The 57,671-nt window shown below is 34.3% G+C and carries 52 protein-coding genes, 1 other RNA gene and 1 pseudogene (2 of these 54 cut by a window edge); 25 read left to right on the forward strand and 29 right to left on the reverse strand.

Annotated elements, in window-relative coordinates; translation table 11 throughout:
* On the forward strand, positions 1-985 hold the 3' portion of the coding sequence (locus RT250_RS00270; RefSeq protein ID WP_313111047.1) for a TlpA family protein disulfide reductase. 404 nt of this gene lie to the left of the window's left edge; the window shows 985 of its 1,389 coding nt (coding positions 405-1,389); its start codon lies off the left edge, out of view; it ends in the stop codon at positions 983-985.
* An 84-nt stretch (positions 986-1,069) separates the two neighbouring features.
* Here RT250_RS00270 and fsa read toward each other — a convergent pair whose 3' ends face one another.
* The 4 genes from fsa to ffs all read right to left on the reverse strand — a co-directional run bounded on the left by fsa (position 1,070) and on the right by ffs (position 3,472).
* Positions 1,070-1,723: a fructose-6-phosphate aldolase gene (gene fsa / locus RT250_RS00275; protein ID WP_139855162.1), complete on the reverse strand. Its 654-nt coding sequence runs from the start codon at positions 1,721-1,723 to the stop codon at positions 1,070-1,072.
* Between the two features lie 63 nt (positions 1,724-1,786).
* Positions 1,787-2,353, reverse strand: coding sequence for a hypothetical protein (locus RT250_RS00280; protein ID WP_313111050.1), 567 nt, complete (start codon positions 2,351-2,353; stop codon positions 1,787-1,789).
* A gap of 24 nt (positions 2,354-2,377) precedes the next feature.
* A complete protein-coding gene (locus RT250_RS00285) occupies positions 2,378-3,184 on the reverse strand; it encodes an SDR family oxidoreductase (protein WP_313111052.1) in 807 nt (268 codons plus the stop codon).
* A gap of 189 nt (positions 3,185-3,373) precedes the next feature.
* Positions 3,374-3,472, reverse strand: an RNA gene (gene ffs, locus RT250_RS00290) — signal recognition particle sRNA small type.
* Positions 3,473-3,559: 87 nt separating this feature from the next.
* On the opposite strand from ffs, the gene RT250_RS00295 reads away from it, so the two are divergent.
* Positions 3,560-4,603, forward strand: coding sequence for a glutaminyl-peptide cyclotransferase (locus RT250_RS00295; RefSeq protein WP_313111053.1), 1,044 nt, complete (start codon positions 3,560-3,562; stop codon positions 4,601-4,603).
* A 177-nt stretch (positions 4,604-4,780) separates the two neighbouring features.
* Entirely contained in the window at positions 4,781-6,310 is a 1,530-nt protein-coding gene (locus RT250_RS00300; protein ID WP_313111055.1) for a hypothetical protein, read from the forward strand.
* Positions 6,311-6,386: 76 nt separating this feature from the next.
* Here RT250_RS00300 and RT250_RS00305 read toward each other — a convergent pair whose 3' ends face one another.
* The 3 genes from RT250_RS00305 to glyA all read right to left on the reverse strand — a co-directional run bounded on the left by RT250_RS00305 (position 6,387) and on the right by glyA (position 8,842).
* On the reverse strand, positions 6,387-6,884 hold the full coding sequence (locus RT250_RS00305) for a lipocalin-like domain-containing protein (RefSeq protein WP_313111056.1): 498 nt from the start codon (positions 6,882-6,884) through the stop codon (positions 6,387-6,389).
* Positions 6,885-6,913: 29 nt separating this feature from the next.
* Positions 6,914-7,393, reverse strand: coding sequence for a nucleoside deaminase (locus RT250_RS00310; RefSeq protein ID WP_313111058.1), 480 nt, complete (start codon positions 7,391-7,393; stop codon positions 6,914-6,916).
* Positions 7,394-7,567: 174 nt separating this feature from the next.
* On the reverse strand, positions 7,568-8,842 hold the full coding sequence (glyA, locus tag RT250_RS00315; protein ID WP_313111060.1) for a serine hydroxymethyltransferase: 1,275 nt from the start codon (positions 8,840-8,842) through the stop codon (positions 7,568-7,570).
* A 286-nt stretch (positions 8,843-9,128) separates the two neighbouring features.
* On the opposite strand from glyA, the gene fahA reads away from it, so the two are divergent.
* Entirely contained in the window at positions 9,129-10,409 is a 1,281-nt protein-coding gene (gene fahA, locus RT250_RS00320; protein ID WP_313111062.1) for a fumarylacetoacetase, read from the forward strand.
* A gap of 154 nt (positions 10,410-10,563) precedes the next feature.
* Positions 10,564-11,745, forward strand: coding sequence for a hypothetical protein (locus RT250_RS00325; protein ID WP_313111063.1), 1,182 nt, complete (start codon positions 10,564-10,566; stop codon positions 11,743-11,745).
* Between the two features lie 29 nt (positions 11,746-11,774).
* Here the strand turns inward: RT250_RS00325 and ytxJ are convergent, their stop codons facing one another.
* Positions 11,775-12,167, reverse strand: a complete 393-nt coding sequence (gene ytxJ / locus RT250_RS00330) for a bacillithiol system redox-active protein YtxJ (RefSeq protein ID WP_313111064.1) — start codon at positions 12,165-12,167, stop codon at positions 11,775-11,777.
* A 227-nt stretch (positions 12,168-12,394) separates the two neighbouring features.
* Here ytxJ and clpB point away from each other — a divergent pair, with 227 nt between their 5' ends.
* A complete protein-coding gene (clpB, locus tag RT250_RS00335; protein WP_313111066.1) occupies positions 12,395-14,995 on the forward strand; it encodes an ATP-dependent chaperone ClpB in 2,601 nt (866 codons plus the stop codon).
* A gap of 676 nt (positions 14,996-15,671) precedes the next feature.
* Here clpB and RT250_RS00340 read toward each other — a convergent pair.
* Positions 15,672-15,857, reverse strand: coding sequence for a CsbD family protein (locus tag RT250_RS00340; RefSeq protein WP_237608131.1), 186 nt, complete (start codon positions 15,855-15,857; stop codon positions 15,672-15,674).
* Between the two features lie 158 nt (positions 15,858-16,015).
* Here RT250_RS00340 and RT250_RS00345 point away from each other — a divergent pair, with 158 nt between their 5' ends.
* From RT250_RS00345 to RT250_RS00365, 5 genes are all read left to right on the forward strand, one after another.
* Positions 16,016-16,570, forward strand: coding sequence for a SixA phosphatase family protein (locus RT250_RS00345; protein WP_313111070.1), 555 nt, complete (start codon positions 16,016-16,018; stop codon positions 16,568-16,570).
* A 66-nt stretch (positions 16,571-16,636) separates the two neighbouring features.
* Positions 16,637-17,104 carry an SsrA-binding protein SmpB gene (smpB, locus tag RT250_RS00350; RefSeq protein ID WP_313111074.1) on the forward strand — a complete coding sequence of 156 codons (468 nt, stop codon included), beginning with the start codon at positions 16,637-16,639 and terminating at the stop codon, positions 17,102-17,104.
* A 155-nt stretch (positions 17,105-17,259) separates the two neighbouring features.
* Entirely contained in the window at positions 17,260-19,743 is a 2,484-nt protein-coding gene (locus RT250_RS00355) for a DUF5686 and carboxypeptidase regulatory-like domain-containing protein (RefSeq protein ID WP_313111076.1), read from the forward strand.
* A 163-nt stretch (positions 19,744-19,906) separates the two neighbouring features.
* Positions 19,907-20,623: a dienelactone hydrolase family protein gene (locus tag RT250_RS00360; protein WP_313111078.1), complete on the forward strand. Its 717-nt coding sequence runs from the start codon at positions 19,907-19,909 to the stop codon at positions 20,621-20,623.
* 66 nt (positions 20,624-20,689) lie between these two features.
* The gene (locus tag RT250_RS00365) at positions 20,690-21,208 is read left to right on the forward strand and encodes a GNAT family N-acetyltransferase (protein WP_313111079.1); all 519 of its coding nucleotides are present in this window, start codon (positions 20,690-20,692) and stop codon (positions 21,206-21,208) included.
* Here the strand turns inward: RT250_RS00365 and RT250_RS00370 are convergent.
* Positions 21,205-21,846 (reverse strand): protein-L-isoaspartate(D-aspartate) O-methyltransferase, encoded by a 642-nt coding sequence (locus RT250_RS00370; protein ID WP_313111081.1) that lies wholly within the window; start codon positions 21,844-21,846, stop codon positions 21,205-21,207. The two genes, RT250_RS00365 and RT250_RS00370, sit on opposite strands and share 4 nt — an antisense overlap.
* A gap of 326 nt (positions 21,847-22,172) precedes the next feature.
* On the opposite strand from RT250_RS00370, the gene RT250_RS00375 reads away from it, so the two are divergent.
* The 7 genes from RT250_RS00375 to miaA are packed head-to-tail and all read left to right on the forward strand — an operon-like array spanning position 22,173 to position 29,266.
* The gene (locus RT250_RS00375; protein WP_313111082.1) at positions 22,173-23,141 is read left to right on the forward strand and encodes a Gfo/Idh/MocA family protein; all 969 of its coding nucleotides are present in this window, start codon (positions 22,173-22,175) and stop codon (positions 23,139-23,141) included.
* Between the two features lie 42 nt (positions 23,142-23,183).
* Positions 23,184-24,074, forward strand: coding sequence for a 3-hydroxybutyryl-CoA dehydrogenase (locus RT250_RS00380; protein ID WP_313111084.1), 891 nt, complete (start codon positions 23,184-23,186; stop codon positions 24,072-24,074).
* Positions 24,075-24,120: 46 nt separating this feature from the next.
* Complete coding sequence (locus tag RT250_RS00385; protein WP_313111085.1) at positions 24,121-25,359, forward strand: DUF1015 domain-containing protein; 1,239 nt, start codon at positions 24,121-24,123, stop codon at positions 25,357-25,359.
* Positions 25,360-25,403: 44 nt separating this feature from the next.
* On the forward strand, positions 25,404-26,057 hold the full coding sequence (locus RT250_RS00390; protein ID WP_313111087.1) for a YggS family pyridoxal phosphate-dependent enzyme: 654 nt from the start codon (positions 25,404-25,406) through the stop codon (positions 26,055-26,057).
* 35 nt (positions 26,058-26,092) lie between these two features.
* The gene (locus RT250_RS00395; protein WP_313111089.1) at positions 26,093-27,475 is read left to right on the forward strand and encodes an exonuclease domain-containing protein; all 1,383 of its coding nucleotides are present in this window, start codon (positions 26,093-26,095) and stop codon (positions 27,473-27,475) included.
* A gap of 32 nt (positions 27,476-27,507) precedes the next feature.
* Complete coding sequence (locus RT250_RS00400) at positions 27,508-28,362, forward strand: ion transporter (RefSeq protein WP_313111090.1); 855 nt, start codon at positions 27,508-27,510, stop codon at positions 28,360-28,362.
* Positions 28,349-29,266 carry a tRNA (adenosine(37)-N6)-dimethylallyltransferase MiaA gene (gene miaA / locus RT250_RS00405; protein ID WP_313111091.1) on the forward strand — a complete coding sequence of 306 codons (918 nt, stop codon included), beginning with the start codon at positions 28,349-28,351 and terminating at the stop codon, positions 29,264-29,266. Before RT250_RS00400 ends, miaA begins: the two co-directional genes overlap by 14 nt.
* A 37-nt stretch (positions 29,267-29,303) precedes the next feature.
* On the opposite strand, the gene RT250_RS00410 is transcribed toward miaA, so the two are convergent.
* The 18 genes from RT250_RS00410 to RT250_RS00495 all read right to left on the reverse strand — a co-directional run bounded on the left by RT250_RS00410 (position 29,304) and on the right by RT250_RS00495 (position 50,986).
* The gene (locus RT250_RS00410; protein WP_139855135.1) at positions 29,304-30,020 is read right to left on the reverse strand and encodes a response regulator transcription factor; all 717 of its coding nucleotides are present in this window, start codon (positions 30,018-30,020) and stop codon (positions 29,304-29,306) included.
* Positions 30,021-30,024: 4 nt separating this feature from the next.
* A complete protein-coding gene (locus RT250_RS00415) occupies positions 30,025-31,548 on the reverse strand; it encodes a sensor histidine kinase (protein ID WP_313111094.1) in 1,524 nt (507 codons plus the stop codon).
* A gap of 121 nt (positions 31,549-31,669) precedes the next feature.
* Positions 31,670-32,245: a dephospho-CoA kinase gene (gene coaE / locus RT250_RS00420; protein ID WP_313111096.1), complete on the reverse strand. Its 576-nt coding sequence runs from the start codon at positions 32,243-32,245 to the stop codon at positions 31,670-31,672.
* A gap of 13 nt (positions 32,246-32,258) precedes the next feature.
* The gene (locus tag RT250_RS00425) at positions 32,259-33,209 is read right to left on the reverse strand and encodes a CdaR family protein (protein WP_313111098.1); all 951 of its coding nucleotides are present in this window, start codon (positions 33,207-33,209) and stop codon (positions 32,259-32,261) included.
* 26 nt (positions 33,210-33,235) lie between these two features.
* The gene (locus RT250_RS00430; RefSeq protein ID WP_313111100.1) at positions 33,236-34,237 is read right to left on the reverse strand and encodes a glycosyltransferase family 2 protein; all 1,002 of its coding nucleotides are present in this window, start codon (positions 34,235-34,237) and stop codon (positions 33,236-33,238) included.
* Between the two features lie 75 nt (positions 34,238-34,312).
* Positions 34,313-38,968 (reverse strand): GEVED domain-containing protein, encoded by a 4,656-nt coding sequence (locus RT250_RS00435; RefSeq protein ID WP_313111102.1) that lies wholly within the window; start codon positions 38,966-38,968, stop codon positions 34,313-34,315.
* A gap of 148 nt (positions 38,969-39,116) precedes the next feature.
* Complete coding sequence (locus RT250_RS00440) at positions 39,117-39,935, reverse strand: enoyl-ACP reductase FabI (protein ID WP_165147387.1); 819 nt, start codon at positions 39,933-39,935, stop codon at positions 39,117-39,119.
* A gap of 81 nt (positions 39,936-40,016) precedes the next feature.
* The gene (recN, locus tag RT250_RS00445; RefSeq protein ID WP_313111104.1) at positions 40,017-41,669 is read right to left on the reverse strand and encodes a DNA repair protein RecN; all 1,653 of its coding nucleotides are present in this window, start codon (positions 41,667-41,669) and stop codon (positions 40,017-40,019) included.
* A gap of 104 nt (positions 41,670-41,773) precedes the next feature.
* Complete coding sequence (porD, locus tag RT250_RS00450; RefSeq protein ID WP_313111106.1) at positions 41,774-42,664, reverse strand: type IX secretion system protein PorD; 891 nt, start codon at positions 42,662-42,664, stop codon at positions 41,774-41,776.
* Complete coding sequence (coaBC, locus tag RT250_RS00455) at positions 42,657-43,883, reverse strand: bifunctional phosphopantothenoylcysteine decarboxylase/phosphopantothenate--cysteine ligase CoaBC (RefSeq protein ID WP_313111108.1); 1,227 nt, start codon at positions 43,881-43,883, stop codon at positions 42,657-42,659. Before coaBC ends, porD begins: the two co-directional genes overlap by 8 nt.
* Positions 43,884-43,960: 77 nt before the next feature.
* Positions 43,961-44,290 (reverse strand): DNA-directed RNA polymerase subunit omega, encoded by a 330-nt coding sequence (locus RT250_RS00460; RefSeq protein WP_139855125.1) that lies wholly within the window; start codon positions 44,288-44,290, stop codon positions 43,961-43,963.
* Positions 44,291-44,300: 10 nt separating this feature from the next.
* Complete coding sequence (locus RT250_RS00465; protein ID WP_313111111.1) at positions 44,301-45,110, reverse strand: outer membrane protein assembly factor BamD; 810 nt, start codon at positions 45,108-45,110, stop codon at positions 44,301-44,303.
* A gap of 138 nt (positions 45,111-45,248) precedes the next feature.
* Positions 45,249-46,124, reverse strand: a complete 876-nt coding sequence (dapA, locus tag RT250_RS00470; protein ID WP_313111113.1) for a 4-hydroxy-tetrahydrodipicolinate synthase — start codon at positions 46,122-46,124, stop codon at positions 45,249-45,251.
* Positions 46,125-46,160: 36 nt separating this feature from the next.
* Positions 46,161-46,676 carry a DUF6913 domain-containing protein gene (locus RT250_RS00475; protein WP_313111115.1) on the reverse strand — a complete coding sequence of 172 codons (516 nt, stop codon included), beginning with the start codon at positions 46,674-46,676 and terminating at the stop codon, positions 46,161-46,163.
* Between the two features lie 134 nt (positions 46,677-46,810).
* Positions 46,811-48,808, reverse strand: a complete 1,998-nt coding sequence (gene ligA / locus RT250_RS00480; RefSeq protein WP_313111117.1) for an NAD-dependent DNA ligase LigA — start codon at positions 48,806-48,808, stop codon at positions 46,811-46,813.
* Between the two features lie 129 nt (positions 48,809-48,937).
* Complete coding sequence (locus RT250_RS00485) at positions 48,938-49,528, reverse strand: LOG family protein (protein ID WP_313111119.1); 591 nt, start codon at positions 49,526-49,528, stop codon at positions 48,938-48,940.
* Positions 49,529-49,591: 63 nt separating this feature from the next.
* Positions 49,592-50,449 carry a peptide chain release factor N(5)-glutamine methyltransferase gene (prmC, locus tag RT250_RS00490; RefSeq protein ID WP_313111121.1) on the reverse strand — a complete coding sequence of 286 codons (858 nt, stop codon included), beginning with the start codon at positions 50,447-50,449 and terminating at the stop codon, positions 49,592-49,594.
* A gap of 51 nt (positions 50,450-50,500) precedes the next feature.
* Positions 50,501-50,986, reverse strand: a complete 486-nt coding sequence (locus RT250_RS00495; RefSeq protein WP_313111123.1) for a GNAT family N-acetyltransferase — start codon at positions 50,984-50,986, stop codon at positions 50,501-50,503.
* Between the two features lie 28 nt (positions 50,987-51,014).
* Between RT250_RS00495 and ribD the strand changes: the two genes are divergently transcribed.
* From ribD to RT250_RS00525, 7 genes and pseudogenes are all read left to right on the forward strand, one after another.
* Complete coding sequence (ribD, locus tag RT250_RS00500; protein WP_313111125.1) at positions 51,015-52,064, forward strand: bifunctional diaminohydroxyphosphoribosylaminopyrimidine deaminase/5-amino-6-(5-phosphoribosylamino)uracil reductase RibD; 1,050 nt, start codon at positions 51,015-51,017, stop codon at positions 52,062-52,064.
* Positions 52,061-52,933 carry an EamA family transporter gene (locus RT250_RS00505; RefSeq protein ID WP_313111127.1) on the forward strand — a complete coding sequence of 291 codons (873 nt, stop codon included), beginning with the start codon at positions 52,061-52,063 and terminating at the stop codon, positions 52,931-52,933. Before ribD ends, RT250_RS00505 begins: the two co-directional genes overlap by 4 nt.
* 22 nt (positions 52,934-52,955) lie before the next feature.
* Positions 52,956-53,582, forward strand: coding sequence for an IMPACT family protein (locus RT250_RS00510; protein ID WP_313111129.1), 627 nt, complete (start codon positions 52,956-52,958; stop codon positions 53,580-53,582).
* A gap of 698 nt (positions 53,583-54,280) precedes the next feature.
* The gene (dnaA, locus tag RT250_RS00515) at positions 54,281-55,708 is read left to right on the forward strand and encodes a chromosomal replication initiator protein DnaA (RefSeq protein ID WP_139855115.1); all 1,428 of its coding nucleotides are present in this window, start codon (positions 54,281-54,283) and stop codon (positions 55,706-55,708) included.
* Positions 55,709-55,796: 88 nt separating this feature from the next.
* A complete protein-coding gene (locus RT250_RS00520) occupies positions 55,797-56,231 on the forward strand; it encodes a low molecular weight protein-tyrosine-phosphatase (RefSeq protein WP_313112160.1) in 435 nt (144 codons plus the stop codon).
* Positions 56,232-56,328: 97 nt separating this feature from the next.
* Positions 56,329-56,427 (forward strand): annotated as a pseudogene (locus RT250_RS13650) (hypothetical protein); the annotation flags it as partial.
* Positions 56,428-56,435: 8 nt separating this feature from the next.
* On the forward strand, positions 56,436-57,149 hold the full coding sequence (locus RT250_RS00525) for an SAM-dependent methyltransferase (protein ID WP_313111133.1): 714 nt from the start codon (positions 56,436-56,438) through the stop codon (positions 57,147-57,149).
* Between the two features lie 7 nt (positions 57,150-57,156).
* Here the strand turns inward: RT250_RS00525 and RT250_RS00530 are convergent, their stop codons facing one another.
* Positions 57,157-57,671 carry the 3' portion of a peptidoglycan-binding protein LysM gene (locus RT250_RS00530; RefSeq protein ID WP_313111135.1) on the reverse strand. 136 nt of this gene lie beyond the right edge of the window, so only the last 515 of its 651 coding nucleotides appear in the window; its start codon lies beyond the right edge, outside the window; the stop codon is at positions 57,157-57,159.

Genomic DNA, 57,671 nt, shown 5'->3' on the forward strand with positions numbered 1-57,671 from the left:
GTATTCTCTTTCTTCAGAAGAATTTGAAGGTAAAATAGATTCTTTAAAAGCTAGAAAACTTCAGAGCTATGAAGAATTTTTAGCAAATAATAAAGTTTCTGAAAGCTTTAAAGACATTGCGCTTTCAAACATTGAATATGATTATTATTCAAAAAAGGAATTATATGGAGCTGCGAATAGAAATACTCCTTCTAAGTTTTCTGATGATTTCTTCAATTACAGAAAAAACATAGATTTCAATAAAGATGAATTGAAATTTTATTATCCATATTATCGTTTTCTAAATCGATATTTTGAAAACATGGTTTGCACAAAGTACAATGCACATGAGGTAATAGATAGAAATTCATTCGACTATAATTACAAAAAAATCCACATCATAGACAGTTTAGTCGCTTCCGATTCTATTAGAAATAGACTTTTACGCTACAATACGATTATGTATCTCTTTAATGCACAAAACGAAGAAGAAGAAACTCGACTTTTTGAAGCATACAAAAAGATGAATACGGATAAAAAATATTTGAATGAAGTTGAACAAGTTTATAATGCTTCAATTCAACTCATCAAAGGAAAGAAAATTCCTAATGTACTGTTGGTTAATACCGAAAACGTGTTAAATGAGTTAACCAATGTTATTAATGCCCCTACTGTGGTGTTTTTCTGGAGAGGACAACCTGCAATTCAGCACAGAAATCTACACAAACGCGCTTCCGAATTAAAAGCGAAGTTTCCACAATACGATTTTATAGGTATAAATACAGACACTCACTTTAAAAGATGGAGAGACATTGTTTATAAATCTAAATACGACTCTAAGTTTGAATATCAGATTGAAAACTTAACTGATGCAGAGAAAAAATTCATATTAAGATATATCAATTACGTAATTGTTATCGATAAAGATGGAATTATTTTGGATGGTAAAACTAATATGTTCAACATAGATTTTGAAGATCAATTACAAGCTTTCTTAAATGAATAACGCTTTAACAAGCCGTTTTGCAGCAGCATATTAAAGCGTTAAATTTTATATAAGAGACTTTCTACAATAAGTGTTGAGGTCTTTTTAATTTCCTTTTTTATAGTCTTCAAGAAACTTTTCTAAGCCGATATCTGTTAATGGGTGTTTAAGCAACCCTTCTATTGAAGATAAAGGTCCAGTCATAACATCCGCTCCTATTTTAGCACAGTTAATTACGTGCATCGTATGGCGAACAGATGCTGCCAAAATCTCAGTTTCGAAACCATAGTTATCATAAATTAGTCTAATATCGGCAATCAACTCCAACCCATCAGTTGAAATATCGTCCAGTCGACCAATAAAAGGTGAAACATAAGTGGCTCCAGCTTTTGCAGCTAATAATGCCTGACCTGCAGAAAACACCAAAGTACAATTTGTACGAATACCGTGGTCGGTAAAGTATTTTAATGCTTTTACACCATCTTTAATCATTGGAATTTTTACAACAATTTGCGGGTGTAACTCGGCAAGCTCCTCACCTTCCTTTACCATACCTTCAAAGTCTGTTGCGATTACTTCTGCAGATACATCTCCATCTACAATGTTGCAGATATCTACATAATGCTTTAAAATATTATTTCGGCCAGTAATGCCCTCTTTAGCCATCAACGATGGATTAGTAGTTACGCCGTCTAGCACACCAAGGTCTTGTGCTTCTTTTATTTGGTCGAGGTTGGCGGTATCAATAAAGAATTTCATAAAAGTGGTTTCAAATTAATTATTGTAAAAATAGTGAAGAAATGATTGATAGATAGATATTAATTAGTTTTTATTAAGCCCACAAGTAATATTATAGGTTCCGATTATTAGCGTAATATCTGGGATTACCTTAAATAAATCATTTTCAATTTTATTAACCAATTCGGGACAATCCTCAATAAAAGGAAATAATATTGATTTCGCTTTATTACTTCCAAACCTGCTTGTCTCAATTTTAGTCAATTTTTCCTGATTTTTATCTCTAATGAAATATTGATAATCCGTATTGTATTGATTATTTGTTATTTGTTGGTAGAGTTCTAATTTACCAATGACGATTTGTTCAACAGTCTGAAGTTTTTTATCTCCTATAACCGGAAGGAAACGTAGCTTAGTTATACTTCCAGATTCTTCAGTTAATAATACTGAGTCAAGTAGTTCAATCTTTATTTTGTTATAGCTGTCACCAACTTTTTTGTAATATTTGAAATTTTTATTATTGTAAGTCCCTCTCATTTCAGAAATTACTTCACCAGATTTTAAATAGATTGTACATGGTCGTGTGATTTGTGAAAAGGCAATTAAAGGTATTGTTAAAGCTAAAAGAAAGATATAAAATTTTAGTTTCATATTATTTGTATTAATCTTAAAATATCACTTCAACCCGTAATGCTTCAAAAGCATTCGTTCGTAAACTCTATCTGGCAATATACGTTTTAAAACAATAGAGAATTTTTGCAAAGGAGCTCCTACTTTATAGTGTATCTTAGGATTAGAAGTTTCAATAATTTTGTGAACTACTTTTGCCATTTCTAGGGGATCACCGCCATTATCTACATGTTCATCCATCATCTTTAGGGTGCTTCCGTAATCCCTTTTATAAGGTGAATCGTCCAAAACCGGAGCGTGGTATCTACCTGCAGCAATATTAGTAGCGAAATCCCCTGGCGCTATATTGGTCATTTTTACCCCAAATTGCAAAGTTTCCATTCGCATTGCCTCTATGGTAATTTCTAAAGCAGCTTTGGTTGCCGAGTATATTCCACGATAAGGAAGCCCCATGTACCCAGCTATAGAGGTGATATTTAAAATATGTCCGCCCCCCTGTTCTCGCATATGCGGCATCACAGCCTTAATTACATTAATAGGTCCATAAAAATTGGTTTGAAAAGCTTTTTTAATTTCAGATTCTGGGGTCTCTTCAATAGGGCCGGTGATTCCTACACCAGCGTTGTTTATAACGACGTCGATTCTTTTAGATTTTTCGATTATTTCAGAAATAACAGCCTCAATAGATTCAGTATCGTTCACGTCCATTTTTAATAACGGAAATACCGAATTTGAAATTCTATTAGGGTTTCTACTTGTTCCGTACACTTGATAACCACGTTTTGATAAATATTCGCCAATAGCCTTACCAATTCCTGAAGAACCGCCTGTGATGAGTACTGTTTTAGACATAAAATTTTGTTGAAAAGCAAAGGTGCGTTTATGCAATCAGTTTTCCAAATAGTTTTTGCAAAAAGACATTAAAACCAAAAATGCTACGCTGTAAGAGAAAGAGTGAATTTGAGATATTTTTTAAAATCTAATCTGTATCTCTTCAGAACTGTTTTGAGCTACTTTCAGAACGAAAGTTTATTGCATAAAAAATGGCAAGCTACCTACATCACACCGCTACGACCATTTACCTTTGCTGCGTTCCCGCCCTGGAGGATTCAACAGGAGCTGGTTGTGTAGGACTTGCCGCTGCAAAGATAAAGCTTTTTCAAGTTTTTCCAAGTATTTTCACATTTCAATTTTAATAAATACCTTGCAAAAAAATAATCGTGAATCATGAAAATCTATAACGCTTTAATTCCTACGCTATTACTGCTTTTTTTAGGTAGTTGCGGAAATAATTCTGAAGACAAAAAAGATGCTTTTTCACTCGAAATTAACGAGCCAAAAAAGACATATACCACCGAAGATGTTATTTCCTTGACCATAAACAACAAGAAAAGTTTGAAAATAGATTCTATTATTTACTTTTTAAACAATGATAGAGTTGAAGTTTCAGGGAAAACATTTCCGCTTGCTGGACAAAAACTAGGAGAAAAAACTTTATTAGCCAAAATTTATAGCAATGGTGATGACTATGAAGCTTCGACAAAACTCCTTATTTTATCCTCAATAAAACCGAAGCTGTACACCTATAAAGTTATTGAAACCTATCCACACGATATAAATGCATATACACAAGGTTTAGAGTTTAATGGTGATATTTTATATGAAAGCACTGGGCAATACAAAGAGTCTACCCTTAGAAAAACCGATTACAAAACGGGTGAGGTTTTACAAATGGTAAAACTTGCCGATCAATATTTTGGCGAAGGACTTACAATGTTGAACAACAAAATCTACCAACTTACTTGGAGAGAAAACACAGGTTTCATCTACAATTTGGAAACTATGGAACAAACTGGAACTTTTGTTTATGGAAAAAGTAAAGAAGGTTGGGGACTATGTCAAGATGGGGTAAATATCTATAAAAGTGACGGAACGGATAAAATATGGACCTTAAATCCAAATACACTTGCTGAAAAAGACTATATCGAAATTTTTACAAATACCAGTAAAATTAGCAGTGTTAACGAATTGGAATGGGTGGAGGGAAAAATATACGCGAATGTATACCAACAAGGTTCAATCGCTATTATCAATCCTAAAAATGGGGCGGTAGAAGGAGTAATTGATCTTACCGACCTAAAAGATAAAGTGACGCAGCACCCAAAACTAGATGTTCTAAACGGGATTGCTTATAAAGGTGAAGAAAACATACTCTACATTACCGGTAAAAACTGGGATAAGCTTTTTAAAGTTGAAATTATTGAAAAGTAAAACAGTTATAAATTTAAGTAAACATTTTTCAACTTCGAATTCAGAAAGCTAACTTTGAATTCGAAGTTGATTTTTTTTTTCACAATAATATTTTTCAAAATATCCTTTTAAAACTTCTTTTAGCATTACAATAATAAGCTTCATAAAAAGTTATATTTTTACCAAAACTTTATTTGAATGAGGTATTTATACGGATTAGCAATTTTGAGTTGCTTAGTGCTATGGAGTTCGTGCCGAAACGACTTTGAAACTGTTGCCAGTACTGGAAAACTAGAATTTTCAAAAGACACTGTTTTGTTAGACACAATTTTTTCTAACATTGGTTCTAGCACATATAATCTAAAGGTTTATAACCGAAGTGATGAAGACATCAACATTCCTACTGTTCGATTGAAACAAGGAGAATCTTCAAGTTACCGACTTAATGTAGATGGTTTACCTGGAAAGGTATTTGACAATGTTCAGATACTTGCAAAGGACAGTATTTTCATATTTATTGAAACCACTTTTGACGTAACGGGAGTACCTACAAACCCTACAGAGTTTCTTTATACAGACCAACTTCTTTTCGATACCGGCGGCAATGAACAAAAAGTAGAATTAGTCACTTTGGTAAAAGATGCTGTTTTTCTATATCCTGAAAAATATGAGGACGGCACTTACGAATCTCTCAACTTAGGTATGGACAGCGATGGCAATGATATACTTGTAAAAGGTTTTTTCCTTGAAGACGACGAGCTTACATTTACGAATGAAAAACCCTATGTAATTTATGGTTATGCAGCTGTGCCTAGTAATAAAACACTTATGGTTGAAGCTGGTGCTCGTGTTCATTTTCATGCAGGAAGCGGAATTATAGTTGCTGAAAATGCTACTATGAAAGCTATGGGTGCACCAAGCTTGGACCGCGAAGCAATGGAAAATGAAATTATATTTGAAGGTGATAGATTAGAACCTGGTTTTGCTGATGTTCCTGGACAATGGCTTACCATAAGATTTACAAGTGGAAGTATAAACAACGAATTCAACTACACAACTATTAAGAATAGTACAGTTGGATTATTACTTGAAGACAGTCCTGTTACCTTAAAAAACGTACAAATTTACAACAGCGCGAACGTTGGTTTATTAGCGCGAACTGGGGTAATTGATGCTGAAAACATGGTAATAAGTAATAGCGGACAATCATCATTAGCGATACAACTTGGCGGAAGTTATGAGTTTAGACATTCAACATTTGCTAATTACTGGAACAATGGGTTTCGTACCTTCCCTACAGTTTCATTAGACAACAGTTTAGAAACTGAAGAGTATATTTTTGTTGCGGATCTAGTAAAAGCTAATTTCACAAACTGTATCATCTATGGTAGTGAGCGTCGTGAATTTTCATTATTAAAAAATGTGGAAGCTGATTTCAATTTTAATTTCACCAATTCGTTGTTGCGTTTTGAAGACCCTACAGGTGAATTTAATGACAACCCTATTTACGATTTTGAAAACCCTACATATTACACCGATTCAAAGTTCAATCTAGAACCAATGTTCCAAGACACTGCGCTTAACAATTACAATATTGAATCCGGAACTTCTGGCGCTGATAATATTGGTAAAAATAATGTGAGTCCAAATATAGACTTAAATGGTAACTCTAGAGGTACACCTCCAGATGCAGGAGCTTATGAAGCAACTGTTTTTCCTGAACCTTAAATTTTAAAACATTTATCTTCATTAAAAAACCCATCTTAAAAATGGGTTTTTTAATGCTCTATTTTTAATAAAACAGTTATTTAATCTTCAACCATTGTAGTTTTAATCTTGAATTCTTTCTTTCTACCGGCTGCATAATTAAAGTATCACCAACAAAGTAAAATCTTCTTTCTGCTGTAAGTCCAAATTCGGAAGGGTTTGAATGCGAGAGTTTGTAATGTGATACAATACTATCTGCTGTAGAAACTTTATAATTTCCCATATAATAATAGGACTTAGTTATATGCTTTAAGGCTTCTAATGAAATGGAATCTGTAAAATTTGGAAATTCTACGCCTGCATTTTCATACCCTTTATCATAAAGATGAAGCGCTACATGTTTTTTGTTATCGTATAATAAATAACCATCCATCCCACCACGGTAATGACTCCAAGTATTAGTTGTAGTATCGCGCACCATCATACTTTCTAGTTTCCAAAGCCCTGTAATGGATGGGCTACTAAGTTTTTCATTTTCACAGGAAATCGCAAACCATAAAACTCCGGCGGCAGCGATGTATTTAATTTTTTTCATACACTAAAAACTCAATTGGAAATATTTATTTAGTAATCCACTCTACCCTCTTTATCTTCCCATTTATTGAAAACGACTCTACCTTCTTCTCTGTTCAGATTGATAAACTTTACGTTTCTATCTTCAATATTCTTTTCTATTTCATCATAAATAAAATGGTCGTCAAAACCTATTTCAGCTGCGTCTTCTTTAGTACAGGCATAATAAACAGCTTTTGGTCGAGCCCAATAAATAGCACCTAAACACATAGGGCAAGGTTCGCATGAGGTGTAAATAATACAATCATCCAACTGAAAGGCATTCAGTTTTTCACAAGCCTTACGAATAGCCACAACTTCGGCGTGAGCAGTAGGATCGTTACTAGATGTTACTTGATTATAACCTTCGGCGATAATTTCACCATCTTTCACTACTATGGCTCCAAAAGGACCACCAGCATCGGCATTCATCCCTTTTTCGGAAAGTTCAATCGCTCTATTAATAAATTTTTTATCTTCCTTTGTAATCATTTCAGTTTATTTTAAAAAAATGGTTCTAATTATTTTCAGTAATTATTAGAAAATTTATCTGTCGACTTAATCTCTTCTTGTTTGAGTCTAAAAAAACCCATAATAAAAAAACAACTCTCCAACTACACCTAGAAATATTTCAGGGAAAATTAGAGAGTTGATTTCTAGGAGTTATTACATTTTAAAAAGTGGTAATCCAGACATCATCTCGTTAACTACCTCGGCGATGCTCTCTAACTTAGCTTCGTTATCGTGGTTCATTATTACTTCATCAATTAAATCCACAATTTTACTCATATCTTCTTCAACCAAACCACGTGTTGTTATGGCTGCAGTTCCAACTCTTATTCCACTAGTAACAAAAGGTGATTTATCATCAAAAGGCACCATGTTTTTATTTACAGTAATATCGGCTTTGCTAAGCGCTTCTTCTGCCTCTTTTCCAGAAATATTTTTATTGCGAAGATCTATAAGCATCATATGATTATCTGTTCCACCTGAGATGATATCGTAACCTTTATCAACAAAATGCTGAGCCATTACAGCTGCATTTTTCTTCACCTGTACCATATAGTGTAAGAACTCATCAGTTAGTGCTTCACCAAAAGCAACTGCTTTAGCTGCAATAATATGCTCTAATGGGCCTCCTTGATTTCCGGGGAATATTGCACTATCCAAAATACTACTCATTTTACGTAATTTTCCGCTTTTCAGTTTGATTCCAAATGGGTTGTCAAAATCTTTCCCCATTAAAATCATACCTCCACGAGGTCCGCGTAACGTTTTGTGTGTTGTAGTAGTTGCAATATGGCAATGAGGCAATGGATCACCAATAATACCTTTAGCGATAAGTCCTGCGGGGTGAGCTATATCAGCAAATAGGATTGCTCCAACTTTGTCGGCAATCTCGCGGAAACGCTTGTAATCCAACTCACGTGAATATGCAGATGCTCCAGCGATTATCATTTTTGGTTTTTCTCTCAGTGCGATTTCTTCAACCTTATCGTAATCGATTAGTCCAGTTTCTTTTTCAACACCATAAAAAACAGGGTTGTATAGTTTACCAGAGAAATTTACAGGTGAACCGTGCGTAAGGTGACCACCGTGAGAAAGGTCAAAGCCTAAATATTTATCGCCTGGGTTTAAGCAGGCTGCAAAAACTGCTGTATTTGCTTGCGAACCACTATGTGGTTGTACATTTGCATATTCAGCTCCAAAAAGTGTTTTTGCACGATCAATTGCTAGTTGTTCAACTTCATCAACAATTTCACAACCACCGTAATAGCGCTTACCTGGATAACCTTCAGCATATTTATTAGTTAAAACCGATCCAGCAGCTTCCATAACTTGGTCGCTCACAAAGTTCTCTGAAGCTATCAGCTCCAAACCATTTTTCTGTCTTAGTTTTTCCTCTTCTATAAGTTCAAAAATCTGTTCGTCGCGTTTCATAGTAAAATTTTATTATTTAAAATAAGGGTTAAAACAAATGTTTATTTTCAATAAATTTAAGCTCTTAAAACGTTTTGTGAAGCTTATATTTTTATTGAAAGTTAATTAATTCCAAAAATAGCAAATCCAATTGGTAACTGTCGTGAAATATATATATTTGATGAAGAATTTAATGAACAAAGCATAAGCTACAAACTATTCTTATTCCATAATTAATTCCTTGAATTTCAGTAATTAGAATAATTTTTACTTAGTTTTATTTCACAACTATAAAAGATTTTAAAAAATGCCTATAACAGCTAATGACCCTAATCGAAAAACCTGGCTCGAAACTAATCCAGATACAGATTTTCCAATTCAAAATATCCCCTTTGGTGTATTCTTAACCAGAGATGATATTATTACCATCGGCACCCGTATAGGAGACTATGCTATAGACCTAGGTGCTTTACATCAATTAGGCTATTTTAAAGGAATTGACCTTACTGATGATATTTTTCTTCAAGACACATTAAATGATTTTATAAGTGATGGAAGAAAAACTTGGCGTTTGGTACGTAACCGAATTGCCGATATTTTCGACAAAGAAAATCCTGAGCTTCGCGATAATGAAAATCACAGAAAGCACATTCTATTTACTATGGATGAGATAGAAATGCAGCTTCCTGTACAAGTAGGAGATTACACCGATTTTTACTCAAGTAAAGAGCACGCAACAAATGTTGGAACAATGTTTCGCGGAAAAGAAAATGCTTTAATGCCAAACTGGCTTCACATCCCCGTTGGATACCACGGTAGAAGTTCTTCTATTATACCTAGTGGAATTAACGCTCGTAGACCTTGGGGACAAACTATGCCTGAAGGAGCTACCGAACCCGTTTTTGGTCCGTCAAAACTAGTTGATTTTGAGCTTGAAATGGCTTTTATCACTACTGACGCCAATGCTTTAGGTGAGCCAATTCCTGTAAATGAAGCTGAAGATTACATTTTTGGATTAGTACTTTTCAACGATTGGAGTGCACGTGATATTCAAAAGTGGGAATATGTTCCTCTTGGACCATTCTTAGCGAAAAATTTCGCTTCTTCTATTTCACCTTGGATTGTAACCTTGGATGCACTTCAACCATATAAAGTAGAAGGACCAAAACCTGAAAGAGAACAGCTACCATATCTTCAGTATAAAGGAAAGAAAAGCTACGACATTAACCTTGAAGTTTATATTGCTCCAGAAAATGCAGCCGAAACAAAAGTTGCTACCTCTAACTTTAAATATATGTATTGGAACATGGCTCAGCAACTTGCTCATCACACTGTAAATGGATGTAATGTTAATAGCGGTGATATGATGGGAAGCGGAACTATTTCTGGGTCAACTCCAGATTCTTATGGTTCAATGCTAGAACTTACTTGGCGCGGTGCTAAACCTATCACTCTTTCGGATGGTACTGAGAGAAAGTTTATAAACGATAACGACACCGTAATTTTAAGAGGATACTGTAAAAACGACAATGTGCGTATTGGCTTTGGTGAATGTAGAACAAAGCTACTTCCAGCGATAAAGCAATAAAACTTAAATTTTATTAAACCACGGAAACGCTAAAAAGATAATACATTAGTGTTTTCGTGGTTTTTAATTTATCCCAATTTATATACAATTAAGTATTTATCTAATAATTGGTACTACTATTGTATTTTAGCTTTCACAACTAATCCAAATTATTATGAAAGCTTATTACATTCTTTTATTTACAGCACTTTTAAGTTTTTCTTGTAATAGCGTAAAACGAACTGAGAGATTTGTTTCTCAAGGGAATTACGATGAAGCTATAAATCTTGCAGTTAAAAAACTTCAAAAGGATAAAACTGCTAAAGAATTCGACACACACATTAAACTTTTAGAAGTTGCATTTTTAAAAGCTACGGATAGGGACTTGCGTGAAATTGAATTTCTTAAAAAAGATAAATCAACTTCAAGTGCTAAAGAAGTTTACTACACATACCTAGACCTAAAAGATCGACAAAATAAAATTCGCCCCCTACTACCCTTACACAGTCGTGAAATGGGACGGAAAGCAAACTTCGTTTTTTCCGATTATTCCAATGAAATACTCAATTCAAAAGAAAATTATCTAAAAGCGCTGTATCAAGAAGCTCAATTATATTTAAATAGTAATTTGAAAAAAGATTTTCGAAGTGCGTTCAATGTTTTGTGTGAAATAGAGGAAGTACAGCCAAATTATCGCGATGTAAAAAAACTAAAAGAAGATGCCCATTTTTATGGAACCGATTTCGTTTTAGTTGAATTAAACAATCACACAGGCCAATTTATCCCATTTAGATTGGAACAAGATTTATTAGATTTTAACACCTACGACTTAAATGAATTTTGGAAAGAATATCACGGAAAACCTGAGCAAGGCATTAACTACGACCTAGGTATAGATCTGAATTTTCAAACAATTCAAATTTCTCCTGAACGTATTTCAGAAAAACAATTCACTAGAAAAAAACGTGTAAAGGATGGTTACGACTACAGATATGACAGAGGTGGAAATATTATAAAAGACAGCCTTGGTAACCCAATAAAAATCGATAAGTTTAAAGATGTTTCGGCCTTAGTAACTATTACCACGCAACAGAAAAGTGTGTTTGTTGGAGGTGAAGTAGCCTATAAAGACTTAAACAATAGAAGGAGGATAAAAAACTTCCCTCTTTCAGCAGAATTTATTTTTGAAAATGTGTTTTTAAAATACCGTGGAGACAAACGTGCATTATCTAATGAAGACATGCAACTTCTAACCAATCATTTTATAATTTTCCCAAGCAACGAACAAATGGTTTTTGATGCTGGTACAGTTATAAAGGATAATTTCAGGGAAATTCTAATAAACAACCCAATTTAAATAAAGTAGGTAAAAGTATTAAACTACAGCTAGACAAATTTAGGAAGATCAGCAGCATCAATTCCGTTATGTGAATCGTGGTGCACCACTACCCCATCTTTAATTACTATAAGTTGTGGGCTTTCGTGGTTTACTTTAAACCGTGTTGCAATTTCATTTGAAATATCGCGGTTTTGTAACAAATCAAGAAAATACAATTTTAGCTGACCGTCATTTAAGCTATAGTTTTTTTCGAACATCTTTAGTACGCCACGACTCACGCCACAACGAGTAGAATGTTTAAAAATTGCCACTGGTTTTGTTTTAGATTGTGCTACTAAATCGTCTAACTGCTCTATTTTACCTAAAACGTGCCAAGGAATTTCTACTATTTCCTCTTTAGCAGCATCTCTTGGTGATTTAAACATATCAAAAAGTCCCATAATAATTTCTTTTGTACAAAGCTACAAGTTCTATTGTCATAAATATCTAAATGAAATGATAAAAGCTAAAAACAACAGTCATAATGTCTGTTAAATACCTGATTATTACAGACATTTTGTCTTAATTTTATAATGGCTTTGTATTTGTAATTCTGTTAAGCATAATAATTTTCGCTCCCTAAACAAAGCCGAAAGAATTAAACAAAAAGCAAAAAAAAATATTATATATGAACTTTAACAATTTTACCATAAAAAGCCAGGAGGCCATCCAAAAAGCACAGCAGATTGCGCAGGGATTTGGCCATCAACAAATTGAAAACGAACACATACTCAAAGCTATATTTGAGGTGGATGAAAATGCCACACCATTCATTTTAAAAAAATTGAATGTAAATCTCGTTACCCTTAAACAGATTTTAGAAAAACAATTAGAAAGCTTTCCTAAAGTTTCTGGTGGCGATATAATGCTTTCACGTGAAGCCAATAAAGCTGTACTTGAAGCGAGCAATATTGCTAAAAAAATGGGCGATGAATTTGTTTCTATTGAACATCTTCTATTGGCAATTTTAAATTCTAAAAGCGCTATTGCCCAAAGTCTAAAAGATCAAGGAGTAACAGAAAAAGGGATGAAAGCTGCTATTCAGGAGTTACGAGGTGGCAAAAAAGTAACATCACAAAGTGCTGAAGAAACCTATAATTCATTAAACAAATACGCTAAAAACCTCAACCAACTAGCCCGTGATGGCAAGATGGATCCGGTAATTGGTCGCGATGAAGAAATAAGAAGAATTCTTCAAATTCTTTCTAGAAGAACCAAAAACAACCCAATGCTTGTTGGAGAACCAGGAACTGGTAAAACTGCAATTGCGGAGGGTCTTGCTCACAGAATAGTGGACGGGGATGTTCCTGAAAATTTAAAGACTAAAGAGATTTATTCATTAGATATGGGTGCTTTAATCGCTGGAGCCAAGTACAAAGGGGAATTCGAAGAGCGATTAAAAGCTGTTATTAAGGAAGTAACTTCAAGCGAAGGAGATATTGTTCTTTTTATAGACGAGATACATACCCTAGTAGGTGCTGGGGGTGGACAAGGCGCAATGGATGCGGCGAATATCTTAAAACCAGCATTAGCCCGCGGTGAATTACGCGCAATAGGAGCAACAACGCTTGATGAATACCAAAAGTATTTTGAAAAAGACAAAGCCTTAGAGCGTCGATTCCAAAGAGTTGTTGTAGATGAACCAGATACTGAAAGTGCAATTTCAATATTACGAGGAATTAAAGAAAAGTACGAAACACACCATAAGGTACGTATTAAAGACGAAGCAATTATTGCTGCCGTTGAACTTTCAGAAAGATATATTACAAACCGTTTCCTTCCAGACAAAGCCATTGACCTAATGGACGAAGCAGCTAGTAAACTTAGAATGGAAATCAACTCTAAGCCTGAGGAACTAGATGTTTTAGACAGAAAGATAATGCAACTTGAGATTGAAATTGAAGCGATAAAACGTGAAAACGATGAAGTTAAATTGAAGTCTCTACATTCAGATTTGGCCAATTTAAAAGAAGAACGAAATGAACTTAATGCAAAGTGGCAAAGTGAGAAAGAAGTTGTGGATAATGTTCAGATTCTAAAAAAAGAAATTGAAGAGTATAAGCTGGAAGCTGAACGCGCAGAACGAGATGGCGATTTTGGAAAAGTAGCAGAGCTTCGTTACGGGAAAATTAAAGAAGCCCAGGAAAAGCTTACCAAACTTGAAACACAATTGGCGGAAAATGACGAAAGCACCTCTTTAATTAAAGAAGAAGTTACTCGAGAAGATATTGCTGAAGTTGTTGCAAAATGGACTGGGGTTCCAGTTACTAAAATGCTTCAAAGTGACCGTGAAAAACTGCTTGTTTTAGAAGATGAGCTTCACAAACGAGTAGTTGGTCAACACGAAGCAATAGTTGCAGTAAGTGACGCCATTAGAAGAAGCCGCGCAGGATTACAAGACGAGAAAAAGCCAATTGGTAGTTTCTTATTTTTGGGTACAACTGGTGTAGGTAAAACCGAGCTTGCTAAAGCCTTAGCTGAATATCTATTTGATGATGAAAGCGCCATGACGCGAATTGATATGAGTGAGTATCAGGAAAGACACAGTGTAAGCCGTTTAGTAGGTGCACCTCCAGGATATGTAGGATATGACGAGGGGGGACAATTAACTGAAGCTGTACGTCGTAAACCTTATAGCGTGGTGTTGCTAGACGAAATTGAAAAAGCACACCCTGATACATTCAATATTTTATTACAGGTTTTAGATGAAGGTAGGTTGACAGACAACAAAGGACGATTAGCAGATTTCAAAAACACCATTATTATAATGACTAGTAATATGGGAAGTCAGATAATCCAAGAGAGATTTGAAGCTGTTAAAGACCCAGAAACTGCTATGGAAGGTGCTAAAACTGAAGTATTAGCATTGCTAAAACAAACAGTTCGTCCCGAATTCTTGAATCGAATTGACGATATTATAATGTTTACACCACTTGCTAAAACAGACATCCGCAAAATTGTGGAACTTCAATTGAAAGGTGTATCTAAAATGTTGCTGAAACAAAATATTGTTTTAGACGCTACACCTGAAGCTGTCGACTATTTAGCTGAAAAAGGTTACGACCCTCAATTTGGTGCAAGACCAGTGAAGAGAGTGGTGCAACGAGAAGTTCTAAACGAGCTATCTAAGGAAATTCTCGCAGGAAAAATAACTACAGAAAGTATCATACTGCTAGATAGTTTTAATGATAATCTTGTGTTTAGAAACCAAGAGAATTTAGTAGAATAAATTAGTATTAAAAATCAATAAAAATCTCCCATGCGAAAGTTTGGGAGATTTTTTATCTAGTTGTAAGCTTTACAAAAAATTCAAACTCGCACTGAGCCATTCCATCTGCTCCTCTCACATCAATTGTCACTTGGAAAGAATTTGCAGTAATCGTTAAATTTTTTAATGTACGATTACGATTCTGAGTTCTTCCTTTTTTTACATAATTCCATCAACTTCAAAACACACGATTTCCTGTAAACTTTTTTTGCGATTTTGGGAGACGTGCAATATTACTTTTCACGCCCTAAAAAAATCCTCATGGATTTACCTCGATAATAATTTCTTCCTTAAACACGACCGCTATTTTTCAAATTTTATAGATTCTTGACTAAAAGTTTGTAGTGAAATAAATAAAACCGAGAGTGCAACTGAAAATATTTTTATTTTATTCTTAGTTTAAATGGTTAGCTAAGTTTTTAAGTTATAATTTCTAGAAAAGTAATAACTTATTTATTCTTTAATAAGCTTATTTGGTAAACACCTAATTCTTATTTGGTGAGTATCAATTATACGGCCAGAACCATCTTTGTAACAGTTGGTAGATTAGGTACAACAAAAAGCCCATCAAAAATTCTAATATTGATTTTTGATGGGCTTGGCTTCAAATAAAGCAGTAGTTAAAGTTTAGAAATAACTACCATTTATCTATCATATCCTTTAATTGCTCTTTGGTTTTACCCGTTTTCTCTTGTAGGCGACCAAGTAATTCATCAGACTTACCTTCTGTGTACATTAAATCGTCATCGGTAACATCTGCAAATTCTTGCTTAAATTTACCTTTTACTTGATTCCATTTACCTTTAAATTGATCTTCGTTCATAGCTTTTTGATTTTAGTTTTATTAATTAATCTTGTTTTGTTACTATAAAATTACAAGTCTTATGTGAGCTTTAATATTAATGAAACCCTAAAGATTCTTTGAATTAAGTTATAACTTTGCTAACAATTCTTAAATAATGTTATTTAAAACACAACACTATGAAGCAACTTTTATTATTATGGATTTTTTTACCACTCTTTACATTTTGTGGACAACAAAATGAAAAAAAAATCGAGAAAAAGTCTTCAGAAGAAATCAATGAGGCCAAAACTCCACTGCATAAAGCAACATATTATTTAATCCGTCACGCTGAAAAGGATAGAACAGATCCAAAAAATGAAGATCCTAGTCTTAACATAGATGGAATGATGCGTGCAAAAAATTGGGCGAAATATTTTGAGACAATTAAAATAGACGAGATTTACGTAACTAAATATATTAGAACCAAGCAGACAGTCTCTTTTATTGCTCAGCAAAAAGCAATTTCTCCTAAAACTTATAACCCAAATACATTATACTCTGAAGACTTTCTAAAAGAAACCAATGGCAAAACTGTTATCATCTCGGGACACAGCAATACCACTCCTATGCTGGTAAACAAACTAATAGGAGAACAAAAATTTAAAGACATGAGTGATAACGATAATGCAACACTTTTTAAGGTAACCATCGATGGAAACAACCGAAACGTAGAGACTTTAAAAGTAGAATAAAATCTTCTTTTCGGATTTTATAATAAAATTTAGAAATTCTTCTTTATTCATTCTATTTTTGCATCTATGGCAATTCAGAAAAACGTAAAAATTAAAAATCGTAAAGCTAGGTTTGAGTATGAGATTCTAGATACTTTCACTGCCGGTATTGTTTTACGCGGAACCGAAATAAAAGCCATCCGAGAAGGTAAGGCTTCGATTGCTGAAAGCTTTTGTGAATATAATAGTAAAGGCGAACTCTTTGTAATAAACATGACGATACAAGAGTATAGCCACGCTACACATTACAATCACAGCCCTAAAAGTGAACGCAAACTTCTACTTAATCGAAGTGAATTAAAGAAGCTTGAAAAAGAAGTTAAAAACTCAGGGTTAACTATTATCCCATTGGTACTTTTCACTAATAGCAAGGGTTTAGCTAAAATCGATATTGCTCTTGCTCGCGGTAAAAAACTATACGACAAGAGGGAAACTATTAAAGAAAGAGATACCAAAAAACAACTTAGCAGAATTAAGAAATCATTTAATAATTAATTATTGCGCAGTTTTGGCATCTTGGTATCCTTGTAATTAATCTTGGTGTTCTTCTAAGTAAAAGAAGTCTAGATTGTATAATTCGATAACAATACTTTAGCACGAAGTAAACTTTTAAATTAGTATTTTGCAATAACTAATCCTCTAAAATACTAATGAAAATAAAATTACTTCTTTTAGTTTTCCTGTTAATTTCAACTACAATTTCTGCTCAAATAGTAGGAAAAGTAACCGACACTGATGGTGAACCACTACCCTATGTTAATATTTATCTTCAAAATAGCTATATAGGAACAACAACAAATGACGATGGCAACTACTCTTTAAACGTATCTGATAAAAAAGAATATAAGGTATCATTTCAGTTTTTAGGTTATAAAACGTTAAGCCAAAATATATCGGTTACATCTTTTCCTTATATCTTAAACATTTCTCTTAAAGAGGAAACAACAAGTTTAGATGAAGTAATTGTAGACACATCAGAAGACCCCGCCTATCGCATTATTCGCAAGACAATTAAACAACGTAAAGAAAACCTAGAAAAAATAAGCGAATACACTGCAGACTTCTATTCGAGAGGACTTTGGCACGTGAAAGATGTACCAGAGAAAATTTTGGGCCAAGAAGTTGGCGATTTTGATGGGGCGCTAGACAGTACGCGCACAGGAATAGTTTACCTCTCAGAAACTATTTCCAAAATAGCCTATCAAAAACCTGACAATTTCACTGAAAAAATTATAGCAAGTAAAGTAAGCGGTAACGATAACGGATTCAGCTTTAATAGTGCACAAAGTGCAAACATTTCGTTTTATGAAAATACGATAGAACTAAATGCTGCTCTTGTTTCGCCAATTGCCAACAATGCCTTGAGTTATTATAACTATACACTCGATGGAGTTTTTTATGAAGGCACAAAGCTTATCAATAAAATTAAAGTCACTCCTAAACGTCCAAAAGACCGAGTTTGGCACGGACATCTTTACATAGTTGAAGATGATTGGCAACTTTACGGCGTAGAACTTTCTACTACAGGAAGTGCTATTCAGATACCTTTTGTGAGTAATTTATTAATTAAACAGAACTATAAATACGACACCGAAAATGATTTCTGGGTTAAGCTTTCTCAAACTATCGATTTTGGGTTTGGCCTTTTAGGAATGAAAGGAGATGGCCGTTTTATTGCTGTTTATAGTAATTACGATTTTAAACCTGAATTTACTAAAAAGTCATTTACCAACGAAGTGCTTTCCTTTAAACCAGAAGCTAATAAAAAAGACAGTCTATTTTGGAAAGGAATTCGTCCAGTGCCATTAACCAATGAAGAACTTAAGGATTACATAAAGAAAGACAGCCTTCAAGTATTGAGAAGCTCGAAGAAATATTTAGATTCTATAGATGCTAAATCAAATAAACCTGGAGTAATGAGCCTATTAACCGGCTACACTTATAAAAATTCATACAACAAGTGGTCAGTGGGATACGAAGGGCCATTAAGAGGGATAAACTTCAACACTGTACAAGGTTGGAACAGTAAAGCTGGATTAACCTTCTTTAAATGGTACGACGATAACCAAACAAATACGCTATCTGCAGCCGTAAGAGCAGATTATGGAATTGCTGAAGACCGACTTCGCTTTACCGCTGGCATTCTTAGAAATTTCAATTGGAAGAACAAGTTACGCTTTTCACTCTCTGGAGGAAGTAAGGTTGCTCAGTTTAACGATGAGGAGCCTATTTCTCCACTAATAAATTCAATCGCTACGCTTTTTTTTGAAAGAAACTATATAAAGATTTACGAGCTTAATTACGGACGTCTGGCGTATAGTCAGGAAGTTTTTAACGGATTGCACTTATATGCATCTGTTGCTTATGAAAACCGCCAACCGCTCTTTAACAATACCGACTATGTTACAATTCCGAATAAAGGTGTAAGTTACACAAGTAATAACCCCCTATCTCCAAACGAATTCACCAATGCTGCAATTTCAGAACACAACATTGTAAAGAGTAAGTTACGAGCTCGAATTAATTTCGCTCAAAAGTATTTTTCAAATCCTGATATGAAATTTAATATTGGTGATAATAAATTTCCTGAACTTAATGTTTCAGTAGAAAATGGAACCGCTATTACTGAAAACTACTACGATTTTACTCATTTAGAAGCGAGTTTAAATCAATCAATCTCTTTGGGAAACAAAGGCCAGTTTTATTACAATTTAAAAGGAGGAACTATTGCAAACGGTGAAGGAATTTCTTTTATAGATTACAAACATTTTAACGGAAATCAAACGAGAGTGGGCACTTCGCCTAATTACACTAACGTTTTCAACCTAATGCCTTATTACGAATTCAGCACCAATAAAAGTTATTTTGAAGGGCATTTAGAACACGATTTCCGCGGATGGATTTTAGGTAAAATTCCAGGAATAAATCAGTTAAACCTCAACTTAGTAGCCGGAGCACATTTTTTAAGTACTGAAGAAAAAAAGCCTTATTCTGAAGTTTCGATTGGTATCGACAATCTTGGTTTTGGAAAATTTAGACTCCTTCGCGTAGATTACGTTCGCTCCTATTACAACGGGGGTAGTGAAGGCGCTTTCATTTTTGGTTTGAAATTTATAGACCTTTTAAGACTATAAGCATTCAATCTATCTAAATCGTTACTAGCGTATTATATCTTTTGTTATTATATTTCATTGTAAGGAAATTAACAATAACGAGAATTAACTCATTAAAAAATAAATGATAAAAATTATATTTAAACTCCTACTCATATTTTCGCTTTTTGTAAGCTGTATCCCAATGCAGAAAGTACCAAAAGATGCGAAAATGACCGATTATTTTCATTTTCAAAAAGCGGATGATTACGATGCTACCAAATGGGCTGTTTTCCTACCTGGAACTGGAGGGTTAAGGATTTTTAAAGACACAACGCACTATTTTAACGTGGCTAAAAAACTTAATGCAGAAGGATTTTCTGTTTTACTGGTCGATAATGTAGCAGCTTATAAGGCATCTAAAAGAAATGTTGACGAAGAGGAGCCCTCTCAAATACTTTGGACTCTAGAACAAGCCTTAAAATGGGCAAAGGAGAGTGAAAGAATCCATCCACACTCTAAAGGAAGCATTGTAGGTTGGTCACGCGCTGGCTTAGGCTTAATACCTTTGGCAAATGACAAAGTACAACTAGAGAAATTTCATATAAAGTCAATTGCAATGTTTTATCCTGCAAATGGCTATGAGATAAAGTTAAAACCAAAGGTTCCAGTACTCATTATGACAGGAGGAAGTGATAAAATTGTAAAAGTTGACGATATTCTTGAGCACATGATTGCAGAAAATGTAAAAATTCAAGTTTATGATGAAGCCTATCACGGGTATGATGTTGAAAGTTTAAGGAAAGGGAAGTATTACAGAATCATTCCTTTTATTAGTAAAAAACGATATTTATTAAAATACAATCAGGAAGCCGCTAATGAATCTTTTGAGGAGTTGATTGAGTTTTTAAAAAAGCCATGATTGTATACACTCACTTTGAATGGAAATTCATTTCAAAAACAAATTTCATAATATAGATAAGCACTTATGGCCACCCCTTTTCCTATCTTTAAAACTGAACGTTTGCATCTACGCGAGATAAAGCTTTCGGATGCGCATAGAATTCATTATCTACGTTCAGATGAAGAAATAACAAAATTCATTAAACGATCGGAGCTGCAAACTTTTGATACGACAGTGGCACATATTAAAAAAATTAGAAACCAATTAAGGAGAAATCAGTCGATCGCTTGGGGGATAAGTTTACATACGTCAACCGAATTAATTGGTTCGATTTGTCTTTGGAATTTCTCAGAAGATAAAAAAACTGCAGAGGTTGGTTACGACCTAGATACTAAATTTCAAAACAAAGGTTTTATGAGTGAAGCTCTGAAAGCAATTTTAAATTATGGCTTCACCCAAAAAGGTTTTGAAACCATTGTTGCATACACAGATTACAGAAATATTCCATCAAAAAACCTACTGAAACGTTTTGGATTTATTCCAAGTAACACTTTAAAAGACACTGACAATCAAAACAATGTTGTGTTTTACTTAAACCGTTAGTTTTTGTCTTCTAGGAGCGGCACAAATCGGAATTCTCCGTGCTCTTCTTTTACAAATTCGGTCTCAGATTTACGAGTAAACACTGTCATAATTTGAACATTTTCACCGACAGGAATAACTAATTTTCCTCCAATTTTCAACTGAGCTAATAAAGGATTTGGCACAAAAGGTGCACCTGCGGTAACTATAATTCCGTCATAAGGCGCTTCCTCTTCTAACCCAATATACCCATCCCCAAAAATCATTCGCTTTGGTTTATAACCTAATTTCGGAAGAAACAATTTTGTCTTTTTAAAAAGCTCGTTCTGCCTTTCAATGGTAAAAAGAGTCACCCCTAATTCTAAAAGCACGGCAGATTGATATCCGCTTCCAGTTCCAATTTCAAGAATTTTATATCCTTTTTTAACCTCTAAAAGTTCTGTTTGTCTAGCTACAGTATAGGGTTGAGAAATAGTTTGATCTGCTGCAATTGGAAAAGCTTTATCAGTATAGGCGTGATCTACAAAACTAGAATCCATAAAGAGATGTCTTGGAATCTTACCTATAGCCTGTAGAATATTATTATTTTCAATTCCTTTCTTTTTAAGAGTTTCAACAAGCCTCTTGCGCATTCCCTGATGAGTAAAGGTATCTTTCAAATTATTAGATTTTAATTCCGAAAAATTCGGGATAGACAATTATGTTACAAAGTAACCAAATAAGCTTTATAAGCCTTTATTTGCGTGGACCAAATTCCAAAATATATTTCAATATTCAAAAACCAAATTTCCTTGACAACTACTAAAACTGGTCAACTTAGTGATTTTCATTGCTTGAACTTACAATTAAATTTATCAACATATAAAATTATAGTCTCCGCTAGTAAAGTTCAAAATTCTAAAACACATTCACTACTCAACTTTTAACCCCTTCAACTTTTAAACTTTCCCTTGAAAACCCTTACATTTGTGAAAAACACACGTCAATGTTAAAAGCTGGAGTTCTAGGTGCTGGACACTTAGGAAAAATACATTTAAAACTACTGCAACAATCCTCAAAATACGAACTTGTTGGTTTTTACGATGCAGATAAACAGGCTTCCGAAAAAATAGAATCTGAGTTCGGCTACAAAAGTTTTTCAACTATGGAAAGCCTTATTGATGCTAGTGAAATGGTTGTGGTAGTTACCCCTACAAGCACACATTTTGAATGTGCTAAAAAAGTTCTTAAAGCTAGAAAACATCTTTTTATTGAAAAACCCATCACAGAAACTGTTGCCCAAGCCGAGGAAATTCGCGATTTAGCTAAAGAGATGGAAGTTCGCGGTCAGGTGGGACAAGTAGAACGTTTTAACCCTGCTTTTCAAGCTATAAAAGACAACATCCAAAATCCGATGTTTATTGAATCGCACAGGCTATCGGAATTTAACCCTCGCGGAACCGACGTTTCTGTAGTTTTAGACTTAATGATTCACGACATAGACGCTATTTTAAGCGTAGTAAAAAGTCCTGTTAAAACAGTAAGTGCGAGTGGAGTTTCGGTAATTAGTGAAACACCAGATATTGCTAATGCACGAATTGAATTTGAAAACGGTTGTGTAGCAAATTTAACAGCTAGTAGAATTTCACTAAAGAAAATGCGCAAGGCGCGATTTTTTCAACGTGATGCATATATTTCGGTAGATTTCTTAGAAAAGAAATGTGAAGTAGTAAAGATGAAAGAAGCAGCTACCGAACCTGATGATTACGCAATGATATTAACAAATGCCGAAGGTGTAAAAAAACAGATTTATTTTGAAAATCCTCAGGTTGAAGAAAACAATGCTATTTTAGATGAACTTGAAAGTTTTTACGACGCGATTAAAGCAGACAGAACTCCAGAAGTTTCTTTAAAACAAGGTACGGAAGCATTGAGAGTAGCAATGTTGATTATAGAGAATTTTAAAAAGATATAGAAAACATAGATACATACACGATTATAAATCTAATATTATAAAATGAAAAATATAGCAGTAATAGGTGCAGGAACAATGGGCAATGGTATCGCTCACACTTTCGCACAATTCGATTTTAAAGTAAACCTAATTGATATTTCACAAGAATCTCTAGACAGAGGTATAGCAACTATCACTAAAAACTTGGATAGAATGGTTGCAAAAGATAAAATTTCGGAAGAAGACAAATCACGTACGCTTAACAACATTACAACTTTTACCGATTTAGAAAAAGGCGTAAAGGCAACAGACTTGGTTGTAGAAGCAGCTACAGAAAACGTAGATTTAAAACTTAAGATTTTCCGCGATTTAGAGAGTTTTTGCGACGAGGATACTATACTAGCAAGTAATACATCTTCAATTTCAATCACTCAGATTGCTGCAGTAACTAAAAGACCTGAAAAAGTAATTGGTATGCACTTTATGAATCCTGTGCCAATTATGAAGTTGGTTGAAATCATTAAAGGATATAGCACTAGCCAAGAAACCTTCAAGCTTATTGAAGACCTTTCTAAAAAGTTGAGCAAAGTTCCTGTTGAAGTTAACGATTATCCAGGCTTTGTAGCAAACCGTATTTTAATGCCAATGATTAATGAAGCCATAGAAACACTTTACAATGGTGTAGCTGGCGTTAAGGAAATAGATACAGTAATGATGCTAGGAATGGCGCACCCAATGGGGCCTTTAGCTTTGGCCGATTTTATTGGTCTTGATGTTTGCCTGTCGATCTTAAACGTGATGTACGACGGATTTAAAAACCCTAAATACGCACCTTGTCCATTATTGGTGAATATGGTTATGGCTGGAAAGCTAGGAGCTAAAAGCGGGGAAGGATTTTACAACTATAGCGAAAACAGAAAAGCAGAAGTTGTCGCTGCTATGTTTTCAAAATAGCATTAAAACATTCTGCTAATTACAAATATTCATTGAATTATAATAAATGGCCAAAATTATTCCCTTTAAAGCTGTTCGCCCAACACGGGACAAAGTGAGTCTACTCGCCGCCCGCTCGTATGAAAGCTATACAGCTCTACAGGTAGAGTCGCGACTACGAGATAATCCATTTTCGTTTTTACATATTGTAAACCCCGGGTTTAGATATCACAAGGAGATTTCTGGAGAAGAGCGTTATGGCTTGGTGAAAAATCGGTATTTAGAATTTAAAGAAGATGGTATTTTTATGCAGGACGAAAAGCCTTCCTTTTACATTTATAAAATTGTAAATCGTGATGGCTTAGTTTTTAATGGATTTGTGGGTGCAACGAGTGTTCAAGATTATGAAAACAACATAATTAAAAAGCACGAAGATACACTTGAATACCGAGAAGTAGCTTTTAAGGAGTATTTAAAAACTGTAGGGTTTAATGCTGAAGCTGTACTCCTCACCTATCCAAATAATCAGGAGTTAACAGACATTAAAAAGTTGGTGATGCAAAACAGACCCGAGTATGAGTTTACAACAACATACCGAGACACGCATTACCTATGGAATGTAGATGATGAGGAGCTTTTGAAAAAAATTCAGGACATCTTTGAAAAAATTCCATCGTTGTATATAGCAGACGGACATCACCGTTCGGCATCTTCTTATCTTTTAGCGAAAGATTTAAAAGAAGAAAACCCGCATCACACTGGAGAGGAACCATATAATTTTTTTATGAGTTACCTCATTCCTGAAAGCGATTTAAAAATATATGAATTTAATAGGTTAGTTAAAGACTTAAATGGATTGACAAAACAAGAGTTTTTAATAAAGCTCGATGAATATTTTAGAATCGAAAACCGAGGGATGGAATACTACAAACCATCTCAAGTAAATCATTTCAGCATGTATTTAGACGGGGAGTTTTATTCACTTCACCTTCGTAAAAGCAAATATAAAATTACAAATGCTCTTGATGCTTTAGATACACATATTTTATATGTTACCATTTTAAATCCTATTTTAGGGATTGACGATTTACGAAAAGATAAACGCATTGAATATTCACACGGTAAAAAGGATTTAGCTTATGTTAAAACGGTTGTAGATTCAGGGGAATTTTCTGTAGGTTTCGGAGTACTACCTGTTACTACAGAAGAAATGCGGAAAATAGCAGATGAAGGCTTAAAAATGCCTCCCAAAAGCACATATATTGAACCAAAACTCAGAAGCGGAGTTACGGTTTATGAATTCTAATTACATTTGAAATAAAGAGGGAAAGTTTAAGAAGAAAGAGAAAAATGATTTCAGAAAATTTAAAGAATTTAAAAAGTAAGTTACCTAACAATGTAACCTTAATAGCGGTTTCCAAAACAAAACCTGTATCAGATTTGATGCAAGCCTACAATGCTGGTCATAAAGTTTTTGGTGAAAATAAAGTTCAAGAATTGGAGGCTAAATGGCAAGAAATGCCAAAAGACATCCAATGGCATATGATTGGACATCTACAACGTAACAAAGTAAAGTATATAGCTCCATTTGTAAACTTAATTCACGCGGTTGACAGCCTAAGGCTTTTAAAAGAAATAAACAAACAAGCCAAAAAAAATGAAAGGGTTATTGACTGTTTGCTTCAAATAAAAATTGCAGAAGAAGACAGTAAATTTGGAATGGATATAGCCGATGCAGCTGCATTACTAAACTCTGATGAATTGCAAAGTTTTAAAAATGTGAAAATTGTTGGTTTGATGGGAATGGCAACATTTACTGACGACGAAAAGCAAATTACACAAGAGTTTCAGAGACTAAAAAAAGCTTTTGACCAATTCAAAATTGCAAATTCAGAATTGAAAATCTTGAGCATGGGAATGAGTGGTGACTACAAGATTGCAATCGAGAATGGCAGCAATATGGTGCGTGTTGGTAGTGCTATATTTGGCGAAAGAAACTATTAGCACAAAATTAAATTATTGAATAGTAAGAAAAGTAGATGTACGCAATTTTAGATATAGAAACGACGGGAGGAAAATACAATGAAGAAGGTATTACAGAGATTGCTATCTATAGGTTTGATGGTCATGAAATAGTTGACCAGTTTTCAAGCTTAATTAATCCCGAAAGACCCATTCAGCCTTTTGTGGTTAACCTAACAGGAATCAACAATGAGATGTTACGCCAAGCACCAAAATTTTATGAAGTAGCCAAACGTATCATTGAAATAACAGACGATTGTATTTTAGTAGCGCACAACGCACTTTTCGACAATAGAATATTAACCACAGAGTTTGATCGTTTAGGTTACCCTTTTGAAAAACAAACGCTTTGTACTGTTGAATTGGCAAAAAAGTTAATTCCAGATATGCCTTCCTATAGCTTAGGGAAATTAGTACGTGCATTAGGAATTCCACTTACGGATCGCCATCGCGCTCAAGGGGATGCAAAAGCAACAGTTTCACTTTTCAAAATGTTGTTAGCGAAGGATACTTCAAAGCAAATTATTAGCGAAACAGTTCGAAAGGATCCAAAGAAAAAAATAGATTCCAAATTACTCAATCTTGTAGAAAACATTCCTTCAGAAGTCGGTGTTTACTATATGCTAAATGAAGCGGGGGATGTTATTTATATTGGAAAGAGCAAAAACATCAAGAAAAGACTTAGCCAACATTTTACTAGCGAAAATCGAAAGTCGAAAAGAATTCAACAGCAAGTTAAATCGGTTAGCTTTGAAAAAACAGGAAGTGAACTAATAGCGCTTTTAAAAGAATCTGAAGAAATTAGGCATATTAAACCTAGGTTTAATCGCGCCCTTCGCAGAACTTCGTATACACATCAGCTAACTTCATTTGTTGATGAAAACGGTTATATAAATTTAAGTATTGAAAAAGCAGATGGTCGTAAAAAGGCTATAATTACGTTTAACAATTTTCAACAGGCAAAATCTGAACTTTTTAAAATTACTGAAGACTTTAACCTTTGTCAAAAGCTCAATGGTCTTTACGATTCTAAAAATCAATGTTTTAACTACACAATTAAGGAGTGTTATGGGGCTTGTATTAATAAAGAGCCAGCCGAAGAATACAATGTACGAGTTAAAGCATTTCTAGAAAAGAAAAGCTTTGAAAACCAAAACATGCTGATAATCGATCGCGGGCGAGATGTAGAAGAGCGCGCTGTTGTTTTAATTGAAGATGGCAAATATAAAGGTTATGGATTTTACAACTTAAACCATCAAATTAATAACCCTGAAATATTAAAGACTATTATCAATCCGATGGAAAACAATCGAGATGCACAACATATAATTCAGAGTTATTTAAGAAGTAAAAAAGTACTTAAAACAGTGAATTTTTCAACTAACTCGATTAATAAGTAATCATTGCTTATTTTTATAGTTCAGATATTTATATGAAACCATCTAATAAAAAATCTTGGCGCTACAGACTACACGAAATTATCTATGAGGCAGATACACCAATGGGGAAGCTTTTCGACATAACGCTCCTCATTCTCATACTTTTAAGTGTATTAATTGTAATGTTGGAGAGCGTTAAGTCTATAGACTTAAAGTATCACGAGTTATTTTATATAATTGAATGGACGATTACTATCTTTTTCACGATAGAATATATAGCGCGAATAATATCGGTAAAAAAGCCTAAGCATTATATATTTAGTTTTTATGGAATAATAGATTTTTTATCTACAATTCCTCTATACCTTTCATTCATTCTAGTAGGCAGTAATTATTTATTAACTGTTAGAGCTTTACGACTATTACGTGTTTTTAGAATCTTGAAAATAACCCGTTATATAGGAGAAGGAAATAAACTTAAAAAGGCTTTAATAGAGAGCAGGCCTAAAATTTTTATTTTCATTTTTGCAGTTCTTATTGTAGCAACTATTGCTGGAACCTTAATGTACTTAATTGAAGGAGAAGCAAGTGGTTTTGAAAATATCCCAGTAAGTATTTATTGGTGTATTGTAACCTTAACCACCGTAGGCTTTGGTGATATAGCTCCGGTAACACCCGCTGGAAGATTTTTAGCAACTTTAATAATGATACTTGGTTATGGTGTAATAGCCGTTCCTACAGGTATTGTAAGTGCTCAATATGTAAGAAAAATTCCTGATGATTACGTTCACGTAAATACATTATCTTGTAGAAATTGCCTAGAACAAAAGCACAGAGATGACGCAGAATTCTGCCATAAATGTGGGCACAATCTTAATGAAGAATTAAATCAAATTGAAAACACATAATAACCCATTGCTTATTTGTGTAGTTGGTCCAACAGCTATCGGAAAAACGGCAATGGCAATAAAACTTGCTCAAGCCTTTTCTGCTGAAATAATTTCGGCAGATTCTCGACAGTTTTTTAAGGAAATGTTCATTGGAACAGCTGTGCCTTCGCATGAGGAACTGGCGGCCGTTCCGCATCATTTTATTCAAAATAAAAGCATTTTTGAAGATTATTCCGTAGGTGATTTTGAAAGAGAAGCAATTGCTTTTTTAGATGAGTATTTCACATATAAGAATATTGCAATAATGGTTGGAGGGTCTGGATTATATGTAGATGCCGTAGTGAATGGTTTGGATCATTTTCCTGAAGTACCTGCAGAAGTAAGAGAAAAACTGAATTCTGAGCTCGATGAGAATGGAATAGAACACTTACAAAGGGAACTTAAAAAAACAGATGCTATCTATTATGAAAAAGTAGATATCAACAACCCGCATAGGTTAATACGCGCTCTAGAAATTTATAGATTTACGGAAAAACCATATTCTTCCTTTTTAAAAAAAGATACTATTAAAAGAAATTTTGACACTATAATTATTGGCTTAGAAGCCGAAAGAGAAATAGTTTACGACCGTATAAATCTACGTGTTGATAATATGATTTCTGAGGGACTTATTGAAGAGGCTCAACAACTGTTTAAACACAAGGATAGAAATGCGCTTCAAACGGTAGGGTATCGAGAGCTTTTTGAATACTTCGAAAACAATCTTTCTAAGGAAGAAGCAATTTCAGAAATAAAGAAAAACACACGCCGATTTGCAAAGAGACAAAAAACATGGTTTAAAAAAAACAAAGATATTCATTGGTTTGATTATAAAACAGACGCAATTGAAATCATCAATTTTATAAATGAAAAAAACGCCTAATAAAGGCGTTTTTTTACACATATCTTACTCTAAAATACTAGTTGTCTACTTCGCTTTTTACAACTAAACGGAACCCTTCACCGTGGATGTTAATGATTTCAACATCCTCATCTTTTCCGATGTATTTACGCAGTTTTGCAATATATACATCCATACTTCTTGATGTGAAATAGTTGTCATCTCTCCAGATTTTAGTAAGTGCCAATTCACGCGGCATTAAATCGTTTTTATGTAAAGCCAAAAGCCTTAATAATTCATTTTCTTTGGGAGATAATTTAATTGGAGACTCCTCTTTATACGTTAAGAAACGCAACTTCGAATTAAGGTGGAAATTACCAATCTCGAATTCAAACTGTTTACTGTCTGCAATACTATCTGTAGCTTTTCTTTGAATAATCGCTTTTATTTTCATTAAAAGCACCTCACTATCAAATGGCTTATTTAGATAATCGTCTGCCCCCACTTTATATCCTTTAAGCACATCTTCTTTCATAGCTTTTGCTGTTAAGAAAATAATTGGAACATCTTCGTTTTTTTCACGAATTTCCTTCGCTAATGTAAATCCGTCTTTATACGGCATCATTACGTCAAGTATGCAGAGATCAAAATCGTCTTTTTTAAATTTCTCGAAACCTTCCATCCCATTTTTGGCGTGAGTAACGTTATAATCATTCATTGCCAAATAGTCCTTTAATACTGTTCCAAAATTTGGATCGTCTTCCACTAGAAGGATCTTTTTGTTTTCTGTTTCCATAATTCTAAGATATTAAGTGTAATTTTATTATAAATGTGCTGCCTTTTCCTTTTTCACTTTCAACATAAATTTCGGCATCGTGATCATCCAAAATTCGTTTTACGTAAGCTAGACCTAGGCCATGTCCTTTTACGTTGTGTATATCGCCAGTATGTTCTCTGTAAAATTTCTCAAAAATTCTCTTTTGTACTGCCTTTGACATCCCAGTACCTTGATCACGGATTTTAAGAATCACACTATTTTTTACGTTTTCTGAGTAGATGTCAATTTTAGGTTCGTCATCAGAATATTTTACTGCGTTATCTAAAAGATTTACAATAACATTTGTTAAATGCGATTCATTAGCCAAAACTGCAGACTTAAGCGCTCCGTAATGCGTTTTTATATAACCTCCTCTATCTTCAACAATTAAACTTACGTGGCTAATTGCATCCTCTACTACTTCTTGAAGATTAACACGTTCTTTTGGCAGGTCCAACTCATTCTTTTCTAGTTTTGAAATTCGAAGAACATTTTCAACTTGCGCGTGCATCCTTTTATTTTCTTCTCTTATCATCCCTAAATAACGCTCTAGAAACTCTTTATTATCCTTTACTTTGGGATTTTTAAGTGAGTCTAATGCAAGATTAATAGTTGCAATTGGCGTTTTAAACTCGTGAGTCATATTATTTATAAAATCTGTCTTAATCTGAGAGATTTGTCGTTGTTTATAAATTTGAGAAATCGCACTAGAATAAGCAAGAATAATAACTGCAGTAAACACCAAGGAAAGGATTGCCATTCCTAAAATACTATTCCAGACAAGCTTTTCTTTTCCTGAAAAGTTTACATATAACTCGTAGCTGGCTTTATTGCTATTTTCAAAGAGCGGAACCATGTAAGTGCTTTCTTCATTATACTTAAAGTTTTTAGTTCTTACTTTGGTTTCTATTTCGTTACTATAAACAGCAAATTCGAACTTGGTATTCAATCCTCGTTCTTTTAATTCATTATTTAATAAATCCTTTATTTCGGAAACACTTATTCTTTTATAAATTGGAGTAAGTGTATTAATTGTACTTACAAAATTTTCGAATTGCTTTTGTTCATAATCCTTTAATCTAGAAAAAGATTCAACACGTGTTTCGGAAACTGTATTTCCATCTATTCCAGATGATAATTTAGTTTGCGTTTTGCGATTTGTTAGTTTTCTAAACTGAATCGAATCAGTATCTAAATTTAATAGTCCTGAAGAAAGCTTAAAGTCTTGTTCTAATATACCATCAGTAAAAATGTATGTTTCATTCGTTGTTTTATTCTGAATCTTATAAGCCAACTCAGTGAAACTAACATTGTCTGGCACTTTAATGCTATCTACATATGGCATATAAAGCTTGTAATAAGCCTCAGTTTCCTTTAGTTTAATTTCCTTAGCTACCGTCAAAAGCACTTGCTTTGCAGTAATTGTAAATTGATCAGCCTTAGTACTATATGCATTAGAAATCCAATAGCCCTGTACAAAAACTATCCCTAATAAAGAGAGGCTCATTAGAGCTATGAGTAAAACAAATAGCTTTTTGTTCATGGCCTCAAAAATAAGATTTTAACATTTAGCTCATTGTTCATTTAACCAAATGTTAACAAAAGAAAAGGCTAGATTTAACGTGGGTTTAACTAAGGGACAAATGAATTTGGTTTACTAAATTCTGAGTGTCTTCTAAATCAATGTTTTCGATAATAAAATCGGCCAATTTTTTCTTTTTAGAATCGGGCCATTGATTTTTAATTCGATCTTGTACTTGGCTTTTTGTAGTTCCATCGCGCATCATTACGCGGGCTATTCTTTCTTCCTCGGGAGCTGTCACTAATATTACTAAATCACAGTTTTTATAACTGCCATTTTCAAAAAGAATAGCGGCTTCCTTGATAACGTAATCACTTGTTTGTTCTTCTAGCCATTTTTGGAAGTGAATGCCAACTTGTGGGTGAATAATTGCATTAACCGCTTCTAACAATTCCTTATCATTAAAGATCTTTTCTGCGACGAATTTACGGTTTAACTCATCATTTTGATAGGCTTCTTTCCCAAGTAAATCTGTAAGTTTTTGGCGAATTATAGGCGATGAATTTGTTAATTTTTTCGCTTCATTATCAGCGATATAAACTGGCACACCTAAAGCAGCAAACATTTTTAAAACAGTTGTTTTGCCGCTGCCAATACCTCCAGTAAGACCAACTACTTTCATTTATACTATTACTTTATTTTACGATTAAAAGATCGATTTTTTTAGGTTCGAAAACTATATTGTAAACATTTTCTGGCTTAGATTCTAAGAACGGAATCATAAACTTCCCCTCTTTATTCATTTTTGAATAATCGCAAATAACCCTAAACTTATCTTTGGTAAGCTCGGCAAACTCATCGACAGAAACGTCAAATTTTAGTGTGATTGTAGAGGGCACTAATTTAATTTCAATATTAGGCGGTAGATTTACGATTTCTACCGGTAATGTAAATTCTCCTTGTGAAAATTCTGCAACTTTTAGATTTGCAGTAACCTCTTGTGGCTTAACAGCAATAACATCCTCTGATGGTTTACTTATAGCTACTTTTCTAGAAATATCTCTATCTACATTTTTTATTTCAATAGGCTCTGTCTGAACGTATTTTAATTCATTTATAATCTTTTTAGGACCAGATATTAACACAGAATCGGGCGTAAATTTTAATGAGTCAACGGCTTTAAATCCATTTTTATACGAAATAGACGTTAAGGCTTTAATTGGAACTCTCTTAAGTACAATTGGGTCTAACTGGACTTTTAAGTCTTCAATAGACAGGTTTTTGATAGCTCTGCTACTTCCAAATTTTAATCCTATTAGTCCTAAGAGGTTCTTGTTAGGTATTTCAAAATTAAACTTATTGTTTTCAAGGTAATCTTCGATATTTATTTCTATTGACGGCTTCTTCACTTTATAATACAAAATTTCAAACCCGTTTGCTGTTAGATCAAAATCGATATCTCGAACTGTATTTTCTGATAAAGTTGTAGTCTCTGGAATATTTGAATATTCAATTTTAGTATTTATTGAAGCTGTAAACTCTCGGCTAAATTTTGTAAAAACCCAAAATATGGTTGCCAGGGTTAAAAAAAGTAAAAAACGCTTAACTTTTTTTTTATTAAGGTTTCTAAAAATTCCCTTGAACATATTTAAGTGATTATTAGTTTATAAAGTTACTTAAAAAATAAAGATGGAAATTGCTCATGTGGATTTTTATTGAGAAGTCCAATAAAAAAACTCGATTTTAAAAACGCCAAACCATACCCAAAAAACTGAATAAATACTGCTATTACAGATAAAGCACCAATATAAACACTTTTATTTTTAATAGATGAGTCAATCAATATCAATACTAGGTAAATTGCTAGTGGTATCCCAAGATAAGGAGATAAAAATAGCGTTCCCAAAATTGAAGCTATAGTAAATAATACAAATAAAGTTGGAAGCCAAAAGGTTATTTTTGCCGATGAAGGATGCCATTTGCTTAATATAGGTCTAACCATACCGAACTTTTTAACCTGAACGTGAAATTTTTTCCAAGAAATTCTTCTTTTGTGATATACATACGCATTTGGGAGGAAAACTGTTTTGTATCCAGCTTTTAAAATTCGTTGTGATAAATCAGGATCTTCGCCGGGATGAATTTTACCGTATCCTCCTGTTTTCTCAAAAACCTCCTTTGAAATTCCCATATTAAAACTCCTTGGTTCAAAAGAGTTTACACTTACTTCGCTACCTCTTATTCCTCCTGTTGTTAAAAAGGATGTCATGGTGTAATTAATAGCTTTTTGCAGTGGTGTAAAGCTTTGGTGCGCTGCATCGGCACCCCCGAAACAATGGTAAAATGAATTTTTTAAAAACTCATCAACCGTAATAAGATAATGCCGTGGCAATATACAATCGGAATCTAATATAATAAAATAATTTCCTTTGGCTCTTTGCATTCCGTAGTTTCGAGATTCTCCAGGGCCAGAGTTCTCTTTAAAATAGTATGAAATATGGAGCTTATTTGAAAACTCATTAACCACCTTCTTCGATGTTATGGTAGATCCATCTTCTACTATTACAATTTCAAAATCCCCTGAATAATCAAGTTCAACAAGACTATTCAATAGCTCTCTAACCTCCTGAGGTCGGTTATATACAGGTATAATAAATGAGTATTTTAACAACATGTGGCAAAGTTACTCAAATAAAAAAAACCACCCGCTTTCGCAGGTGGTCTTTAAATAAAATTAAACTATTAAAACTTAATTTTTAATAACCCTGTAAGTTCCAGTTTGTCCATTAGCAGTTACTCGCATAATGTATGTACCAGTACTAAGGCTTGAAACATCTAATTGTGATGTTGTAGCATTAATTTGGGCATCAATCACTCTTTGTCCTAACATATTGAAAAGAGCAACAGACTCAATGTTGTCTACGCTGTTCATATTCAATATTGTTGTAGTTGGATTCGGATAGAAAGAGAAACCTTCAATAGTATTGTCTGCGATACCTAAGTTGGTTCCATCAATTACTATATCAGTTTCAGCACCATTATTCAATACGAAAACATAATATGCTTGTCCTGCGACAGTATTAATAGATGCAGAAGTACCTGGAGCACATTGGTTAGTATTTTGGTCTACCAATGTAAGATCAGTTTCTACTGCATTTTCGTCAGGTGCAGTATAGAAAGTTACTGAGCTCGCCCCACCTGGAGTTACGATGGTTGCTGTTGCAGTTCCATCTCCAGTTGGCACAAAATTATACCAAACACCATTTGCTCCTGTAAGATCGCATCCATTTGGATTACCATCTTCTGTTGTAGCTGCAGGCATATTAACCTGAGGATCTGTATAAGGGAATCCAATTTCATCTACATCAATAGAGTTAGCAATCTTATCGTTTGGTGGCGGTACTGGTGCACATGTAATATCAGCTTCCCATCCTGAATACGCGAATGACCCATCACTCATAAATACGAAAGTAAGAGCTCCACTTGGATGTGTTGAAGTGAATGGTCCTGGAATAGTACTACCCCAATATCCTCCTGGAGGGAATCCACCTGTTGTACCAGGATTTCCACTAGAAATAATAGGAGCAGTTGCATCAGGTCCATCATAAACATATAATGCATCCCAATTAGCTTCTGTTTCAAATGATAAGAAAGTTACAGTAACAACATCACCAGAAACATCAGGAACTATTGTAGTTGTGATATTTGCAGAGTTGCTATAATCACCATTTGGACCTCCATCATCGTAGAATTTATCTCCACAAGCTGGTGGGGTTGCGAATGTAACAGGTCCTGCATGAGTACTTAAACCATCTACGGTTCCACAGTCTGCAACAACATAGAAGTCATAATTCATTCCACTTGTCAAACCTGTAGCAGTTGCAGAAGTTGTTCCCGAAGGAGTAGTTCCTGTAACTACTGGTGTATCTGTAGTTGGGTTTGCACCCGCATCAAAAATGTACCAAATATAACCATTGCTTGCATTAGGCTCCCCTGTCCACGATAAATCTACAGACGTTGGAGTAATGTTAGTTACAGTAAGGAAAGTTGGTTCAGGACAAGTAGGTGGATCTAAAGTCTCTCCTACAGATGCCCAAGCAACTTGAGTAGTAGCTGCAGTAGTTACGATAGGACCAATTAATGTTGCCATACCTGTACTTAAATCTACTGAGCGCCATTCTGCTTGAAATGTATCACTGTTAAAAGCAGCCATATAAACTGTATCGGTTGTTGGATCCCAAGCCATACCTTGCCCGAAATTAGCAACAAACCCAATATTACCAATTGGTGTTGATGCAGCCGTTGCAAGATCTATTGAGTGGAAGGTATCGGTAACCAAATCATAAGTATATCCTACTCCAGCTCCATCAATTGCAAGAGCAATTGGAAAGTCTGTAGCTGGCATATTCAAAGTTCCAACCATTGTAGAAGTAACCGCTACAGGGTCTATAGTATAAAGGCTATTGCTGTTTAGTGCATAGAGGATTCCAGTAGTTTGGTCGAATTCCATTCCAACCCAGTCTCCAGGGATATTTCCTAGTGGAGTATAAATACCCGTAACAACATCGAAAGAGAAGAAATCACCTCCGTTATCTAACACGTATCCTGTTGTTGGATTTGCAGGGTCGATTGCACCCGCATTTTCAAAATTAACTGTTACTGGAGATGATCCAAAAACTTCAGTATTCTGAGGCGTCGCTACTCCAAAACCTATTAATTCTAGATTTCCATTATTAATACCGTATACGGTAGTTAATGGACCTGGTCCACCACCGCCACCAATTGGCTCACAAGTACCCTCAAAACTATATACACCTTCTAATGTTGAATCAATTACGAATCCACCACCAAGACCATCGTCATAAGCTTCCCCGTATCCAATAACTCCAGCAGTAGAATTTTCCCAGAAAGTATTACTTCCGTCTGTTGGCTCAAGAGACAAACCTATCCAATAAGTCGTATCTGCACCATTTTGTCCAGGTAGATCAACATCAGCAATATCAAGTACTACACTCCAAGCGTCAAACCCAAAGTTACTTCCAATAACTGTTTGTGAATCTGGAACTAAGCTTGTTTGCGAAGTAATTAATGCCCCAGGAGCACCAGAACCATCGTCTGCGTAAATAAATACATCAACATTATCTGCATTCACACCAGAACCTTCAGCTCCAATAAATGCTGTTATTGTAATTGACTCTAAAGTCATGTTCTCACCGTCAGCGACAGTTAAGTCATTAGCCGCAATTCGGCCTAAGTTTTTAAGGAAACTCTTACCATTTTCAAGACCATTACTCGGACCTGTAGTAACACAAGGACCTCCCGTTCCTCCGCCGCCAATTGGCTCACAAGTACCATCGAAGGTATAAACCCCTTCTAATGCTGAATCAACTATGTATCCTCCACCAAGACCATCGTCATAAGCTTCTCCATATCCAATAACTCCGGCAGTAGAATTTTCCCAAAAAGTATTACTTCCGTCTGTTGGCTCAAGTGATACACCTATCCAATAAGTAGTATCTGCACCATTTTGTCCAGGTAGATCAACATCAGCTATATCAAGTACTACACTCCAAGCATCAAATCCAAAGTTACTTCCAATAACTGTTTGTGAATCTGGAACTAAACTTGTTTCTGATGTAATTAATGCTCCAGGAGCGCCAGAACCGTCGTCTGCGTAAATAAATACATCTACATTATCTGCATTCACACCTGAACCTTCAGCTCCAATAAATGCTGTTATTGTGATTGACTCTAAAGTCATATTCTCACCGTCAACTACAGTTAAGTCATGAGCAACAATTCGTCCTAAATTTTTAAGGAAACTCTTTCCGTTTTCAAAACCGTTACTCGGGCCTGTAGTAGCACAAGGACCTCCTGTTCCACCACCACCGGCAGCAGTTACATTAATGGTATAATCTTCGGCTTGTCCATAGCTTGAACCCGGATCACAAGAATCTGTTGCATAGCTAGAGAGAAATTTCTTTATAACTCGCATTCTAGTTGGTCCTTCAAGAACCCCTGCAGGAACATCAATTGTGCCAGTAGCTTGTTGTCCGTCTGTACCATTAGAACCACTTATAGTTCCAATTTCATATCGTTCACTCGCATTATCCAAAATTCCATCTTGATTCCAATCTATAAATACAGTAAAACTATTTGTAAAAGTACCACCTGTATTACCCTCTAAGGCAATTGGATAAGACATTCCTTCTTCCATATCACCGCTAATTGCTGTAAAATCTTCGTGCGCAGGAGACCCATCAATCGTAGCATCAGAAACATTACTAATTCCTGCTACCTCAACCAAGGTAATAGGTTCTACAGCATTGTTAAATTCTATAGGTCCACAATATGGAGCAGGAAAAGATCCTCCACCTCCACCAGAAAGAACTTCAACTTCCCATCCACAAGTATTAACTACTGAAGTGGCATAAAATTCAAAAGTTAAAGCACCTGTTGTAGATGTAAATACTGCTGAACCATTTGCAGCAATCATTCCTGCAAGCTCATCTGTATCGCTATTTAAGTTGCTATCATAAATCTGTGGTGAACTCGTGTCGGGTCCATCATAAATATTTAAATAATCAAAATTTCCAAATACTCTAAATGATAAAAATTCTACAGAAAGATCAGTACCAGTTAATGTAGTAACTGTAGCACAACCACAGTTAGGATAGTCACCCGAATCTCCTGAAGAAGTTGTAGAACAATCCCCACCCGGTCCTCCAGTCGTACCATCAGATGGATCATAAAAGAAATCCCCTGGTACTACTGCAAAAGTTTCCGTTGCACCTGCAGTAGGTACAATTTGAGATAAAACTCTATTTTGAGTAGCCTGGTTTTGAACGTTAAAGTTAGGAGTACCTCTTTGCTGTGCAGCAGCTTCAGCAGCTAAGATCTCAGCTTGCTCTAAAGATGTTAGACCAATAGCATTTTGATATCTTGGAGTACTGCCAACATATCCATTTGCAATGGCCTGTTCTGAAAGGGTAAGCGGTGCATCAGATACTCTTGCATTGTTACCACTGTTAGAAGATTTTTGGTGAAATGGATTCGTGTTTACTCTACCATTTAATCTTGAAAATTCTAAAAGACTATTAGGTGCGTCAGAACTAACATTTGAGTTTACACCTCTTACACTATTTGTAGTGTTATTTTGAGCTTTAAAATAGGAACGTAACATTTGCTGCTCCTCTGTCGTAAAATGATCGGAAATAGAACCACTATACTTCCCGACATTATTATACCTTACCAACAAATCCTGCAAGGAGGAGTTGGATTTTTTCTGGACTTCTGTCTTCGTCGTACTGGTGACAGTCGTCGAAGTAGAAGGCTGAGTAACCTGGGCATTCATCGTAAGCGCAAGCAAGCCGATGAAGCACCCAATGAGAGTACTTTTCTTCATAATTTGATAAGTATTTAGTTAATAATACTTTAAATGTATTTAAAATATTGTTAACAAACAAAAGATACATTAACAAATTTGATGATAAAAAGAAAATCCTGTACAGTTAACTGCACAGGATTGATGATTTAATAAAAAATTAAAATTTTTATTTCCCCTCAACAAAAGCTTCCATTACAGCATCGCTTACTCCCATATTAGAGAAACCACCATCGTTATACAAATTCTGTAGGGTTACTCTTTTGGTAAGATCACTAAACATTGCTACCGTATAATTTGCACAGTCAAGAGCAGTTGCATTTCCTAATGGCGACATTTTATCGGCATAACTCATAAAGCCATCAAAACCTTTTACTCCTTGCCCAGCCGTAGTTGGTGTTGGAGACTGAGAAATTGTGTTTACACGAACCTTTTTATCACGCCCAAAGAAATACCCAAAACTGCGTGCAATACTCTCCAAATAAGCTTTATTGTCGGCCATATCATTATAGTCTGGAAACACACGCTGGGATGCCATATAGGTTAGCGCAATAATACTACCCCACTCATTCATAGCATCTTTCTGATATAACACTTGCATAGTTTTATGAAATGAACCTGCCGAAATATCCCATCCTTTATGCGTAAAGTCGTAATTTTGATTTGTATAATGGTTACCTTTTCGAACGTTTACCGACATCCCTATTGAATGCAATACGAAATCTAATTTACCGCCTAAAATTTCAGTTGCCTTAGTAACTAAATTCTCAAGGTCTTCCAAATTTGTTGCATCTGCTGGAATAACTTCAGAATTTGTTTTTTCAGCAAGTTCTTTTATTTGACCCATACGCAGAGCGATAGGCGCGTTAGTAAGCACAAAGCTACCACCTTCTTCATGTACGCGCTCAGCAGTTTTCCAAGCTATAGAATTTTCGTCAAGAGCTCCAAAGATGATTCCCCGCTTTCCTTTAAGTAAATTATAAGACATATTTTAAATGTTAATAGTTATCAATATATTATAGTGTAATGCTAGTATAAAATTACACACTTTGAATCGTAAAGATACATTTTAATTCAATAATTCTTTGGCATTAGCCATCGCTGCTTCGGTTACTTTTTTGCCACCAAGCATTTGGGCAATTTCTACAATTCGTTCATCTGTATCTAATACCTTAAGATGAGTAGTTGTTATATTTTTTACATCTTCCTTGTAAATCTTAATATGCTGTTCGCCTTTTGCTGCTATTTGCGGTAAATGCGTAATACTAATTAACTGCATTTTATCACCCATATTTCGCATTATTACTGCCATTTTATTAGCTACTTCTCCCGAAACCCCTGTATCTATCTCATCAAAAACAATTGTAGGTAGTTTTTTATACGAAGCTAATACTGCTTTTATTGCAAGCATTATTCTACTCATTTCACCACCGGAAGCAACTTTTCTTAAGGGGCCAAATGCTAAACCTTTATTTGCAGTAAACAATAACTGCAATGAATCGGTACCATTGCCTTTAAAAGTTTCAGAAGCCACAAGCTCAAATTTAAATTGTGCATTCGGCAAACCCAAAGGATCTAGCGTTTCTTCAAGTTTCTTCTTTAAAACTGGAATAGCCTTTTCTCTTTTACTATGAAGCGAATTTGCAGTCTGTAAAGCCTTAGATCGAAGCGTAGATATTTGCTTTTCTAAGTCTTCAATTTCAGCATCTAATCCTAAAGTGGTATTTACTTTTTCTTCAAGATTTTTTTCTATCACAATTAATTCTTCAACTGTAGTAACAGCGTGTTTTTGCTGAAGTTTATATAGTGTTTGTAATTTTTCATTTATCCTAAAAAGTTCTTCAGGATTAGCTTCAATTTTTTCTGAAATATTAGCCGCTTCAGCTCCTATATCTTCAAGTTCCAGAATAACGCTGTTTAAACGCTCCCATAAACTTCCAAATGATGTTGAAAATTCTTTAATCTTACCTAATACTACTCGAGCTTCTTTAGCTGTGGAAATTGAACCAATTTGCTCTTGGTCTAACAACTGATTTACAGTAATAAATGCTTCTTGAATAGATTCGGCATTATTAAGAGTTTCATATTCCTCTTCCAATTCTGCTTGATTGATTTTATCAAGCCCCGCCTGCTGTAACTCGTTATAGAGAAAACTATTGTAATCTAATTCTTTGGCAGCTTCATCCTTTTGGCGTTTTAGCTCCTTTAGTTTTTCTGAAACGTCTTTATAGTCTGAAAACTGTGATTGGTAAGTATTTAATAATTTATCATTTCCAGCTAAAGCATCAATCACCTCCATTTGAAAACTTTCAGAAACCACTTCTAAAGTTTCATTTTGACTATGAATATCTATTAAAAATGGCGATAAAGCCTGAAGTTGAGATAAAGATACTGGCGTATCATTGACAAATGCTCTAGATTTACCACTAGGTAAAATCTCCCTTCGAATAATAGTATGAGAGTCGTAATCTAAATCATTTTCTTCAAAAATGGATTGTAAGTCATAATTTTCAACTGAAAAATGACCTTCAATTATACATTTTTTTGAAGAATCTTTAATGTTGCTTAAATCTGCTCTTTTCCCAAGAAGCATGGCTAAAGCACCTAAAAGTATCGACTTTCCTGCTCCCGTTTCACCAGTTATAATAGTTAATCCCTTTTGAAGATCTACACGTATATCTTCAATAAGCGCATAGTTTTTTATGGCAAGGGTAGTTAACATATTTTAAATGTATGACATTAAAATTAAGTAGTGGGAATTTAAGAAGTTAGATTAAGTAAGAATTAAAATTCTCGCGTTTAACCGTATGTGGTTTAACGCTAACGTTAATACTTAATCTCAGACCAATTACTGCGTTTTGTAGGAGCAAGTCTGTTTAAGTTTTCTACTAGTTTAGTAATATCAACTTTTGGACCTCCACTGAAAACAGCTTGAATTTCATCGGTTTTTGCATCAAAGAAAGTACGAACTAAATATGAATTTGGACGTCTATCGCTAATTCCTTTTAATCTATTAATAGCATCGGCTATAACTTTTTTACCTTCTAATTGATTAGACTCCATTTTATCCATTCCTTCACGGTGATACATATACATTGCATCGTGAAAATCTTTATAAACAGAAGATAATAAAGCATCGTTATAACTATATCTTGTTTGGTTACCATCAGTGGCTTTCCATCCTGAATAACTACTAGAAGCTGCTGTACTCGTTATTTGTTTAGCGATTTCAAAATACGGTTTTCCTCCTTCAGGGCTAAACGTATCGGCATCAAGCCCAATTACTGTATAAACATGAAATGCAATAACCGAAATAAGGTTAGAATCGAATGTGTTAAGGTTTAGTGCTAATGGCTCAAACTCCTTGTATCTAAAGGTAACCTGCTTGTCGTAATAGTTGTAAATAGGACTGTCATATGTAGATCCATAAACAGGTCTTGAAGATTGTATTTGAAGTGTTCCGCTAAAAGTTTCTCCTTCGTAACTATTGATCACCAAGGTCATATTACAATCAATTCTTTCTTGGTTTTTGTAAACTTTATCTGTCCATTTGGTATTGTTTATAAACTCAAGTAATTGACTCTGTAATGTACGAAAAACCTGAAGATTTGGTTGTCCTGTTTTTTCAGCATCAACAGTTACCGTACAATTTAATTCTTGCGCAGTTGCAGGAATTATAATTGCAGTGCATAGTATAAAAAATAATAGTTTACGCATGGATGTTTTGTATAATATATTCTAAAATATCTTTAGCTACTTCTTTTTTAGGTTTAACAGGGAAAGGCAACATTTTATTGTCTTTAGCTATTAAAGTGACTTTATTAGTGTCCGATTTAAAACCAGCACCTTTATCTCTTAGCGAATTTAGCACAATTAAATCTAAATTCTTTTTTTTGAGTTTCGATTTTGCATTTTCTTCTTCGTTTTGAGTTTCCAATGCAAAACCAACTAGAAATTGCTTTTTCTTAATCGCACCAAGTGAGGCAAGTATGTCTTTTGTTTTTGTAAGTTCTATTGTAAGATTATCCGTTTTCTTTTTAATCTTTTCTGAAGAAACTTCTGCGGGTCTGTAATCTGCAACTGCTGCACTTAATATTGCGATATCACTTGTATCAAAATATTTGTGAGCCGCTTGATACATTTCTTCTGCCGAAGTAATACGAATTAATTTTACAAAATCATTTTCTAATTTTAATGCAGATGGCCCAGAAATCAGAACAACCTCCGCTCCTAATTCCGCTGCTGTTTCGGCAATAGAATACCCCATTTTCCCACTAGAGTGGTTTCCTATAAATCGAACTGGATCAATAGCTTCATAGGTTGGACCTGCTGTAATTAGAATTTTTTTAGCGCGAAGCGGAAGCTTTCCAAGAATATCGTTTTCTAAGAAAGAAACAATGTTTTCAGGCTCTGCCATTCTTCCTTGACCTACTAAACCACTCGCAAGTTCGCCAAAAGCAGCAGGAATCTGAATATTCCCAAAACTTTCTAATTTTTCAAAAGTTTGATTTGTAGTTGGGTGTTGGTACATATCCAAATCCATTGCCGGAGCGTAATAAACAGGACATTTTGCAGAAAGATAACAAGCGAGCAACAAATTATCGCAGCCTCCATTTGCCATTTTAGAAAGCGTATTTGCAGTAGCTGGAGCAATCAACATCAAGTCTGCCCAAAGTGCTAACTCGACGTGGTTATTCCACTGTGCTTCACGATTGCTTTCATTGTCAGTTTCTTCAATTGTAAAAGAAGAAAACACTTCGTTTTTAGAAAGCGTGGCAAGCGTTAAAGGTGTAACAAATTCTTTTGCAGAAGAAGTCATTACTACTTTTACGTTAGCTCCTTTTTTAACAAGAAGCCTAACTAAAAAAGCTGCTTTGTACGCGGCAATCCCGCCGGTAATGCCAAGCAAGATATTTTTCCGGTTCAAAACAGACATTATCTAATTTTTCAAATTATAAATATATAGCTCAAAGCTAAAATAATTTTCAACTTTGAGCTATTTCTATTACACTTTTACTCTACTACTTCGTCAGCAGTATTTCTGTAGTAAATTTTATTTTCTAACCATTCCTGCACTGCTAAAGCGTGTGGTTTTGGCAATCGTTCGTAGAATTTTGAAACCTCTATTTGTTCTTTGTTTTCAAAAATCTCCTCTAAACTATCGTTATAAGTTGCAAACTCATCTAGTTTTTCTAAAAGCTCTTTCTTAATATCGCCATTAATTTGCGTAGCTCTTTTCGAAATGATAGAAATAGCTTCGTAAATGTTGTTTGTGGGAGCATCAATTAAGTTTTTGTCTAAAGTGACAGTGTTAACAGGTGCTTCTGAGTTTTTAATATCCATAGTAAATTAATTAAATAGTAGGTGTTGTTTCTTCGGTTACAGTTCTGCGCTCTATATCTTCATATATTTCAACAGCTTCAGAGGCTAGATCTGTATCCTTGTAATATTTCATAAAATTTTTATAGTGTCCTTTTGCAATGTCTAAACGCTCTTGTACCAAACTTGGAATACTATTTATTGCAAGTTTATAAGCTGAAACGAAACGATTATAAAATGCTTCTTTTCTATAAATAGACCCCGGATTATCTGTTATAAAGTTATCAAATGCTTCAATTGCAGACTTGTAATCTTCTACATGCAGATATTGCGCTGCAGTTTTGAATTCTTTTTTCTCAAGTTTTTCACGCAATTCAGCAACAAGTTCGTTAGCTTCCATTCTCTTATCAGAGTTTGGATATGTGTTTATAAATTCCTGAAGTTTTTCCAAACCTTTATGAGTGTCTCTTTGGTCTAATGAAAACCTAGGAGAAAGTTCGTAAAAACTTTTTGCCGATTTAAACGATGCAACCTCAACACTATCACTTTGTGGATAAGCTTGTGTAAAACGCTCAAATTGATAACCAGCAAGGTAATAATCTTCTAAATTGTAGTACGTATTTGCATAGATAAACATTAGTTTTTCACCTTGTGGTTTACCTCTATATAAAGGAACAATTTGTTCCATCAATTTTAAACCTTTACGATATTTACCCATTTGATAGAGCGAATCTGCAAAAGCGTATTTCTTACCAATGTCATCCTTACGCAACACCTCTTGGTATTGGCTACAAGATGAAAGTAATATTGTAAGACAAAGTATTATAAAAAAAGGTAATCTCATGGGCTTAAAAAACATCGTGCAAAAATAGGCAATTAAACGGGATTCAACAAAACTTATTATCACGCTAAATTATTGCCCTAAAAGCTATTATTTACACACCTTTTGAAAAATTTAACGCAATTCCAAAATCTTAACAAATTAGAATTCTTGAATAAAAGAATCTATTTTGGCTCTCAATCTATCACTAACCCCAACTAAGGGCAGCCTTACAGTATCATTACAAATTCCTATTTTTTTGAATACAGCTTTAATTCCGGCTGGGTTTCCTTCTGCAAATATATAATCGATTGCAGGGGCAATTTTATAGTGAATTTGATAAGCTTCATCTACTTTTTTATCAAGACCAAGCTTCACCATTTTTGAAAATTCTTTTGGAAACCCTTCTCCTATAACCGATATAACTCCAGCACCACCGGCTAGCACCATCGGTAAGGTAATCATATCGTCGCCAGAAATAACTAAGAAATCTTTTGGGCAGCCAGAAATCAATTTCATAGCCTGAACAATATCCCCCGCAGCTTCTTTAATCGCCACTATTTTGTCAAAATCATTAGCCAAACGAATTACAGTCTCAGGCAACATATTTGACGCTGTTCTACCAGGAACATTATATAAAATAATTGGTAATGGTGCCTCTTTCGCAATGGCTGCAAAATGCTGATAAATTCCTTCCTGCGTTGGTTTATTGTAAAAAGGAGACACTGAAAGTATTGCAGTAAAAGCAGAAAGATCACGTTGATTCATTTCGGCAATTACCTCTTTAGTGTTGTTACCTCCAATTCCTATAACCAAAGGAAGTCTTCCGTTGTTTGCAGAGACCACTGTATCAATAACCAGCTGCTTCTCTTCTTTAGATAAGGTCGCACTTTCTGCTGTAGTTCCAAGAACTACTAAGTAATCGATACCATTATCAATATTGAAGTTTACTACATTTTTAAGTCCTTCTACATCAACCGAAAAATCACTCTTAAATGGGGTGATTAACGCAACTCCAGTCCCTATTAATTCTTTCATTTAGTATTTTATTATTTATTACGATTACATTGTAACCTATATTTTTTTTAAGATTTTTAAATATTTAGTTACCTCAGCTTTAAAGTCAGCCATATTTTTCGGATCTACAGCTAACATCAAGTCAAAAAGTCTTTCATCTGCTCCATTAAATCCTATTTTAAACTTTGCTTTGCTTTGTGCAATTAAGGCATTTAAAAAATCATTTTCCGTATTTGTAAATCCAATTAATACATCAAATTGAAAATCGAGAAACTCTCTTGCGATTTGATTATTAATATCACCCCTCCAGTTAAACTCTTTGTTGGTAATTTGGTTTTGCCTTAATGTGGGTAACTTTTTTCGGGTTTCCATAAAAGTAAAGACCTTAATATCTTTTCTCTGCAACCCAAGAGAGGTTCCAAATTCATAAAACCTTTCAAAGTCGTCGAAATATGATTCATCAACCAAAAACCCCAAAAACCTTAAAGGCGTATTTCTTTGAGAAAAATCACGAGCTTTTAAACTTTTTTCAGTTTGATTTTTTAGAGATTTAAGTTTGATTTTTTCCAGCATTGAAAGCATAATTTTGCCCCTCAAAAATAATATAATAAAGAATTATTAGCCCTTCAAATTGAAATTCATTTTTGAAGTTTTAAATTCCAAATTTAACACGGTTTATTTTCAAAAATTTTAATCTATATTTCCTATTAAATGCCAATCATTTCAAGAAAATCGTCTTCAGAGATAATTGCCACACTTAGACTTTCAGCTTTCGTCCTTTTACTAGGTCCCATATTGTCTCCCGCTACTACAAAATCTGTTTTTGAAGAGATAGAACTTGAAACTTTCCCTCCATTATCTTCAATTAGCTTTTTGAGCTCATTACGAGAAACCTTTGTAAATACGCCAGAAACCACAAAAACCTGTCCACTTAAAGTATCTGTTTGATTGGCAAGTTCTTCGGCAGAAATTTCAAGCTGAACGCCGTAGCTTTTCAATCTTTCAATGGCGGTAAGGTTTTCTTCTAAAGCGAAAAACGACACTACACTTTGAGCAATACGCTCTCCAATTTCATCTACAGTGACTAAATCTGTTTCCGAAGCATTAATAAGCGCATCAATCGTTTTGTAGTGTTTTGCTAATTTTTTAGCAACTGTTTCTCCAACGTAACGAATTCCTAAACCAAAAAGAACTCTTTCAAAAGGTATTTGTTTTGAAGCTTCAATCCCGTTTACAATATTCTCGGCACTTTTATGCGCCATTCGCTCTAATGGAATAATTTGTTCAGATTTTAACAAATATAGATCTGCGTAGTTATTTATCAAGCCATTGTTTACCAACAGTGCAACCGTTTCACCTCCTAGCCCTTCTATATCCATCGCTTTTCGCGAGATAAAATGTTGAATTCGACCGATAATTTGAGGCGGGCAACCTTCAGCATTAGGACAATAATGTTGCGCCTCACCTTCTGTACGCACTAATGTAGTGCTACATTCTGGACACTCACTTATATACTGAGTAGGCTGTGAATTAGGATCTCTTTGTGTAAAATCTACCCCAATTATCTTCGGAATAATCTCTCCTCCTTTTTCTACAAAAACCGTATCGCCTTCACGAATATCAAGTTTCTCAATCTGATCGGCATTGTGAAGTGAAGCTCTTTTTACAATAGTACCAGCCAATTCAACTGCCTCCAAATTTGCAACTGGAGTAATTGCTCCCGTTCGCCCCACTTGATAGGTAATTTGATTTAAAACCGTGGAAACCTGCTCTGCTTTAAATTTATAAGCCATTGCCCAACGTGGAGCTTTTGCAGTATAGCCCAACTCTTCTTGTTGTTGAAGGTTGTTAACTTTTACAACAACGCCATCTGTTTCATAAGGTAGTTCGTGACGATGAATATCCCAGTAATTAACGAAAGCCAACACCTCATCCAAACTTTTTGCCAGCTTGGCTTCAGTTGGCACTTTAAATCCCCATTGTCTTGCTTTTTCTAAACTCTCAAATTGGGTTTTTATAGGAAGTCTTTCCCCTACTAAACTGTACAACAAACAATCTAACGGACGTTTTGCCACTTCGGCACTATCTTGAAGTTTTAAACTACCCGATGCGGTGTTTCGTGGATTTCTATAAGGTTCTTCTCCTGCTTCTACTCTTTCGGCATTCATCTTTGTAAAACCTTCAAAAGGCAAAACAATTTCACCTCGAATATCAAATAATGGCGGATAATCTCCTTTTAATTGTAAAGGAACAGAACGTATGGTTTTTACATTTGCCGTAACATCATCCCCCTGAAATCCATCACCGCGAGTAACAGCTTTTACAAGCTTACCATCTTCATAAGTAAGACTTATTGAAGCTCCATCGTACTTTAGCTCACATGTAAATTCCACATTGCCATCCACCATTTTTTCTATTCGCTTTTCCCAATCTTCCAAATCTTCTTTTGAATAGGAGTTATCCAATGAATACATTCTGAAAGTATGCGGAATGGTTTTAAAATTTTTAGTGATTTCACCACCAACTCTTAACGTTGGCGAATTTGGATCGTGAAATTCTGGATGTGCTTTTTCTAAATCTTGAAGTTGTTTCAGTTTTTGATCAAATTCAAAATCGGAAATGATTGGATTATCAAGCACGTAGTAGTTGTAGTTATGCTCTCTTAATTCGTTTCGAAGCGATGTAATTTGCTGTTCAATATTCATACAACAAATATAAAACTAAAGCACTATTATAAAAGAGAAGAGACCTATTTTACACTTCGAAAAAAGTAAAACTCCCCTGATTCATTCTTAAAAGCTTAAATTAAAGAACATCTTTAATATAGATGCCGCTTACGTTCTATCATCATTCAACCATTTTGGCTGATCTATCGGTTTAAACTTCTCCATTTTATTAAGAAGTTGCTGAGGATTAGAATCCACTAAAAGCAGATTGTAATTATCCATAGACAAGAATCCTTTACGCACCATAGTTTCCAGCATTTTTATAAGGTCGTTATAAAAACCATTGACATTTAATAATCCAATTGGTTTTGAATGCAAGCCAAGCTGTAGCCAAGTGATAATTTCAAAAAGCTCCTCTAAAGTACCCATTCCGCCTGGTAGCGCAATAAATCCATCGCTATTTTCCTGCATTTTTAATTTGCGTTGATGCATATTATCGGTAGTTATTAGCTTGGTAAGTCCTAGATGAACAACTTCCTTTTTCTTCAAAAAGTTTGGAATAATCCCTATTACCTTTCCTTTGTTATCCAAAACGCTTTTTGCTATAACTCCCATCACACCGATCTTCGCAGCACCATACACCAATGTTATATTTTTTTCAACGAATATTTTTCCTAGTTTTTCAGAAGCAGCAGTTATTGCAAGGTCATTACCTTCACTACTTCCGCAGAAAACACATATTTTTTCAAGTTTATTCATAATCAAATCTCTTTGCTCGGTTACAACGGCTTTTTATGCTACAAACATCGAATTTAAAGTAGACTACTTAAAACACTTTATCATGCGATCTTTTCCAAAAATGTCTTTTTTCACTTCTATTTTTTTAAATCCTTCATCCTTTAAAAGCGCAACCATTTCATCAGCAAGGTACTCATTAATCTCGAAAAATAGTTTTCCACCAGACTTTAAATGTATTTTTGCTAAGCGTGAAATTGACCTATAAAACAGCAATGGATCACTGTTAGTCACGTATAATGCAGAATCCGGCTCATGTCGTAAAACATTTTCATGCATCATTTCTTTTTCTAATTCTCGAACATACGGTGGATTGGAAACTATAATATCGTATTGTTCTGGAAGTGATGTTACTTTTAAAATATCTGTTTGAAAAAAATTAACATTTACATTATTAATTTCTGCATTCTCAGTTGCGACCTGTATTGCCTTTTCTGATATATCCAACGCAGACACTTTAGTATTTGGAAGGTTTTTAGCTAAAGAAACAGCAATACAACCACTACCCGTGCCTATATCAAGTATAGAAGTGGGCTCAGAATGCTGAGTGGTGGTTTTATGATTAGACATTATATAATCTATTAACTCCTCTGTTTCCGGACGGGGAATTAAAGTGTATTTATTCACTTTAATTGGTAGTCCATAAAATTCTGTTTCTCCTAATATATATTGAATAGGCTCGTGATTATTAAGCTTAAAAAGCGCAATTTGAAACTTATCATAATCATTTGTTGAGACTTCTGTTTCGGGATTTAAGGCAATATCAACCCGAGAAAGATTCAGATATTCTTTAGAAAGTATATAGAAAAAAGATTGAATTTCTTCCGAAGCATAAAATCCTGAAAGTTGTTCGTGAAAGTATTTTTTTAATTTTGAAATTTTCAAAAGTTGTCTTAGTTTTTTATTTAAGATGGAATATTGTCGTTTAAACGGAATTTACAACGTTTTCAACATATGCACTTGGCAAGAATAATGTCCCGTATCTCCCATTCTAGCCTCAATATATTCAAATCCTGAATGTTTGTAAAGTTTCTGAGCTTGAGTCATATATTCCATAGTTTCTAGATATATTTTCTCATAGCCAAAATCGCGGGCTTTTAACAAACAAACTTCCATCATTTGCTTCCCGATTCCCCTCCCTCTAGCTTCTGATAAAAAATACATTTTCTGAAGTTCACAGATGTTACCGTCAAAATTATCCAAATTAGCAATTCCAGCGCCTCCAATTACTTTATTATTTACTTCAACTACAAAATATGCTGTTTTGGGTTTGTTATAGGTTTCATACATACAATCTAAAGCAGTATCAGCATAGGCGGTACCAACTTTTGGCACGTTGAAATCCTCCAAAACGCTGCGTATTACTTTGGCGATTTGAAGATTATCACTCTTTTTTATAAGTCGGATAATTGGTGTGTTCATTCTAATTAAAACCTTGTATTTTTACGCTGTGAAGATACACGAAAAATATATGTTGCGATGTATACAACTCGCTAAAAACGGACTAGGAACCACCTATCCAAATCCTTTGGTGGGCAGCGTTGTTGTACACAATAATAAGATTATTGGCGAAGGCTGGCATTATCAAGCAGGACAGCCACACGCTGAAGTAAACGCCTTAAAAAATATTAAAAATAGAGAACTCCTAAAAGAAGCCACAATATATGTAAGCCTAGAGCCTTGCAGTCATTTTGGAAAAACTCCACCCTGTGCCAATCTAATAATTGAATCGGGTATTAAAAAAGTAGTAATTGGAAGCTTAGACCCTAATCCCCAAGTTGCCGGCCGTGGAATAAAAAGATTAATTGAAGCTGGATGCGAAGTGATTGTTGGAATTTTAGACAAGAAATGTGGCGAGCTTAACAAGCGATTTTTTACGTTTCACACCAAAAAAAGACCTTATATTTTCTTGAAGTGGGCGCAAACTTTGGATGGTTTTATCGCCCCAAAGAGCGAAACTCGAAATGAAAAAAAACCAATCTGGATTACAAATAAATTTTCGCGACAAATTGTGCATAAAGTGCGAGCCGAAGAAGAGGCTATTTTAGTCGGCACTTATACTGTTTTAGAAGACGATCCAACACTTACAGTAAGAGATTGGTACGGCAAAAATCCAGTGCGAATTATTATTGATAGAACCTTAAAAATTTCGCCAGAAGTTTCAGTATTTGACGGGAGTGTAAAAACTATTGTTTTTAACGATAATAAGAGCAAAACTTCAGGAAATATTGAATTTGAGAAATTAGATTTTACAAAAAATATCCCAAAACAAATCTGTGATGTTCTTTTCAGAAACAACATTCAATCTGTAATCATTGAAGGAGGTTCAAAGACCTTACAATCATTTATCGACGCGTCACTTTGGGATGAAGCGTATGTTTTTACAGGCAAGAATACATTTAGCGAAGGAATAAAAGCTCCTATTTTTAAAGGTGATATTTCTTCTGAAAAAATGATAAAGGAAGACATATTAAAAATTTTTAAAAACCCCAGCCTTTGATAGCACTTCTCTTTAGCGTACTTTCTTCCACAATGATCTTTGTGGTTTTTAAGCTTTTTTCACGTTTTAAAATCAATACTTTTCAAGCTCTTACGTTTAATTATGTCACTGCTTCTATCTGCGGAATTATCCTTCAGGAAAATAAAATAAAATTTTCTGAAGTACCACAATTTGAATGGTTTCCATTTGCCCTTGGTTTAGGTGGGTTATTTATTTTGGTTTTTAATTTAATGGCGATAACAACACAGCGCAGTGGACTTTCGGTGGTTTCAGTAGCCACAAAAATGAGTGTAGTTATCCCAATTTTATTCGGGTTACTTTATTATAAAGAAAGTCTTGGGTTTTTTAAAATTTTTGGAATTATCCTGGCTTTATTTGCTGTGTACCTAGCTTCTATTAAAACTAAAGATGGAATTAAAATAAAATTATCAAATTTTATTTTTCCTGCTCTAGTATTTTTAGGGAGTGGCACTATAGACACAACTATCAAATATTTAGAAGGCGAGTTTATTGCTAAAAACGATATCCCGATATTTTCCGCAACAATTTATGCCATGGCTGGCCTAATTGGATTTGCAATTTTAATATTTCAACTAGTTAAAGGAAGTTTTAAGTTTGAATTTAAACACTTAATTGGCGGAATTGCTTTAGGTGTTCCAAACTATTTTTCCGTTTACTTTCTAGTTGAAGCTCTACGCAGCGATATACTTGAAAGCTCTGGGGTTTTTACTGTAAATAACGTTGCGATTGTAATGGCTTCTACTATTTTAGGCATTTTACTTTTTAAGGAAAAGTTATTGAAAAAAAACTGGATTGGAATTGGGTTGGCTGTGCTAAGTATATTATTTATAGCTTTGGAAAAATGGTAGTTTAAAAATTAAAAACACACTTTTGGAAACGGAAAAAGACACATATAAAACCATTTTAAAACCATCGGAAGAAGTTCTTTACAAAGAGAAAGGAAGTAAGTTTTTTGGATATGCTTTTCCTGTTACTTCAGAAGAAAAAATTAAAGATCATTTAGAAGATCTTAAAAAACAACATTACAGTGCACGACATTGGTGTTACGCATGGCAGTTAGGCAAAAGCTACGAACATTATCGCGCAAATGATGATGGGGAGCCTTCAAATAGCGCTGGAATGCCAATATACGGTCAATTGCAATCTTTTGATGTTACTAATATATTAGTGGTAGTTGTGCGGTATTTTGGCGGAACAAAGCTTGGCGTGGGCGGATTAATTCAAGCGTATAAAACTACAGCGCAAATGGCATTAGAAACTTCCCAAATTCACACCAAAACTATAGATGAAATCTTTTTCGTGCAATGTGAATATCCTGAAATGAATACTGTAATGCGCATTTTAAAAGATGAAAACATCAAAATCGTAAATCAGAAACTTGAACTGAGTTGTGAGTTCGAAATTTCGGTTAGAAAAAAAGATGCAGATAGAATTTTTCAACTCTTTGAAAATACATACAAAGTAAAAATCATCAAGGAAGAAGACAAAAAAGAATAGTATTAGAAAAACTAACGTCTAAACTGAAATTTGATGATTTTTTTAAAATTAAGACGACCTAAAATTACTGATAAAATTATTGCACTTTTCAACAACCTTTATCAAAAATTTAAAGGGTAAACAGCCAATTGTAGATTTCAAAAACCTGCTTACATATTAATGCCTCTTTTTTTGAAATCACGAAATAGATTTTTCAATTTTAATACAGTTTAGATTGATTATAAATTTCAAAAAAAAATGAAAACAGAAACTTTATTTTTTCAAGAAAAAGAAATTATTTTCGTTTAATTTTTCTGCAAAATATGTTTAACAATTGACTGAAAAACATAAACACTTATTGGCCTTATAACCAGTAATTTAAAACAAACCCCACTACCTATAAGTCCTTACGATTAATTCTTTTAAAACTTGAAACTTATCTAAGTAAAATAAAACTAGCAACTAATTAATTTTTTAATAGTGCTTTAGTATTTTTACAACTGCCTTCTTAAAAATATGTGGGTGTTTGATAAAAGTTTTTTGTAGCTTTATCGAAAGTGGAGTATGACGAAAAAAATTGAATATTTCAACCCCAAAGTGGTTTTTTTTATAACTATTTTGTTCACATATTTGCACTGTTAGGAAATAGCTCGGAAACTCTCCATCCGTTATTTTTTAGCCACATCTAAAATTAAAAATAAATTATTCAAGATTAAATTATGAGCAAGACTGCGGAATCGGTTTGGAATAACTGCTTGGCTTTTATAGAAGACAACATTTCTTCTCAAGCATATAAAACATGGTTCGAACCAATTAAAGCCGTTAAATTAGCTGACTGCTCTCTCAGCATACAAGTGCCAAGTAAGTTTTTTTACGAATGGCTTGAAGAGCACTACGTGAAAATTTTAAAAGTGGCTCTTACCAAAGAATTAGGTAAGAACGCTAAGTTGGTTTATATAATCCGTATGGAAAATACATATGGCAACAAGCAACCCTTTACTGAAAAAATTCCTAGTGCAAACCGCAGCAATTTACGATCGCAAGAAATTGATGTACCATTAAAAAATAAAAGTCCTGAATTAAAAAATCCATTTGTAATTCCTGGAATTAGAAATGTTAAAATAGAATCTCAATTAAATCCTAATTACAACTTTGAAAACTTCCTAGAAGGAGAGTCTAATCGTTTGGCTCGCTCTGCAGGTTTAGCAGTAGCAAACAAACCAGGAGGTACATCATTTAATCCACTGTTGATATTTGGAGGAGTAGGTTTAGGAAAAACTCACTTAGCACACGCTATTGGCGTTGATATAAAAGATAAATACCCAGAAAAAACTGTTCTGTATATTTCTGCTGAAAAATTCACACAGCAATATATAGAATCTGTTACTAAGAATAATAGAAACGACTTTATTCACTTCTATCAAATAATAGATGTATTAATAGTTGACGACATTCAATTGCTATCGGGTAAAGCTGGAACTCAAGATGTTTTCTTTCATATTTTCAATCATTTACACCAAAATGGAAAGCAGGTTATTTTAACGAGTGATAAAGCACCTGTAGATATGATTGATATCGAACAGCGATTACTTTCACGCTTTAAGTGGGGATTATCTGCAGAATTAAATCACCCAGATTACGCCACAAGAATTGCAATTATAAAGAGTAAATTATACCGTGATGGTGTTGATATGCCTGAAGACATTATAGAATTTTTGGCAAACAACATCAAAACCAACATACGTGAACTTGAAGGCGCTATTATTTCCTTAATAGCTCATTCATCGTTCAACAAAAAAGAAATTACAATTGATCTTGCTCGTAAGATTGTTGACAACTATGTGAAACACACCAAGCGTGAAGTTTCTATAGAATACATTCAAAAAGTAGTTAGTGATTATTTCCAAATGGATGTAAGCACACTTCAATCTAAAACGCGAAAAAGACATATTGTACAAGCTAGACAATTGGCGATGTTCTTTGCTAAAAAACTAACCAAAGCTTCACTAGCTTCTATCGGTTCACAAATAGGTCAGCGAGATCATGCAACGGTATTGCACGCTTGTAAAACTGTTGATAATCTTTCTAGTACCGACAAGCAGTTCCGAAAGTATGTTGAAGATCTAAACAAAAAATTGACATTATAATTTAATTCTCATTTAGAATTAAGCCTATAATCGTTTACTTTATTTTAAAAATTTTTAAAATTTCATTTTGGCAAAAACAAAAGTTTTAATGGTGTGTCTAGGCAATATTTGCCGGTCTCCTTTGGCCGAAGGTCTTTTAAAATCCAAGGTTGATTCTTCAGAAGTAATTGTAGACTCGGCAGGCACTGGTAGCTGGCACGTAGGAAGCAAACCAGACAGCAGAAGTATTGCAGTTGCTAAAAAAAATAATTTAGACATAACCAATCAACGCGGAAGACAATTCAGCGTTAGTGATTTTGATGAGTTTGACCATATTTACGTTATGGATAATTCCAACAAAGAAAACGTGTTGGATCTTGCGAAAAATGACGAGCACAGAAGTAAAGTAAAACTTATTTTAAACGAAATTTTCCCTGGTGAAAATGTAGATGTTCCAGACCCGTATTACGGAGGAGACTCAGGTTTTGATCATGTTTATAAGATGCTGGATGAAGCTTGCGAAGTAATTGCTAATAAACTTTAAAAGATAATTCCAGGTTTTCAATAGCAATTAATAGTCAACACTACTAAATAATAACAGTCAACCTCCCCTAATTTGAGGTAAGCATACTTCTGACAATAAGAAAATGAATGTATTAAGTTTTAGTTCTAGTATATACCTTACAAAAATAACTTCTGAAAAAGAACTAGTTGTTGTCAAAAAAATTATAATTCAATAATTACAATAATGAGGCCCGAAAAAGGAAAACTTTACCTTATCCCTTGCCCTCTAGGCGATGTGTCACCTTTTGCTGTTCTTCCAGCATCAGTAAAAAACACCGTTGATAGTATAGACCATTATATTGTAGAGCATCAAAAAAATGCTCGAAGATTTATAAAAAGTATTTCCCCTGAAAAGGAACAATCTTCTTTAAAGCTTCAAGAAATAAACAAATTCACTCAACCTGAAGAAATTCCCGCTATGCTCAATCCTTGTTTAGAAGGGTTTGATGTTGGGGTTATTAGCGATGCAGGATGCCCTGGCATTGCAGACCCAGGAGCAAGAGCAGTGCATTACGCTCACGAGAAAGGCATAAAAGTAGTGCCTCTTGTAGGACCATCGTCTATTTTACTAGCCATGATGGCAAGTGGTTTTAACGGACAAAACTTCACTTTCAATGGATATTTGCCTATCGAAAAAAGTGAAAGAAAATCTGAATTAAAACGTTTAGAAAAGCTTTCTAAGGACTTCGATCAATCACAGCTTTTTATTGAAACGCCATATCGCAATAACCAGATGCTTCAAAGTTTGATAGACATCCTAAATCCACAAACTAGAATATGTGTTGCTTGCGACATTACTTTGCCTTCAGAGTATATTAAAACAGCTCCAGCGAGTGTGTGGAAAAAAATAAAGGTGGACCTTCATAAAAGACCCACCTTATTTATCATTCACGGATAGTGTTTAATTACATTATCCTTGGTTTCTTGTTTGGTACAATATGCGAAGTATCATAACCTGAAAACTTGCGTAAGTAATAACGAATAGAAGTGCCATTAGCATCTTCAAAACCGTCTGCACCGCCACTTCTAAGGAATTTCTTTACATTTCCAGCTCCCGCTAAATGCGCTGCAGCTAGGATGCCAGACTCTGTAACTTTTACCCCACCTACTACTTTACCAACAGTACGCTTAATATCTTTGCGTAAAATCCACTTATTTAAAGAAGTGTAAGCCGTAAAAGCTGCTTCTTGTTGACGAGTGTTATAAAGAAAATTATCAGCATTTCTAAGTCCCATCATTTTTAAGGTATTCTTTGAAAACTGATATTTTCCCATATACCCATAAGGGTTAACCACGTGATAATCCCCTCTCGATTCTTTAAAACCAAGAGCTTCTTTAAATCCTAAATAAGATTTCCCTAAGAATAAATAATACTTAGGTTTCAGAGGAGCGTCTAACGGAATTAGTTCGTCTTCTGTGG

Origin of the sequence: Aequorivita sediminis (assembly GCF_032080575.2) — a bacterium.
Classification (GTDB): domain Bacteria; phylum Bacteroidota; class Bacteroidia; order Flavobacteriales; family Flavobacteriaceae; genus Aequorivita; species Aequorivita sediminis.

Excerpts from the sequence above, each read along its gene's own strand:
- fsa (WP_139855162.1), bottom strand. The coding sequence starts at position 1,723 with ATGAAATTCTTTATTGATACCGCCAACCTCGACCAAATAAAAGAAGCA.
- RT250_RS00280 (WP_313111050.1), bottom strand. The coding sequence starts at position 2,353 with ATGAAACTAAAATTTTATATCTTTCTTTTAGCTTTAACAATACCTTTA.
- RT250_RS00285 (WP_313111052.1), bottom strand. The coding sequence starts at position 3,184 with ATGTCTAAAACAGTACTCATCACAGGCGGTTCTTCAGGAATTGGTAAG.
- RT250_RS00295 (WP_313111053.1), top strand. The coding sequence starts at position 3,560 with ATGAAAATCTATAACGCTTTAATTCCTACGCTATTACTGCTTTTTTTA.
- RT250_RS00300 (WP_313111055.1), top strand. The coding sequence starts at position 4,781 with ATGAGGTATTTATACGGATTAGCAATTTTGAGTTGCTTAGTGCTATGG.
- RT250_RS00305 (WP_313111056.1), bottom strand. The coding sequence starts at position 6,884 with ATGAAAAAAATTAAATACATCGCTGCCGCCGGAGTTTTATGGTTTGCG.
- RT250_RS00310 (WP_313111058.1), bottom strand. The coding sequence starts at position 7,393 with ATGATTACAAAGGAAGATAAAAAATTTATTAATAGAGCGATTGAACTT.
- glyA (WP_313111060.1), bottom strand. The coding sequence starts at position 8,842 with ATGAAACGCGACGAACAGATTTTTGAACTTATAGAAGAGGAAAAACTA.
- fahA (WP_313111062.1), top strand. The coding sequence starts at position 9,129 with ATGCCTATAACAGCTAATGACCCTAATCGAAAAACCTGGCTCGAAACT.
- RT250_RS00325 (WP_313111063.1), top strand. The coding sequence starts at position 10,564 with ATGAAAGCTTATTACATTCTTTTATTTACAGCACTTTTAAGTTTTTCT.
- ytxJ (WP_313111064.1), bottom strand. The coding sequence starts at position 12,167 with ATGGGACTTTTTGATATGTTTAAATCACCAAGAGATGCTGCTAAAGAG.
- clpB (WP_313111066.1), top strand. The coding sequence starts at position 12,395 with ATGAACTTTAACAATTTTACCATAAAAAGCCAGGAGGCCATCCAAAAA.
- RT250_RS00340 (WP_237608131.1), bottom strand. The coding sequence starts at position 15,857 with ATGAACGAAGATCAATTTAAAGGTAAATGGAATCAAGTAAAAGGTAAA.
- RT250_RS00345 (WP_313111070.1), top strand. The coding sequence starts at position 16,016 with ATGAAGCAACTTTTATTATTATGGATTTTTTTACCACTCTTTACATTT.
- smpB (WP_313111074.1), top strand. The coding sequence starts at position 16,637 with ATGGCAATTCAGAAAAACGTAAAAATTAAAAATCGTAAAGCTAGGTTT.
- RT250_RS00355 (WP_313111076.1), top strand. The coding sequence starts at position 17,260 with ATGAAAATAAAATTACTTCTTTTAGTTTTCCTGTTAATTTCAACTACA.
- RT250_RS00360 (WP_313111078.1), top strand. The coding sequence starts at position 19,907 with ATGCAGAAAGTACCAAAAGATGCGAAAATGACCGATTATTTTCATTTT.
- RT250_RS00365 (WP_313111079.1), top strand. The coding sequence starts at position 20,690 with ATGGCCACCCCTTTTCCTATCTTTAAAACTGAACGTTTGCATCTACGC.
- RT250_RS00375 (WP_313111082.1), top strand. The coding sequence starts at position 22,173 with ATGTTAAAAGCTGGAGTTCTAGGTGCTGGACACTTAGGAAAAATACAT.
- RT250_RS00380 (WP_313111084.1), top strand. The coding sequence starts at position 23,184 with ATGAAAAATATAGCAGTAATAGGTGCAGGAACAATGGGCAATGGTATC.
- RT250_RS00385 (WP_313111085.1), top strand. The coding sequence starts at position 24,121 with ATGGCCAAAATTATTCCCTTTAAAGCTGTTCGCCCAACACGGGACAAA.
- RT250_RS00390 (WP_313111087.1), top strand. The coding sequence starts at position 25,404 with ATGATTTCAGAAAATTTAAAGAATTTAAAAAGTAAGTTACCTAACAAT.
- RT250_RS00395 (WP_313111089.1), top strand. The coding sequence starts at position 26,093 with ATGTACGCAATTTTAGATATAGAAACGACGGGAGGAAAATACAATGAA.
- RT250_RS00400 (WP_313111090.1), top strand. The coding sequence starts at position 27,508 with ATGAAACCATCTAATAAAAAATCTTGGCGCTACAGACTACACGAAATT.
- RT250_RS00410 (WP_139855135.1), bottom strand. The coding sequence starts at position 30,020 with ATGGAAACAGAAAACAAAAAGATCCTTCTAGTGGAAGACGATCCAAAT.
- RT250_RS00415 (WP_313111094.1), bottom strand. The coding sequence starts at position 31,548 with ATGAGCCTCTCTTTATTAGGGATAGTTTTTGTACAGGGCTATTGGATT.
- coaE (WP_313111096.1), bottom strand. The coding sequence starts at position 32,245 with ATGAAAGTAGTTGGTCTTACTGGAGGTATTGGCAGCGGCAAAACAACT.
- RT250_RS00425 (WP_313111098.1), bottom strand. The coding sequence starts at position 33,209 with ATGTTCAAGGGAATTTTTAGAAACCTTAATAAAAAAAAAGTTAAGCGT.
- RT250_RS00430 (WP_313111100.1), bottom strand. The coding sequence starts at position 34,237 with ATGTTGTTAAAATACTCATTTATTATACCTGTATATAACCGACCTCAG.
- RT250_RS00435 (WP_313111102.1), bottom strand. The coding sequence starts at position 38,968 with ATGAAGAAAAGTACTCTCATTGGGTGCTTCATCGGCTTGCTTGCGCTT.
- RT250_RS00440 (WP_165147387.1), bottom strand. The coding sequence starts at position 39,935 with ATGTCTTATAATTTACTTAAAGGAAAGCGGGGAATCATCTTTGGAGCT.
- recN (WP_313111104.1), bottom strand. The coding sequence starts at position 41,669 with ATGTTAACTACCCTTGCCATAAAAAACTATGCGCTTATTGAAGATATA.
- porD (WP_313111106.1), bottom strand. The coding sequence starts at position 42,664 with ATGCGTAAACTATTATTTTTTATACTATGCACTGCAATTATAATTCCT.
- coaBC (WP_313111108.1), bottom strand. The coding sequence starts at position 43,883 with ATGTCTGTTTTGAACCGGAAAAATATCTTGCTTGGCATTACCGGCGGG.
- RT250_RS00460 (WP_139855125.1), bottom strand. The coding sequence starts at position 44,290 with ATGGATATTAAAAACTCAGAAGCACCTGTTAACACTGTCACTTTAGAC.
- RT250_RS00465 (WP_313111111.1), bottom strand. The coding sequence starts at position 45,110 with ATGAGATTACCTTTTTTTATAATACTTTGTCTTACAATATTACTTTCA.
- dapA (WP_313111113.1), bottom strand. The coding sequence starts at position 46,124 with ATGAAAGAATTAATAGGGACTGGAGTTGCGTTAATCACCCCATTTAAG.
- RT250_RS00475 (WP_313111115.1), bottom strand. The coding sequence starts at position 46,676 with ATGCTGGAAAAAATCAAACTTAAATCTCTAAAAAATCAAACTGAAAAA.
- ligA (WP_313111117.1), bottom strand. The coding sequence starts at position 48,808 with ATGAATATTGAACAGCAAATTACATCGCTTCGAAACGAATTAAGAGAG.
- RT250_RS00485 (WP_313111119.1), bottom strand. The coding sequence starts at position 49,528 with ATGAATAAACTTGAAAAAATATGTGTTTTCTGCGGAAGTAGTGAAGGT.
- RT250_RS00495 (WP_313111123.1), bottom strand. The coding sequence starts at position 50,986 with ATGAACACACCAATTATCCGACTTATAAAAAAGAGTGATAATCTTCAA.
- dnaA (WP_139855115.1), top strand. The coding sequence starts at position 54,281 with ATGAGCAAGACTGCGGAATCGGTTTGGAATAACTGCTTGGCTTTTATA.
- RT250_RS00520 (WP_313112160.1), top strand. The coding sequence starts at position 55,797 with ATGGTGTGTCTAGGCAATATTTGCCGGTCTCCTTTGGCCGAAGGTCTT.
- RT250_RS00525 (WP_313111133.1), top strand. The coding sequence starts at position 56,436 with ATGAGGCCCGAAAAAGGAAAACTTTACCTTATCCCTTGCCCTCTAGGC.